General features: G+C 40.2%; 50 protein-coding genes and 1 rRNA gene. 23 read left to right on the top strand and 28 right to left on the bottom strand.

Annotation, left to right across the window (positions count from 1 at the left end):
* Positions 1-94 (bottom strand): 16S ribosomal RNA (locus tag V7K98_RS08485); the annotation flags it as partial.
* Positions 95-714: 620 nt separating this feature from the next.
* Between V7K98_RS08485 and rsmA the strand changes: the two genes are divergently transcribed.
* The 4 genes from rsmA to V7K98_RS08465 all read left to right on the top strand — a co-directional run bounded on the left by rsmA (position 715) and on the right by V7K98_RS08465 (position 3,946).
* Positions 715-1,539 carry a 16S rRNA (adenine(1518)-N(6)/adenine(1519)-N(6))-dimethyltransferase RsmA gene (gene rsmA, locus V7K98_RS08480; RefSeq protein ID WP_335020681.1) on the top strand — a complete coding sequence of 275 codons (825 nt, stop codon included), beginning with the start codon at positions 715-717 and terminating at the stop codon, positions 1,537-1,539.
* Positions 1,540-1,632: 93 nt separating this feature from the next.
* A complete protein-coding gene (gene ispE, locus V7K98_RS08475) occupies positions 1,633-2,586 on the top strand; it encodes a 4-(cytidine 5'-diphospho)-2-C-methyl-D-erythritol kinase (RefSeq protein WP_335020679.1) in 954 nt (317 codons plus the stop codon).
* An 83-nt stretch (positions 2,587-2,669) separates the two neighbouring features.
* Positions 2,670-2,999, top strand: a complete 330-nt coding sequence (locus V7K98_RS08470; protein WP_335020678.1) for a DUF3082 domain-containing protein — start codon at positions 2,670-2,672, stop codon at positions 2,997-2,999.
* Between the two features lie 728 nt (positions 3,000-3,727).
* On the top strand, positions 3,728-3,946 hold the full coding sequence (locus V7K98_RS08465; protein ID WP_335020676.1) for a hypothetical protein: 219 nt from the start codon (positions 3,728-3,730) through the stop codon (positions 3,944-3,946).
* A 542-nt stretch (positions 3,947-4,488) separates the two neighbouring features.
* Here the strand turns inward: V7K98_RS08465 and ftsH3 are convergent.
* The 4 genes from ftsH3 to V7K98_RS08445 all read right to left on the bottom strand — a co-directional run bounded on the left by ftsH3 (position 4,489) and on the right by V7K98_RS08445 (position 8,562).
* The gene (ftsH3, locus tag V7K98_RS08460) at positions 4,489-6,330 is read right to left on the bottom strand and encodes an ATP-dependent zinc metalloprotease FtsH3 (RefSeq protein ID WP_335020674.1); all 1,842 of its coding nucleotides are present in this window, start codon (positions 6,328-6,330) and stop codon (positions 4,489-4,491) included.
* 107 nt (positions 6,331-6,437) lie between these two features.
* Complete coding sequence (locus V7K98_RS08455; protein WP_335020672.1) at positions 6,438-7,235, bottom strand: aminotransferase class IV; 798 nt, start codon at positions 7,233-7,235, stop codon at positions 6,438-6,440.
* A 17-nt stretch (positions 7,236-7,252) separates the two neighbouring features.
* Complete coding sequence (locus tag V7K98_RS08450; RefSeq protein WP_335020670.1) at positions 7,253-7,693, bottom strand: GNAT family N-acetyltransferase; 441 nt, start codon at positions 7,691-7,693, stop codon at positions 7,253-7,255.
* An 83-nt stretch (positions 7,694-7,776) separates the two neighbouring features.
* Positions 7,777-8,562, bottom strand: a complete 786-nt coding sequence (locus tag V7K98_RS08445; RefSeq protein WP_335020668.1) for a hypothetical protein — start codon at positions 8,560-8,562, stop codon at positions 7,777-7,779.
* Positions 8,563-9,213: 651 nt separating this feature from the next.
* On the opposite strand from V7K98_RS08445, the gene V7K98_RS08440 reads away from it, so the two are divergent.
* The 6 genes from V7K98_RS08440 to V7K98_RS08415 all read left to right on the top strand — a co-directional run bounded on the left by V7K98_RS08440 (position 9,214) and on the right by V7K98_RS08415 (position 16,131).
* Complete coding sequence (locus V7K98_RS08440; protein ID WP_335020666.1) at positions 9,214-9,645, top strand: hypothetical protein; 432 nt, start codon at positions 9,214-9,216, stop codon at positions 9,643-9,645.
* A 128-nt stretch (positions 9,646-9,773) separates the two neighbouring features.
* A complete protein-coding gene (locus V7K98_RS08435) occupies positions 9,774-10,628 on the top strand; it encodes a hypothetical protein (RefSeq protein WP_335020664.1) in 855 nt (284 codons plus the stop codon).
* On the top strand, positions 10,625-11,581 hold the full coding sequence (locus V7K98_RS08430) for a hypothetical protein (RefSeq protein WP_335020662.1): 957 nt from the start codon (positions 10,625-10,627) through the stop codon (positions 11,579-11,581). The genes V7K98_RS08435 and V7K98_RS08430 overlap by 4 nt, the downstream gene beginning before the upstream one ends.
* Positions 11,582-11,795: 214 nt before the next feature.
* Positions 11,796-11,927: a hypothetical protein gene (locus tag V7K98_RS08425; RefSeq protein ID WP_335020660.1), complete on the top strand. Its 132-nt coding sequence runs from the start codon at positions 11,796-11,798 to the stop codon at positions 11,925-11,927.
* An 81-nt stretch (positions 11,928-12,008) separates the two neighbouring features.
* Positions 12,009-14,093 (top strand): dynamin family protein, encoded by a 2,085-nt coding sequence (locus tag V7K98_RS08420; protein WP_335020658.1) that lies wholly within the window; start codon positions 12,009-12,011, stop codon positions 14,091-14,093.
* Between the two features lie 55 nt (positions 14,094-14,148).
* Positions 14,149-16,131, top strand: a complete 1,983-nt coding sequence (locus V7K98_RS08415) for a dynamin family protein (RefSeq protein ID WP_335020656.1) — start codon at positions 14,149-14,151, stop codon at positions 16,129-16,131.
* 795 nt (positions 16,132-16,926) lie between these two features.
* Here V7K98_RS08415 and V7K98_RS08410 read toward each other — a convergent pair.
* From V7K98_RS08410 to V7K98_RS08390, 5 genes are all read right to left on the bottom strand, one after another.
* On the bottom strand, positions 16,927-18,165 hold the full coding sequence (locus V7K98_RS08410; protein ID WP_335020654.1) for an acetate kinase: 1,239 nt from the start codon (positions 18,163-18,165) through the stop codon (positions 16,927-16,929).
* Between the two features lie 137 nt (positions 18,166-18,302).
* The gene (locus V7K98_RS08405) at positions 18,303-18,560 is read right to left on the bottom strand and encodes a hypothetical protein (protein ID WP_335020652.1); all 258 of its coding nucleotides are present in this window, start codon (positions 18,558-18,560) and stop codon (positions 18,303-18,305) included.
* A 36-nt stretch (positions 18,561-18,596) separates the two neighbouring features.
* Positions 18,597-18,788 (bottom strand): 30S ribosomal protein S21, encoded by a 192-nt coding sequence (gene rpsU, locus V7K98_RS08400; protein ID WP_334859327.1) that lies wholly within the window; start codon positions 18,786-18,788, stop codon positions 18,597-18,599.
* Between the two features lie 120 nt (positions 18,789-18,908).
* A complete protein-coding gene (locus V7K98_RS08395; protein WP_335020650.1) occupies positions 18,909-19,247 on the bottom strand; it encodes an RNA recognition motif domain-containing protein in 339 nt (112 codons plus the stop codon).
* A gap of 138 nt (positions 19,248-19,385) precedes the next feature.
* A complete protein-coding gene (locus V7K98_RS08390) occupies positions 19,386-19,532 on the bottom strand; it encodes a histidine kinase (RefSeq protein WP_335020648.1) in 147 nt (48 codons plus the stop codon).
* An 80-nt stretch (positions 19,533-19,612) separates the two neighbouring features.
* Between V7K98_RS08390 and V7K98_RS08385 the strand changes: the two genes are divergently transcribed.
* Both V7K98_RS08385 and V7K98_RS08380 read left to right on the top strand, forming a co-directional pair.
* The gene (locus V7K98_RS08385) at positions 19,613-21,007 is read left to right on the top strand and encodes a TldD/PmbA family protein (protein ID WP_335020646.1); all 1,395 of its coding nucleotides are present in this window, start codon (positions 19,613-19,615) and stop codon (positions 21,005-21,007) included.
* A 226-nt stretch (positions 21,008-21,233) separates the two neighbouring features.
* A complete protein-coding gene (locus V7K98_RS08380) occupies positions 21,234-21,764 on the top strand; it encodes a pentapeptide repeat-containing protein (protein ID WP_335020644.1) in 531 nt (176 codons plus the stop codon).
* 211 nt (positions 21,765-21,975) lie between these two features.
* On the opposite strand, the gene V7K98_RS08375 is transcribed toward V7K98_RS08380, so the two are convergent.
* Positions 21,976-22,170, bottom strand: a complete 195-nt coding sequence (locus tag V7K98_RS08375) for a hypothetical protein (protein ID WP_335020642.1) — start codon at positions 22,168-22,170, stop codon at positions 21,976-21,978.
* A gap of 217 nt (positions 22,171-22,387) precedes the next feature.
* Between V7K98_RS08375 and V7K98_RS08370 the strand changes: the two genes are divergently transcribed.
* Positions 22,388-23,920, top strand: coding sequence for a DUF1565 domain-containing protein (locus V7K98_RS08370; RefSeq protein ID WP_335020640.1), 1,533 nt, complete (start codon positions 22,388-22,390; stop codon positions 23,918-23,920).
* Between the two features lie 130 nt (positions 23,921-24,050).
* A complete protein-coding gene (locus V7K98_RS08365; protein WP_335020638.1) occupies positions 24,051-24,824 on the top strand; it encodes a hypothetical protein in 774 nt (257 codons plus the stop codon).
* Positions 24,825-24,835: 11 nt separating this feature from the next.
* On the opposite strand, the gene V7K98_RS08360 is transcribed toward V7K98_RS08365, so the two are convergent.
* The 5 genes from V7K98_RS08360 to V7K98_RS08340 all read right to left on the bottom strand — a co-directional run bounded on the left by V7K98_RS08360 (position 24,836) and on the right by V7K98_RS08340 (position 30,837).
* Complete coding sequence (locus tag V7K98_RS08360) at positions 24,836-26,902, bottom strand: tetratricopeptide repeat protein (RefSeq protein ID WP_335020636.1); 2,067 nt, start codon at positions 26,900-26,902, stop codon at positions 24,836-24,838.
* A gap of 311 nt (positions 26,903-27,213) precedes the next feature.
* Positions 27,214-28,110 carry an FHA domain-containing protein gene (locus V7K98_RS08355; RefSeq protein ID WP_335020634.1) on the bottom strand — a complete coding sequence of 299 codons (897 nt, stop codon included), beginning with the start codon at positions 28,108-28,110 and terminating at the stop codon, positions 27,214-27,216.
* A 224-nt stretch (positions 28,111-28,334) separates the two neighbouring features.
* Positions 28,335-29,057 (bottom strand): 6-phosphogluconolactonase, encoded by a 723-nt coding sequence (gene pgl / locus V7K98_RS08350; RefSeq protein ID WP_335020632.1) that lies wholly within the window; start codon positions 29,055-29,057, stop codon positions 28,335-28,337.
* Positions 29,058-29,329: 272 nt separating this feature from the next.
* Positions 29,330-30,073, bottom strand: coding sequence for a ribonuclease PH (gene rph / locus V7K98_RS08345; protein ID WP_335020630.1), 744 nt, complete (start codon positions 30,071-30,073; stop codon positions 29,330-29,332).
* Between the two features lie 140 nt (positions 30,074-30,213).
* Positions 30,214-30,837 (bottom strand): adenylate kinase family protein, encoded by a 624-nt coding sequence (locus tag V7K98_RS08340; protein WP_335020628.1) that lies wholly within the window; start codon positions 30,835-30,837, stop codon positions 30,214-30,216.
* Between the two features lie 342 nt (positions 30,838-31,179).
* Between V7K98_RS08340 and V7K98_RS08335 the strand changes: the two genes are divergently transcribed.
* Positions 31,180-31,716, top strand: a complete 537-nt coding sequence (locus V7K98_RS08335; RefSeq protein ID WP_335020626.1) for a P-loop NTPase family protein — start codon at positions 31,180-31,182, stop codon at positions 31,714-31,716.
* Positions 31,717-31,807: 91 nt separating this feature from the next.
* Positions 31,808-32,377, top strand: coding sequence for a dCTP deaminase (gene dcd, locus V7K98_RS08330; protein ID WP_335020686.1), 570 nt, complete (start codon positions 31,808-31,810; stop codon positions 32,375-32,377).
* Between the two features lie 100 nt (positions 32,378-32,477).
* Here the strand turns inward: dcd and V7K98_RS08325 are convergent, their stop codons facing one another.
* Both V7K98_RS08325 and thyX read right to left on the bottom strand, forming a co-directional pair.
* The gene (locus tag V7K98_RS08325) at positions 32,478-33,338 is read right to left on the bottom strand and encodes an Rpn family recombination-promoting nuclease/putative transposase (RefSeq protein ID WP_335020624.1); all 861 of its coding nucleotides are present in this window, start codon (positions 33,336-33,338) and stop codon (positions 32,478-32,480) included.
* 101 nt (positions 33,339-33,439) lie between these two features.
* Entirely contained in the window at positions 33,440-34,162 is a 723-nt protein-coding gene (thyX, locus tag V7K98_RS08320; protein ID WP_335020622.1) for an FAD-dependent thymidylate synthase, read from the bottom strand.
* Positions 34,163-34,357: 195 nt separating this feature from the next.
* On the opposite strand from thyX, the gene V7K98_RS08315 reads away from it, so the two are divergent.
* Positions 34,358-34,573 carry a chlorophyll a/b-binding protein gene (locus tag V7K98_RS08315; RefSeq protein WP_334859349.1) on the top strand — a complete coding sequence of 72 codons (216 nt, stop codon included), beginning with the start codon at positions 34,358-34,360 and terminating at the stop codon, positions 34,571-34,573.
* A gap of 286 nt (positions 34,574-34,859) precedes the next feature.
* Here the strand turns inward: V7K98_RS08315 and V7K98_RS08310 are convergent, their stop codons facing one another.
* Both V7K98_RS08310 and V7K98_RS08305 read right to left on the bottom strand, forming a co-directional pair.
* A complete protein-coding gene (locus V7K98_RS08310) occupies positions 34,860-37,712 on the bottom strand; it encodes a CHAT domain-containing protein (RefSeq protein ID WP_335020620.1) in 2,853 nt (950 codons plus the stop codon).
* A gap of 621 nt (positions 37,713-38,333) precedes the next feature.
* Positions 38,334-38,963 (bottom strand): hypothetical protein, encoded by a 630-nt coding sequence (locus V7K98_RS08305; protein ID WP_335020618.1) that lies wholly within the window; start codon positions 38,961-38,963, stop codon positions 38,334-38,336.
* Positions 38,964-39,231: 268 nt separating this feature from the next.
* Between V7K98_RS08305 and V7K98_RS08300 the strand changes: the two genes are divergently transcribed.
* Positions 39,232-40,101, top strand: coding sequence for a hypothetical protein (locus V7K98_RS08300; protein ID WP_335020616.1), 870 nt, complete (start codon positions 39,232-39,234; stop codon positions 40,099-40,101).
* A 143-nt stretch (positions 40,102-40,244) separates the two neighbouring features.
* A complete protein-coding gene (locus V7K98_RS08295; protein WP_335020615.1) occupies positions 40,245-40,826 on the top strand; it encodes a thioredoxin family protein in 582 nt (193 codons plus the stop codon).
* 154 nt (positions 40,827-40,980) lie between these two features.
* Here the strand turns inward: V7K98_RS08295 and V7K98_RS08290 are convergent, their stop codons facing one another.
* The 4 genes from V7K98_RS08290 to V7K98_RS08275 form a co-directional block, all read right to left on the bottom strand.
* Positions 40,981-41,493, bottom strand: coding sequence for a hypothetical protein (locus V7K98_RS08290; RefSeq protein WP_335020613.1), 513 nt, complete (start codon positions 41,491-41,493; stop codon positions 40,981-40,983).
* Between the two features lie 1,212 nt (positions 41,494-42,705).
* Complete coding sequence (gene gatC, locus V7K98_RS08285) at positions 42,706-42,999, bottom strand: Asp-tRNA(Asn)/Glu-tRNA(Gln) amidotransferase subunit GatC (RefSeq protein ID WP_335020611.1); 294 nt, start codon at positions 42,997-42,999, stop codon at positions 42,706-42,708.
* A 76-nt stretch (positions 43,000-43,075) separates the two neighbouring features.
* Positions 43,076-43,597 (bottom strand): photosystem I assembly protein Ycf3, encoded by a 522-nt coding sequence (locus V7K98_RS08280; RefSeq protein ID WP_265276497.1) that lies wholly within the window; start codon positions 43,595-43,597, stop codon positions 43,076-43,078.
* A gap of 129 nt (positions 43,598-43,726) precedes the next feature.
* Complete coding sequence (locus V7K98_RS08275; RefSeq protein ID WP_335020607.1) at positions 43,727-44,464, bottom strand: SOS response-associated peptidase; 738 nt, start codon at positions 44,462-44,464, stop codon at positions 43,727-43,729.
* Between the two features lie 195 nt (positions 44,465-44,659).
* On the opposite strand from V7K98_RS08275, the gene V7K98_RS08270 reads away from it, so the two are divergent.
* Positions 44,660-45,271, top strand: a complete 612-nt coding sequence (locus V7K98_RS08270) for a glutathione S-transferase family protein (protein WP_335020605.1) — start codon at positions 44,660-44,662, stop codon at positions 45,269-45,271.
* 99 nt (positions 45,272-45,370) lie between these two features.
* Here the strand turns inward: V7K98_RS08270 and V7K98_RS08265 are convergent, their stop codons facing one another.
* The 4 genes from V7K98_RS08265 to V7K98_RS08250 all read right to left on the bottom strand — a co-directional run bounded on the left by V7K98_RS08265 (position 45,371) and on the right by V7K98_RS08250 (position 47,823).
* A complete protein-coding gene (locus V7K98_RS08265; RefSeq protein WP_335020603.1) occupies positions 45,371-45,598 on the bottom strand; it encodes a DUF167 domain-containing protein in 228 nt (75 codons plus the stop codon).
* Entirely contained in the window at positions 45,576-45,923 is a 348-nt protein-coding gene (locus V7K98_RS08260) for a ribosomal maturation YjgA family protein (protein ID WP_335020601.1), read from the bottom strand. The genes V7K98_RS08265 and V7K98_RS08260 overlap by 23 nt, the downstream gene beginning before the upstream one ends.
* Before the next feature lie 611 nt (positions 45,924-46,534).
* A complete protein-coding gene (locus V7K98_RS08255; RefSeq protein WP_335020599.1) occupies positions 46,535-47,086 on the bottom strand; it encodes a DUF2231 domain-containing protein in 552 nt (183 codons plus the stop codon).
* A 161-nt stretch (positions 47,087-47,247) separates the two neighbouring features.
* A complete protein-coding gene (locus V7K98_RS08250) occupies positions 47,248-47,823 on the bottom strand; it encodes a Uma2 family endonuclease (protein WP_335020597.1) in 576 nt (191 codons plus the stop codon).
* A gap of 320 nt (positions 47,824-48,143) precedes the next feature.
* On the opposite strand from V7K98_RS08250, the gene V7K98_RS08245 reads away from it, so the two are divergent.
* From V7K98_RS08245 to V7K98_RS08235, 3 genes are all read left to right on the top strand, one after another.
* Positions 48,144-48,680: a hypothetical protein gene (locus tag V7K98_RS08245; RefSeq protein WP_335020595.1), complete on the top strand. Its 537-nt coding sequence runs from the start codon at positions 48,144-48,146 to the stop codon at positions 48,678-48,680.
* A 221-nt stretch (positions 48,681-48,901) separates the two neighbouring features.
* On the top strand, positions 48,902-49,738 hold the full coding sequence (locus tag V7K98_RS08240) for a CheR family methyltransferase (RefSeq protein WP_335020683.1): 837 nt from the start codon (positions 48,902-48,904) through the stop codon (positions 49,736-49,738).
* A gap of 158 nt (positions 49,739-49,896) precedes the next feature.
* Positions 49,897-50,676: a hypothetical protein gene (locus V7K98_RS08235; RefSeq protein WP_335020593.1), complete on the top strand. Its 780-nt coding sequence runs from the start codon at positions 49,897-49,899 to the stop codon at positions 50,674-50,676.
* The last annotated feature ends 246 nt before the right edge of the window (positions 50,677-50,922 follow it).

Here is a 50,922-nt window from a genome sequence, read left to right as displayed (position 1 = left end):
CCGTCCGCCACTGTGCCCGAAAGCACCGTTCGACTTGCATGTGTTAAGCATACCGCCAGCGTTCATCCTGAGCCAGGATCAAACTCTCCGTTTTGTTGTTTTTTGAGTTTGTGGCTCTGAAAAAAATATTTTCCAGAATCCTAGTTACTAATTTTGATTATCTTTTGGGCTTTCCCCAAAAGTAAAATCTTTTGACGAGGATTGGTTTTTCTTTAAGCTTTCAAAGTATTATGTTTTTCAGGTTCAGTAGTGGTTGGCTTCTTTCGCTTTTCCACTTAACTAGAGTAACTATTCATCCCCTAGTTTGTCAAGGGGTAAATTTGTTTTTTTTTCTAAAAGGGCAAATCGCTTGGCTGGCATTACTTTCAGGTGAATGAGTTAAGTAAGGGGGAGGGGACTTGACTGTGTGAATAATGCACGTTGTTAGTGAATGTCCCTAAATGCGATCTGATGCAGGTTGAATGATTGAAGATAGACAGTCGCTTAGATATTTCCAACAAGTAAATTGTCGAATCTTGTAGGGTGGGCAACATGAGCGCTTTTGCCTACGGGCGGGCGAGATACCCACCACACAAGAAGTAGTTGAGTATTTTTAATCTGGAAGTCCCTTACTATAAAGATCCGTTACAGTGAGTCTAGCGCTGTAGACGGATTTCACAATTTATAATGAGTTTTTGAGAAAAAGCTAAAAACTAGACTAGGCAATAAATACAGATGATTCGACCGCGTAAGGTCTTTGCTCAACATTGGCTCAAAAGTGAAAAGGCACTCGACGCAATTATTAAAGCAGCAGAGTGTATGGAAGGCGATCGCATTCTGGAAATTGGGCCCGGAACAGGTATTCTAACTCGTCGGTTATTACCCCTAGTGCAGTCTATGATTGCGGTTGAAATCGACCGCGACTTATGCCAACTGTTATCAAAGCAACTGGGTAAGACTAAAAATTTCTTATTGCTGCAAGGCGATTTTCTCACCCTAGATTTACCATCTTATCTGGTAGCCTTTCCCGATTTCCAAAAGCCAAATAAAGTAGTAGCCAATATTCCCTACAACATTACAGGGCCAATCATTGAGAAACTTCTAGGTACGATCGCAAACCCTAATCCTGAACCATTTGACTCTATAGTATTGCTGGTACAAAAAGAAGTAGCAGAAAGGTTGTATGCTAAACCAGGGTCAAAAACCTTTGGGGCATTGAGTGTGCGGGTACAGTATTTGGCTGAGTGTGAGTTAATTTGCACCGTTCCAGCAGCCGCATTCCATCCACCGCCAAAGGTTGATTCAGCAGTGGTGCGATTACGCCCTCGAAAAATAGAAATACCAGCGCTTAATCCGCGACAGTTAGAGACTTTCTTAAAGTTGGGGTTTGGTGCCAAGCGCAAAATGTTACGAAATAATTTGCAATCAGTCATAGAACGCGATCGCCTGAGCCACTTACTGGAACAATTAAAAATAAATCCCCAAGCCAGAGCCGAAGATATCGGCGTTCAGCAATGGGTAGTCCTAGCAAATGAGTTAGGAGTTAAAAGTGAGGAGTGAGGAGTTAAGAGTCAATATATAAATGATTGCTTTGATTCAAAACCCGAAATTCACCCATTCCCAACTAGCAACCCATAACTTTTAACTGTCAAAATGCGTTCCTACAGCCTAATTGCCCCTGCTAAAATCAACTTGTATCTGGAAATCATTGGGGACCGCCCCGATGGTTATCATGAGTTAGCTATGATACTTCAAAGTATCGGACTTGCAGATCAAATTGATGTGCGTTCCATCAGCAGTGAAAGCATTCGCGTTCACTGCAACCACCCACAAGTACCGACAGATAAAAGTAATCTGGCATACCGAGCAGCAGAATTAATGGTCAGGCAATTTCCTGAAGCCTTTGCTAAATATGGGGGTGTGGAGATTAACATCAATAAGCAGATTCCTGTAGCAGCTGGGTTGGCCGGAGGTTCGACGAATGCAGCAGCTGTGTTGGTAGGGATAGATTTACTGTGGAAGTTGGGATTAACTCAGTCAGAATTAGAGGAGTTAGGAGGCACACTTGGTTCAGATGTACCATTTTGTGTGGGGGGTGGAACTGCGATCGCAACAGGTAGGGGTGAGCAACTTTCTCCCCTGCCGAGTTTAGATAATATATATATAGTATTGGGGAAATACCGCAGTCTGGAAGTTTCCACGCCTTGGGCATACAAAACCTATCGACAGCAGTTTGGTCACTCTTATATTAAAGATACCGATAACTTGGCAGCGCGTGCTAGTGCAGTTCATTCAGGAGCAATAGTAAAAGCCATCTTGGATAAAGATACGCGAGAAATTGCTCAAAAATTGCATAATGATTTAGAGCGCGTGGTATTGCCAGCCTATCCCCAAGTTTTGCAGTTGCGAGAAGTGTTTGCAAATCAGGAAGGCGTTTTAGGAACAATGATGTCTGGTTCTGGACCAACAGTATTTGCTCTTTTTGAGTCTCAACAGCAAGCAGAACTAGTTTTGCTGCAAGTAAGGGAAGCAATTCTTGATGAAGACTTAGAATTGTTTGTAACTCGGACAATCACACATGGTATTAAAGTGGCATCGTCTGTTTAAATATTCTTTTTTGTTAATGAAGTATGGGAATAGACAAAAATTATTCCTAATGTCCCAATTTAAAATCTAAAATCTAAAATGGTATGAGTGACCAAAATTTAACACCACAAACGGATACTAAAGTAGGGGCGGCAGCGAGTCCGTTACGCTGTTTAATTGGGGCGGTGATTTCTGGAGGAATGGGGTATGCGATGTATTCGCTGATGATTGCGATCGCTACAAATTTTGCTGCTAAACCTCTCCATTCAATTAATCCATTGGTAATTAAGATTTCTTCTGCTGTTAGGACTCTGGTTGTCGGTGTAGTTGCTTTAGGAAGCGGGATATTTGGTATAGTAGCAATTGGTTTGTTGGCTTTGGGAGTGCAATTATTAGTCCAGGAATTTACTAAGCAAAAAAGTAGTGAAAACTAGTAATTTGCTTTTACTCACCAACATAAAGCCAGAAATTTTTCTCACGTATCACGATTTTTGAGCAATTGTAGCTTTACATTTCTAGAAGACTGAAGAAGTTATTACTGTTTTCTCCAAGTTTTGAGAGAAAGATTGTGGTGTTGACGAAACAGCCTAGAGAAATGATAGGTATTTTGATAGTTAGTGAAAATACTTCTTTTATGTTTAGTTACTTTAATATTACTTTTACATTCTACTTATATAATTACCACCCTAAAAGTAACTTAATTTAATAATTGAGAGTATATTCTACTTCTTCACTATTGCTTACAAAAACATAATATCCTGCTTCAGAATTACTTAAATTAGATGTCGTTACTTATACCATTGTAGTAGCACCTTAAAAGATTGATATTAGAGAAGTCGTTTAAAAATTTAGATATACAACCTAGATGTTGAACAGCTTACTTGCAAAAAAATAAATTTTCCAAAATTATTTGTAAATTTGTAGGGGCGCACAGCTAGCTGTGCGCCCCTACTCAATGCATAAGTGCCTATCAGAGGTGACAAAACCAAAGGAAGAATGTCAAGATTCTGAGATGTACTTTTTGGTAGTGAAGTCAAGTAGGTGAAATATTTATTAATATTATTAATAGGGAGCCTAAATTTAAGGTCAGAAGTAACAAAAATTCTTAATGGCAAGTACTTCGCATCAATTATCAAATTTCTCACCAACGGGACAGAAGCTCATGAAAGACCAAAAATCATCAGAATCTAAAGAATTCGTCGGAAATCTCAAGAATGGGATTTGGCTGTTTGGACTGTCATCCTGGGTATTTGGCATTACCGATCGCAGTATTGCTTCATTTGCAGATGGCTATCTATCGGCTTTAGACTTGACGCAACTATTCACGGCGGCTACATTCTTTGTGGCGTGGCTATTTTTGAAACCGACATCCAGAGTTTAAGTTCGGTGACTGGTTGAGTATGGAGTCACTATTAACGCTAGTTATGTCAAAAAAATTCAGAAAGTTAGGGTATCGTCAGAATGGGGCAAACAAGCTAGCGGATTGCATTTTAACATGATGTATTCGGGAATTTTTTCACTATTCAGACTTCTCGAATTGTAGCTAGATTGTAATTTTTTCTTTTGAAGTCAGGGTTCTAGCTTTTTTGAGTTGAGTGTATGGCAAAGTGCTGAGTGTTATTAACGGTAGCGGGGCGTTTACCTTTAGCCCGTGCTGAGTAGAAACCCAGTAACTTCAAGGCTTTGAACAATTAGCACTGTCCTAACCTATCTGACTATGGCTATATTTAAAAAAATTTTTCTAATTTTCCGGAATTGATTATGTTCAGGTCGTAGTCTCTATCAGATAAGCGATTTATACTGAAACTCTATAACGAAACCTTCGGGGTATATAACCCCATATTAAAAGCCCGGTCATTATGACCGGGCTTTTATTAATACTTAGTAGTTAGGAGTTGAAAAAACTCCTAACTACTCATTAAATTAGGCAAAAGCAGCAGTTGTTACATCGTTATTCGAGAGAATTTCTTGCAACTCTTCAGCATCTACCGTTTCTTTATCAACCAACATTTGAGCGATTTGATCTAAAATATGGCGGTTGCCGACTAACACTTCTTTAGCGCGTGTATAGGCTACATCCACAAGTTTGCGGACTTCTTCATCAATAGCGGCGGCGGTTTCTTCAGAGAAATCACGCTCTGACATGATATCCCGTCCCAGGAACATATTACCTTGCTGACGACCAAGGGCGACTGGGCCTAAGCGATCGCTCATGCCGAATCTGGTAATCATCTGACGCGCAACCCGTGCTACTTGCTGCAAGTCATTAGAAGCACCTGTGGTCACTTCTTCTTCACCAAAGATTAATTCTTCAGCAATCCGACCACCTAAAGCCACAGCCATCTGATTTTCTAGATAAGCACGGCTGTATAAACCAGTGTCCATCCGGTCTTCGCTGGGGGTAAACCAAGTTAAACCACCTGCGCGACCGCGAGGGATGATGCTAATCTTCTGCACTGGGTCATAGTCTGGCATTAAAGCACCAACTAAGGCGTGACCAGCTTCATGATAAGCCACCAAGGTTTTGCGCTTTTCGCTCATTACCCGGTCTTTCTTCTCTGGCCCAGCCAATACGCGATCGATCGCGTCGTTGATTTCATCCATCGAAATCTCAGTCAAATTCCGGCGTGCTGCCAAAATTGCGGCTTCATTCAATAGGTTAGATAAATCTGCGCCAGTAAATCCAGGGGTACGACGGGCGATTTTATCCAAATCTACATCTTTCGCCAAGGTCTTACCACGGGCGTGTACCTTGAGAATTTCGCTGCGTCCGGCATAGTCGGGACGATCTACCACAACTTGACGGTCAAAGCGACCAGGACGCAACAGTGCTGCATCTAGAACGTCAGGACGGTTGGTAGCGGCAATAATTATGATGCCAGTATTACCTTCAAAGCCATCCATTTCGGTGAGCAACTGGTTGAGGGTTTGTTCGCGCTCATCGTTACCACCACCCAAACCTGCACCCCGTTGACGACCTACTGCGTCAATTTCATCGATGAAGACGATGCAAGGAGCATTGGTTTTAGCTTGTTCAAATAAATCGCGGACGCGGGATGCACCCACACCGACGAACATTTCGACAAATTCCGAACCGGAGATTGAGAAGAAAGGCACACCAGCTTCACCAGCTACGGCACGAGCTAGGAGGGTTTTACCTGTACCAGGAGGGCCAACTAATAGTACACCTTTAGGAATTTTTGCACCAACGGCAGTAAAGCGATCGGCGTTTTTTAGAAAGTCTACAACTTCGTTTAATTCCAACTTGGCTTGGTCAATACCAGCTACATCGCCAAATGTCACCTGAGTTTGTGGTTCCATTTGCACTCTGGCTTTAGATTTGCCAAAGTTCATAGCTTGGCTACCTGGGCCACTTTGAGCGCGACGGAGCAAGAAGAATAAGCCAACCAAAAGTAATACAGGAAAAAACAAGCTGCTTAATGCCTTAAACCAAAATCCTTCGTCGGTTTGGGGCAAAACAGAAATATCAACGCCTTTTGAAGTCAGAGTATTGATTAGGTCTGGATCATTAACTAAGGTAACAATCCGTTTAGCCGGGTCATATTTGGGTGTAACCAAAGCTGTAGAACGATCTGCACTCAAACTGACTTTTTCTACTCTACCTTGTTGAACTTCTTGAATAAAGCGACTGTATCGCCATGTCTCTCTGCTTTGGGGTTGTTTGTCAAAAAATGCTGTTCCCAGCGCAATGACGACAATAAACAGCAGCGCGTACAGCCCTGCATTTCTCCATTTTTTATTCACTAAGGTCTATCCTCCTGTATTTTCGCGCCATCGCTTACCGTCTCTGCTCGGAAAGGTCATTATTAAGAATTATGTTAACTTATCTTAAGTGTAACAAAGTGGCGTAGCTATCGTGCTACGAAAAGATCCCTGATTTTCCCAAAGCTCGGATGGTAGGGATTATATTGTAGCGACCCTGAAGGCTGATTAACGGTATGAATGGGAATAATTTCGACGATACTATTAGTGTAAGCGATCGCTTCAAATCTCTCGAATAGCCCCACCGTCCAAGGTTCTTCTCGCACTGGCTGTTGGTGGTTTTGCAACCAGTTTACAAGTTGCGATCGCACAAGTCCCGGCAATATTCCAGATGTTAAAGGTGGCGTGTACCAACTGCGATCGCAACATCCCCAAAGGTTGCCTGTACTGGTTTCTAGCCAATTTCCTTGAGAATCAACTAATATTGCTTCTTCAGCATCCAAACTAGTTTTTGCCAACCAAGCACTTAAATAATTTCCAGTTTTATGAGAGGGGAGAGAACGATAAAATTCCGAGCTAGCGACAGCACATTTGATACCATTATTTTGTTTTTCTGTCAAATTATTTGGTAATAATCTACCTGTTATCCACTCTCGTCCATCGGGAAAAAGCGTAATTCTGAGAACGGGGAAGTGTGTGAGGAGAATTTGAGCGCCTTGACGGAGACGATTCCAGTCTGGTTGCTGCCAGCCAAAAGTTTGGATTGAGAAAAGTAAGCGATCGCAGTGTGCTTGCCAATTAGTTAAACTATGATCTAGGGAATTATGATAAGCCCGCAATGTTGTAAAAACAGTTGCCCCATAAAGTAAACCTGGATCGTTAATGTTTAATTCTAGGGTTTGAGAGTGAATTAATCTACCGTCATACCAAAAAATATTATTTGTCACAACTAGATTGCTGATATTTACAACTCCATTGAAAAGTGATGACTTGTAATTCTCATGCGTTCCATCAGATAAAACCTGTGAGCTGCAAATCGTTGAACACCAGAATCAAGACTGAGGTGTTCGCAGCCATGATTTTTTGCATATTCTATTAGCCATTTAAATAACTGTTTACCATAACCTTGCGTAGGCGTAGCCCGCCGTAGGCATCGCTTCAACTCATCAACAATTAAGTCATCAATGTACAAAAACTTTCCCGATGCTAAAGACGTATAAATGCGAAACCCAGCCACTGCAACGGCTTGCTCATCTAGTTCCAAGAATGCAAGTTGATATCCTTCTTTCATTTGATATCGAACTTGTTCTGTAAACTTAGCTTCTTCAAGGTGAGGGCGCAACTGGAAAATAATAGGAAAACATCCTAATATTTGAAAGTCAAACTCTGCTATTTGTATTGACATACTCAATAATACGTGAAAAATATAGAAACCTTTGGGCGGAGAATTCGCTACTATACTTGCAGTCAACTCTTATGAGTAATAATTTAATCTTTGGGGGGAAATAGAATTTTATTAATACCTTCAGGAGTTGTAATCACTTTTCCTCCTAAAGCTTCAATTTCCCTAATTGCTCGTTTCCGAGTTCTCTCATTAACTTGATTATTTAAAACCATTGACCAAGTAGAAATTTGAGCATATTTACTGTTAGGATTTCGACTCAGAAATTCAGCAGTTTTTTGGGAAGTATAAGCTACAAGTTGACTCTCTGGATCTGAAAAGTTACTAGCCCAATTTGCCGCCGTTGCAAAAGACTTTTGGGAAGCTTTAGCGTTGCCTAAAAATAATAACTCATCAGTTCCTTTGTAACGCCATGCATAATAAGACTTTTCGGGAACGAATGGAGATAGTGATTTTAAACCTTTCTCTGAAAGTGCGATCGCGCGTTCTGGCATAGCAGCATACAATGAAGTACTGATAGAAAGACTCCGATACGCTGCTAAAAATCGGGGATCGCGTTCTAGAATAACTTCAAAATATTCTGGGCTTAAACTATAACCTGTTTTATCCCGAACTTCATCATCTCCAAAGTACTGCGAAAAGTTGAGATATATTAAATCTGCAATGAAATTATCATAACTAAAACTAGGCGTTTTGTTTAGAAGATTAAGACGAATTTTTTCTGATTTAATTTCTTTTTCTAGAGTCTCTAAAGAGGCAGATTTTTTGCTGTCTATCAATTTTTGTAATTGCGGAAATTGAATCAGAGCAATTCCTGAAATACATACACAGATGAGGAAAGGCGTAACAAAAGCTTGACGCGACAACAACATATTTTTTTGTCTTCCCACGCAGAAGTAACTTAATTGTATAGGAATCCGGTTTGATTTCTGAAAAGATACGTAGTGGCGTGTCAAGGCTAAAATGTTGCAATATATTTTTGAGAAAATTGAGATAAATCAATGTTTTCTGCTTTTTTCTTAATGCACACATTTAGCCTTGACACGCCACTACATACCTAATTTTGTTCAAAAATCAAATATGAGTCCTATATATAGTGTACGTGTAGTAAAACTACTTAACTATATAGTTACAGTAGCTGACACAGCAGGACACCCATAAAATTACTCTACTTTTGAGAAATAACTAACAGTAAAAACCCTATATTTCCTCAAGAGAAACCGAAAAGAAGTATTTCGGCGAACTATGTATATCATATCGCACATCTTTTATCAGTACCCTAGAGTATAATTTTCACTTTCTTATTTGTAGCATCTAAGAAATTATTTTATTTTCTGAGATGAAATTATATCCTTGAAATCTAACTTTACTCTTGTTGAGCAACAAGTTATTAGCTTTTTAAATTACTTAGTTTTATTAAGTAAAAGCAGTAAAAATTACAACATGATTTAAGATAATATCTTGTTCGCAATTACACCTCTTACCTCCTTAATCTTATGCTAAATACCGAAGTTACGAACAACTTGGAAAATAATGGTCTATCCATTCAGGCAAAAAATAGTGATTTTAAAACAATAGTTACTAATCTGAATGCTAATAAAAAGGGAGTGGATGTTGACGAAATTATTGATGCTATTAAAACAGTAATTGTTGAAGCCATTGATTTAAAAATAACTACTTGGGTAGCAGAGTCATCTGAACAGTCACAAAATGAGATAGAAGCAGCCAAACCAGGTAATCGAATCTATACCCGAATTAATCTTGTTAGTGGCGATATCCAAAATGAAATTGGTAGTCAATTTACTGATAGTGGGCCCTATAAAGAAATTCGTGAATTTCATTTGACTCAAATTAGAGACGGTCGGGAGATTATTCACAAAAATATAGAAAGTGTGGAAAAACTGTATGGTTTTTTTATGGAAATCGTGAAAAATCGTAAAAAATCAGAACTTTAAGCATTTGTTAATTAACCATTTAAACTGAAGTAACTACAGCAACCTAACCAAATTGTTAGGTTCATTTACTTATATCATCAAGACAATCCTACGGTCAAATTAGTTCAGAACTATAAGAGGGTGAAACTATGTCTAATAATATTCAAATTAAAGACCGAAATGTTCCTCAACCTCAAGATATTCAACATCAAGCTAGAGGCTTGTTAAACAATTTAGTATCTTCTGTACAAACATTAGTTTCTGATATCACAGCCTTAGAAGTTAATACAATGATTGTAGATAGGATTAATGCTTCTAAGTTTAATGCTTGGGAGGCGTATCAAGAAATTTATTCCATACACGATCCAGACTACTTTAAGGCAAAAGGTATTCCAGAAGAAGGTTCTCAGGCTCAAGAACTGCATAAACGTTATAAAAGTCTATTTAATCAACTTGAAAGAGAATATTTTTACCTTCTTCTTGAAGAAGGTTCAGATTTTTATAATCCGCAGGATGAGCGGATAACACGATATCGCCAGAGGCTTGAATACGCCAAGAAACATAAAGCAAACCTAGTTGAAACCGATGAGGAGAATGTAAAGCTAGCTGAACCAATACTACCTGCTCCAGCTCCTGTTCTTGATGACAAAGATGGAAATAATCAAGAAGATTGGATTGAAACTTTTAAAGAAATTCAAAGACTTTTGAATAATGATAAATTTTTGCGTACCCTACGTAAAATGTATGAACTTAAAGCTGCACTTGATGGTGGTAACGTTACAAGTATCAAAACTGATATTATTTTTGCTCAAACTGTCATGCAGTTAGATGGAGATATTATTACTCGTTATCATAAAGAACTGTTTAATTTATCTGAAGACGCTAAAAACCTAATTATTAATACACATAATCAAGGAGTGGTTTCTGGAGAGAAGCAGTGGCGTGGAACATTTAGTTTTTTGATTAGTTTGGTACAAATTATAGCAAATTTATCTCGAAAATGAACGCCAATATAACAAAAATAGATAACAAAGCTGATGTTATACTCTCTCTATTTCTACAAGTTCCTCAAGGCGATCGCTTTAAACTTAAGGTGGAGCGATCGCAGTTTAGTTTTTACCTAAATGAGACGGTTGTAGAACAGATTCAGCAAGCACAAAAGACTGATATTTCTCTGTATATTCCGCCAAAGCTGATAATTTCTCTGTGGTATTATGCCTGTTTTAGTAATAATGGTGTGTTTGGAAAAACAAAAGAAATTACTGAAAAACAGGTGAGTAATTTTTTCTATGTTACTGTTATAGTCAATATTATAAAATCTCTTCTGAATAGAACTGCACGCGGTAAAACAAGCTTACAGTCTGGACTTACCTTTAATTCTTACTATGAGCAGGCTGAATCAGCTTCAGGTGCTTATGAAGAGAAAGACATCATTTTACAAAGTACTATCCTCCTTCATGGTGATATATTCCATAAAATCAAGTTGGATTTTATGCAAAATTCCAACTGTTCAACAATTGTCTCTGCTCATTATTGGTTGACTGAACAAATACTAAATTGCTTTCGGGCTAAACTAAATCTGCTAGTTTGGGAGATAGCTTCGCTGTTTCCGGCTGGTTTTGTAGTCTACAATTTACATCCAGTAAACTGGATACTATCAATATTTGCTTTGGTAGGCTTCACTATATTATTTTCTACTACTCGCTATGTACTTATAAATCAACTTCAAAGACGTACTTATATCAACTATAAATTTATAAATTGGTTTACATGGACACTGATTTGTCTCATTCCTAGCGTTGTTGTTAGTGCTACTAATGGCTTTAGTAATTTTAAAGCCTTATTATTGCCATTCTTGTCACTTATTGCCCCAAAACTTGCGGAGTACATTTTACGTTTTATCGGGCCACGAGTTGGGAAACTGATTATGCATCGCTTACTAAAAAACTTAACTTAAACAGATTTATAGTCATCAAAGCAAGACACTTATCACGAGTGCATCCCAGTTTTTATTATTTGATGAAATAATAAAATTTAATATGTGAGTGCGAACGCAAGTGCGTTTCGTAGAGAGGAGGAACGACGGATACAAAAATGGGATGCTCCCCTACATATCATGAAGTGTAGCTAAAGTCAAAGTATTAGTCTGAAATGATTCGCTAATAAATTTTTTGAGAAAAGTCCGAAAATTAGTCAAAGTTTTTGCGATCGCATCCGAAATTATCTTTAATGCTCTTGAATCATTAAGTATTGCTCAATCGGACGGCGACTGTACTGCATATATCGAGTATATCTACAACTAAGTTAAATTTGCCAGATTAAGAGTTATTACAGTCAAGTCCAATAACTTGAGCAGTAAGTACATATCTTAAAGGAAAATTTGTATGATTGATAATCATTTTTCCAATTCTTTTGATGATTGGTTTCATTTTGAAGCGGGAACTGAGATAGAGGTGAATTTTCCAGAAGAAAACAGTGATGAATTAGAAAGTACCTCATATTCAGTTCAGTATTATAGTGAACCATCAGGGAATGAAGAAGATTCAAATTATCTAGGTTCTTCATTGTCAGAAGAAGTGATAAATACTGCTGTTGTTGAGACAATTCAGATTGTTGTTTCAGGTGTAGTAGAAGCTGTCAGCGATCATTTCTCAAAAGCAGAAAATACAGATGATAGTGTTTCTAAATCTGTAGTAGATGCCAATACTATCGAAACTCAAATACCATCACCTCGACCTTTAGAAGATTCTCATAACTTGACTGAGTGGATTCACCTCTGGCTTAATGAGTGTTTGGTATTGTCAAATTCTTCTGATTGTGAAGACATTACTACTGAGTTAAAAGCACTAAACTCACGATGGGAATTACCAGGTTTCCGTTTAGGGTTTGTAGGTGAGTTCAGTCGTGGCAAAAGTTCTTTAGTCAACCGCTTATTAGATGCAGATATCCTACCTATTGGCGACCTTCCAACTACAGCGAGCTTGACCTCAATTGTCGCAGGATCAGAAGACCGAATGGAAGTTCAATCTTTCAAAAAAGGCTGGGAGACTCGTCCAATGGAAGCATTATCTTGGAGAGATTTAACAGCTATTGATAGAGATGGTACTGAGCAAAACCTGATTGGCCAAGTCCGTTTAACATTAGCCCATCCCTGGTTACAAGCACTTGACGTTGAATTAATTGATACACCTGGAGTAGGAGACTTAAGCGGTCATCGGGCTGCTCTTGCACTTGACGTATTGAGCCAGTGTGATGCATCTGTCTTAGTTGTCAGTGCTACATTACCTTTTAGCATGACAGAAGCAACCTTTTTAGAACAGGAAGTAATGGGTCGCCATATTCCGAGGATTTTAGTTGCTGTTTCCAAACTTGACACTATTCCTGAAGAAGAAAGGTTAGAGGTATTTAATAGTATTCGTAAGCGAATAGCAAAAATTTCCTCAACAATTCCTGTTTTACCGCTCTATCCTGTCAGTGATAGTAATTCAGAAACTGAAGTATTTGCAGAAGTAAAAGCTCAAATCGAGTCAATGGTAGCACAAGGCGATCGCCGGATATGGCGTAGCCGTAAAATTGCCGGTCAAATAACAGATTATCTTTCACATCTAACCAAAGCCGGGGAATTAGCAATCTCTACTGCTGCGATGAGTGCAACAGAGAAAGAGAACGCCTTAATTAAGGTAGACGCAGAAATACAAAATGCCCAGATTGACTGGGAAAGAATTCGCTTGAAGTTAGATCAAAAACGCTTACAGCGGATTGAGGCGCTACAGCAAAGAGTTCTCAAAGCGAAAACGGAGTTATTAGAAAATCTTTCTCTAGAACTGAAAAGAACCCAAGACCCTAAAACTTGGTGGGAGCAAGATTTACCATTTCGGTTACGACGCGAACTTTTCCGGTTGAGCCGGCAATTAGAAAACAATGTTTTAAAAGCTTTATCATTAGATTTTGAGTGGCTACAACATGAAGTGGAAAATAGCTTCTCGGTTCGCGTAAATTCGGAAGATATTGATATTTCAGAAGCAGTTAAAATTGACTTAGATTTACAAGAAATGTCGCTAACTGAAATTGAAAAATATCGACTTCTCACCCGACTTGGAGGCAGTGCCGCTACAATCTGTGGCTGTGTTTTTGGTGGCCCAATTGGAGTAGCTCTGAGTACGACAGTATGGGTAGTTAGTGAGCAAGTTATCAAGGAAAAATTGCAAGAACAACGAAAGTTACTTAATCAAGAGCTAAAACATAGTCTTGACCGTTCTATTGATGAGTACTTTAAACGTTTAGCAAATCGTCTCCGACAACTATACAACCAATTGAGTGAGGAGATTCAAGAGGAAAAATTTGCTTGGCAAACTACTTATAAAATTGCCTTAAATAGTAATAATGAAGAAGCTGAAAACCAGTGGATAGGGATAATTTCTCAGGCTTCTACTTTGAAAAAAGAAATTTCACGAATATTACTGTCCTAAATTACATTTATTTCAAGTTCATCAATCAATAAAATAAATCTGCAAGGAAATTGTCATGGTAGTTCAAACTGTTCAATATCAACATTATGAGGCGTTTCAAGAGAAACAAAATGTGCTGGCGGATTTGATTAAGCGCCACTTAAATCTAATTCGCTCTCTAAACATGACTCAATCAGAAAAATCACTCCAACAACTAGAAACTTTAGTTCAATCAGAGAGCTTTAAAGTATTAGTTTTAGGAGAATTTAAGCGTGGAAAGAGTACTTTTATCAACGCTCTGCTGGGTGAAGAAGTTTTACCCGCCTATGCTAGACCTTGCACTGCAATTATCAATGAAGTGAAATGGGGAAATACCCGACGAGCTTTATTACATCCGACAAAATCGGAAGAGAATTCTATAACTGAGCCTCAAGAAATTCCTGTTAACCAAATTGAAGAGTATGTCATCATTAAAGATGATGTCAGTGAGATTAATAGCAACCCTTATGAAAAAGTTGAATTATTTTGGCCTCTGGAACTTTGTCGCAATGGAGTAGAAATCATTGATTCTCCTGGATTGAACGAGCATGATACTCGCCAGAAAGTAACAATGGAATATTTGTCTAGTGTTGATGCAATACTATTTGTGCTTTCGTGTGAGGCACTGGCTTCTAAGTCAGAAATGGATGTAATTGATAACACATTGATTCCTACAGGACATGAAGATATTTTCTTTATTTGTAATCGCTTTAATATGATTAGAGCGAGGGAAAAAGACAGTATTAAGCAACATGGAATTAACAAACTAGCTCCTAAAACCAAACGTGGTGCAGAACGAGTATTTTTTATCAGCGCACTTGATGGTTTAGAAGGACGGCTAGAGGATGATTATGAGAGAGTCGAAAATTCAGGTTTACTTCTGGTTGAAAAAGAACTTGAAAAATTCTTGGCAACCGAAAGAGGTAACATCAAAATTCTTAGACCTGCGGCAGAACTTCAGAAAACAATTTATGAAGCGCGGGCAGTTATTCCTCAACGGGAAGCGATGCTAAGAACTGATTTCAAGACTTTGGAAGCGCGATATGAAGACGCTCAGGAACCACTACGTCGTCTGCAAATTCAGCGAGAGCAAATAGTAAAACGCATCTCTAACTTTCTAGAAGATATAAAACAGACTATTAGCGCCGAATGTTCTAGTTTCTATCGGCGTTTGGCTGACAAAGTTGTTACTGAATGGGTGAAAACCTTAGAAGTAAAAACACCAATAATATTGACTAAATCTCAAATCGAAAAATTAATCAGAGAGGTGACTGAACATCTTTCTCTGAAAATGGAAAATGAATTATTAGCATGGCAGAATGAAATACTACAGCCCCTAGTCAGTAGTCGTTTAGAACGTCTTACTCAAGAGGTAGATGAGCGTGCCAACGAATTTGTGAATCAATTAGATAGTCTAAGAATTCAAGTTGCAGGTAGCATAGTTTCTATAGATGATCTCAATATCAAAAAAGTTAGTGTAATCGAAAGAGTACTTGCTGCTGGTGGAGGATTTTTGTTAGGAGCAAATATTGGATTAGCCGGCGTTGGTGCTGTTTTTGGCTATCAAGAAATGGCAAAGGCTATTATTCCTCAATTGGCTCTTACTGTGGGAGTAGTTATTCTAGGTGTTACAAATCCTTTGTTAATATTTGGAGCTATGGCTGGTGGTGGACTTATTCAGGGATTTTTGACTACGAAGTCTACAAATAACAGGATTAAAGAGGAAGCCGCGAAACGATTTGCTGCTTCAATTCGTGACTCAGCACCACAACGAGGTGATAAGATAGCCGAGGCTGTAGTCATAAAGCTAGCTGAAATTGAAAAATCAATAAACCAGAGTCTTGGTCAAGAGATTCAAAAGTTTCGAGAACAGGTCGATTCAATCCTGGAAGAAAAGAAACAAGGACAATCTAATGTTGATGAAACAATTAGTGAGTTACAAGTACTTAGCAGAGAATTAGATGCTATTGACCAGGAATTAGATGCTCTCGTAGCGCGGGTTGCTATACCAAATTCTTAACGTATCGCGGAAGTCCCCATCTTCAAGGTACTCCTAAGATGGGGATTGTGAGCGGGGAATGAGGATTGCATCTGGAATTGATTTTTTACTCGGTAAAAAAAAATTCTAGATGTATGACGAATTCCCAAAATTTTCTGGTAAGATAACTAATGTCTTGACCATCAATGCCGCAAGCGAAAACCAAGCTAATAGGTATATGTTGCAAGAGAAAGATTTGGGTCTTGGGAACCAGGACTCCTGCCCTTGGAGGGAATGTCAGACTAAAAAAACTACGGAGTTTTTGAGGCTATTCCCAATGAATTGGGAAGCTCAGACAACAGAGGTAGGCAAGTCTGAGTAGTTCACTAGACAACTCAATAAAGAAGAATTCAGAATAATGCCTCCGGCACACTCCGCGAACAGGAGCCAGAATCAAGACGCGATGCTCTCTACGAGACACTGCGCGAACGAATACTCGCTATGCGCTTTTTCGATCAGAATACCCAACTGAATTCTGGCTCCTGAATTCTGTTCGATAAACAAATACTCTTAGTTTAGCCAATCTCTTAAAGGGGTTGGCTCTTTCGCTAGGCATTTTCTATGACACTTGCAAAGTGAGTAAAATCTCTTTTATTCTCTCTGCGCCGCGCCAGTTGCTACAAGTCGGGGAACCCGCCCAACGTACTGGCTTCTCTGTGCCTCTGCGGTTTAAAAGTAATTTATGTAACCACAGAGGTGCAGAGAACACAGAGAGAAGAGGAATTATTGTCCAAAAATTTCACCACATTGAAAGGGCCAGTTCTGTAAATCTTATTTTTATTTTTGCAAAAGTTGCCAACATTGTTGAGCGATCGCCCAATCTTCTTGAGTATGGATCACTAATACCCGCACTGCTGAGTCAGTTGTAGCAATATCTTTATCAACAGGCTGCTGCTGATTTTTTTCAATATCAAGTTTCAATCCCAAAAAACCAAAAGCTTCACAAGCGGCTTGGCGAATTTCCGCAGAGTGTTCACCCACGCCTGCTGTAAACACCAAAGTATCTAATCCGCCCAAACTGGCAAGCATTGCACCGATACCGGAACGCAAGCGATGCACATAGATATCCCACGCCAGTTGAGCGCGGGAATTACTTTGAGCGTAGGCGTAGCCCGTCTTAGACATTGCTTCTCTGATTTCCCGCATATCGCTAGATACACCCGAAATTCCCTTTAACCCAGAAGCTTTATTTAAGATATCATCCAACTTTTCAAGGGAGTAATCGCAGTGTCGTAACAGATAAATCAGAATCCCCGGATCAACTGAACCAGAACGACTGCCCATCATCAATCCGTCTAGGGGCGTAAATCCCATTGTAGTATCAATGCTGCGACCGTTTTTAATCGCCGCTAAAGAGCAACCATTTCCCAAATGACAGGTAATTAACCGCTCAAGTGGAACATCTCGACTGAGAATTTGGGCAGCACGTTGAGAACAGTATTGGTGACTGATACCATGAAACCCATAGCGACGTATACCTTGCTCTACCCATTGATATGGGCCGGGATAGATGGCTGCTGCATCGGGGAGAGTGGCATGAAATCCAGTATCAAAGACTGCTACTTGGGTGGCATCTTTTGAAATTTCTTCAATTGCTTGTATACCTTCCATAGCAACTGGATTATGGGCTGGAGCGAGATTAGCTAAACTAGCGATCGCCTTTTTGACATCATCAGTAATTACCACACTATCTCGATAATCCTGTCCACCATGTACTATGCGATGCCCCACCACATTGATGTCTGAAAACTGATCTATTACTTTGGTAGCACCATCAGTAAGTGTATGAAGCATATAGGTAAGGTGTGCCTGTGGAGAATCGCTAGAGATTGATTCTTGCAGTGTTGCACCAGTAGCGGTTTTCACCTCAATTTCTGCCACACCACGATCTTGAGTCCAGTTAATTTTCCCTTCCCAAAGGGGTTGGGCTGCTTGGGTGGAGAAAACCTCATCTGCAATTTCATACAGACAACTCTTTTGGGTACTCGATCCGGCATTAAGCACCAATATCTTCATAAGACAACATCAAAACATGACCACCTTTGATCGTGTCACTAAATGTAACCTTATGCTTCTAGCCTATGGGCATAATATGTAGCAAAGGTGTGACTCCATCGCTAAAATTTTGTTGAATTATTTTTCAAAGCGATCGCTCATAGATTTTCTATGAACTCTTTCGGTGTAACTTGCGCTTGCTTCAGAATGCCGTTCAATGTCTCTTCTGTTTCAGAAATGCCAAGAGGAAGTATTCTTTCGGCTTCTTCTCTCAGTTCTGGATTAGTCAATGGAGCTAAATAGTTGAAGACATTTTCGTAGCCTGTTGCTGCTGAATCAAGTGCGAATGCTCCTGAACATTCATATTCACCAGTAAAGCGATCGCCCCTTCGACAGCTAAGAATATTATGAGACACTGCGTTAGTGTCGCTTACCGTAGATATCGTTTATTCTTAATTGCGACGGAAATTTCTCTTAGATTGTTTGTGTCTTGCGACTTCTTTGCGCTTATGTTTTTCTAAAGGCGTTTCAAAGTGACGATGCTTCCTCATGTCTGGAAAAATACCTGCTTTGGAAACTTCCCTCTTAAATCTACGTAGGGCTGACTCAATTCCTTCATTTTCGCCCACAAATACTTGGGTCATTTTCATCTCCTACTTAATTGGTACTGGGCAATTTTGAGCAATCCAGTAGACCGGAGAGCAAAAAGGGCAGATAATGATTCTGCCCTTAAAACCTTAAAACTTAATTTTTGATCTTAAAGCTTAGTAGCGTCCACCGCCGCCACCACGATTGTATCCACCGCCGCCGCCGCCACCGCGACGATCGCCGCCACCACCACCAAAGGAACCACTTCTGTCTTCCTTGGGTTTAGCTTTGTTCACTTTGAGATCGCGTCCCATCCATTCAGCACCGTCAAGAGCTTCAATGGCAGCTGTTTCTTCAGCTTCTGTACCCATCTCTACGAAAGCAAAGCCGCGTGGACGACCAGTTTCACGATCAGTAGGTAACTGAACGCGCTTTACAGAACCATGTTCAGCAAAAACTGATGTGAGGTCTTCTGATGTGACCTCGTAGGATAGATTACCTACATAAATTGACATGCGTTATCTCCAAAATCATAGGTGTGTAGAGATTTAGATTTCGGAGACAAGCTTGTTAAGACCAAAAGGAAAAAGCCTGTCAATACTAAAAACAAACGCTGTAACCGAATTTTATTCTCACCTAACTACCTTAGCACATCATTGAGTTCTTAAAAAGGAAGTATTAAGATTGGGAATTGGGAATTGGGCATGGGGCATTGGGCATGGGGTATGGGGAATTGGGAAAAGACTTACTGTATGTAACTTCTCGTTATCTCCCTTATCTCCCTGCTCCCTACCCCTCATGGGCAACTCCAACATTTGGTAGTAGGAATTGCCCAAATAATTGCAAAATGAATGCAGTTCGTCATTGTAACTACCTGAAAATGTCGACTATACTTGCTGACGCACAAAATTTACTTTCTGACCTCATAGCTCGCTATTCAAAGCGTGTAGATTATCTAATGATTCGCCTTGAAGAAGCAGAGGGGACTGATATCTTGTTGCGTGGCGACAAGGTAGAAACCCTAAGCGTTGGCATCTCCATTGGTGGACATATTCGCGCTTGTTATAAAGGTGGATGGGGGTTAAGCTGCTTTAACCACCTGGGGACAATTCAGGATCGGATCGAAGAAGCGATCGCGGCGGCGCGGATGGTTGGTGATGAAGAAACTTTACTTGCACCCATTGACCCAGTACAAGCAATATGCATTCTCCCTCTAAAAGGAACTGATCCTCGGAAAGTTCCACTCTCGAAGAAAAAACAGTTGTGCGATCGCTATACTGAATTGCTCAAGAGCGTTGATCCCCGAATTACCACTACTTCGGTGCGTTACGGCGACAGTGCCCAAAAAGTAATTATCGCTACCTCAGAAGGCACTTTAATTGAGCAATCTTGGGTAGATATGGAAATGCGCTTTGCCGCTACCGCGAGAAATGGCGAAACTGTACAAACTGGGCGAGAAACTACAGGCTCTCGCAAAGCTTACGAAGATTTAACTGATTTGGATGAACAAGTACAAGGTGCGGCTCAAAGAGCGATCGCAGCTTTATCTCTGCCACCTGTTAAAGGTAATACTTACACCGTAGTTATTGACCCAATTCTCACTGGTTTATTTGTCCACGAAGCCTTCGGACATCTTTCTGAGGCCGATATGGCTTACGAAAATCCCGATCTCTTAGAAGTCATGAGCATTGGACGACGGTTTGGCCCCGAAGAACTGCAAATTTTTGATGGTGCGGCCCCAGAGGGACATCGCGGTAGCTATTTTTATGACGATGAAGGTACGCCTGCTACAACTACTCAATTAATTAAGGATGGAGTTTTAGTTGGACGTTTACATTCTCGTGAAACTGCTGGCAAATTGGAGGAAGCGCCTACTGGTAATGCTAGATGTCTTAATTATCACTTTAACCCGATTGTGCGGATGACAAATACCTGGATTGAACGGGGTAAAACGCCAGTCGAAGACTTATTCACTGATATCAAAGAAGGAGTTTATGCCCGTAATTGGTTGGGTGGAATGACCAATGGGGAAATGTTTACCTTTAGTGCTGGGGAAGCGTGGATGATTAGGAACGGCAAAATTGCTGAACCTGTACGCGATGTAACGCTTTCGGGAAATGTATTCCAAACCTTAGCGGATATTGAGGCTATTGGTAATGATTTTTACTGGGATGAATCTGGCGGTTGTGGTAAAGGAGGACAAAATGGTTTGTCGGTAGGTTGTGGTGGCCCCAGTCTCCGAATTCAAGATGTAGTGGTTGGTGGGGAAACATGAAGAGTACTGAGTGCTGAGTCAATGCCTAAATTTTAAATACTTCAACATCCCTCCCAGGTATAGAAATAAGTAACAACTCTAGATAGTAGCGCCAGTAGTTGAGGATGATTAATGTAGATAATAGTGATTTGATATTAAAATCCTCTGTGGCGCGTGCTGGGGATTTACTCACTGTCTAGGTAATTTGAATAGGCTGAATTAAACGTTCTTTAGCACAGCGACAGATATGAAAGCAGATCAACTCCTGAAAAACTATGCCGCAGGTGTCAGAGATTTTACTGGTGTAAACTTAAGCGAGGCAAACTTAAGCCAAGCCAATCTCAGTGGCGTAATTTTAGATAGAGCAATTTTAGATGGAGCTAATCTGAGTCATGCGAATTTAGCACAAGCTAGTTTGATTGAGGCTGACTTAAATGGAGCAGATTTGAGCAATGCCGATCTCACTGGGAGCAACTTAAGCGGAGCTATTTTGGATGGAGCAATCTTGGATGGAGCCGCAATGGAAGGAGCTAATTTGAGTCAAGCTCATTTGACGGTTGCTAAATTGATTGAAACTAACTTGAGTGAAGCAGATTTACAGGAAGCAAATTTAATCGCGGCGAATTTAGATGGAGCCGATTTGAGTGGTGCAGACTTAACAGTAGCTGATTTATCTCAGGCAAATCTTACTCAAGCAGATTTGCATCAGGCAAATTTGAGCGGAGCAAATTTGGAAGGAGCCAATATAGAAGGAACAATCCTGGATCAGAATGTTTAATCTAGTTTCAGGGGTTCTAGGCTATTGACTCAATATATTGGGCTTCCCGATCTATTTAAGTAAATCTTAAAACTTCACTCCTAATCCCTCTCCTTAGCAAAGCTACGGCGTACACACAAGTTTCTAAGAAACCTCACCCTGGTTTTACTACGTAAAATCTGTCCCTCTCCTTAGTAAGGAAAGGGATTAAAGATCGGACAGGGTGAGGTTTTTATTTTGTTTTGACTGACAATGCTATTGTTTCGACTAACAATACTATTGTTTCGACGAACAATACTACTGTTTCGACTAACAATGCTACTGTTTCGACTAACAATGCTACTGTTTCGACTAACAATGCTACTGTTTCGACTAACAATGCTATTGTTTCGACTGACAATGTTATTGTTTCGACTAACAATGCCATTGAGATGAAAACTTGGAATGTTCCATGAGAGTCTATAAGTTGTGTGTATACACGATTTGCTTATCAAAACGTCATACATCCAGAAGAGAGTTTTTGTTTATGCAAAAAATCAATTCCAGATGTAATCCTTAAAGCTTGGCTCACAATCCCCACCTTATGAGTACATTGAAGGTGGGGACTTCCGCGACTCGTTAAAACAATTGACTCTCAACTATCAATGGTGAACTCTGCCCTCGTCATCACACTCTATATCAACCCTATAACAGGGAATGATAACAATACTGGTTCACGGTTGAGTCCGTTTAAAAGCCTCACCCGTGCCTTAAAAGTAACTAAAATCCCAACGATAATTCATCTGGAGTCGGGGACTTACAGTGCTGCCACTGGTGAGGTGTTCCCACTGATTATTCCTGAAGGGGCAATAGTGGTGGGTAAGGAAGCGAGCAAAGGTGCAGAGATTGTAATTTCTGGGAGTGGCGAGTATCAAAGTCGCAGCTTTGGTATACAAAATATCACACTGCTTTTGCTAGATAATGTCAATCTTTTAGGTGTCACTGTCACCAATCCCTCAAGCAAAGGTACTGGTATCTGGATTGAATCGGCTGCACCTACTTTAGCTAACAATACTTTGAGGGACTGTGGACGGGAAGGTGTGTTTAGCACTGGTACCGCCAAACCCGCAATTTTAGATAACATATTTGTGCAAAATACTGCTAGTGGCTTAGTGATGGCAGGTCATAGCCAGGGAGAAGTACTGCGGAATGTATTTGAAAGAAACCGTTTAGGGATAGCGCTTAGTGACTTTGCTAAACCGACGATCGCAAATAACAAATTATCAGAAAATCGTACTGCGATCGCACTTTCTCGCAACGCTCAACCTATATTGCGTCAAAATCTCATTGCTCACAGTACCCAAGGTGGTCTATTAGTCAATGGCAATGCAATTCCTGACTTAGGTAATATTCAAGATTCTGCTGATAATATTTTTCGTGATAATAGTGAATTTGATTTATATAATGCTACTACAAAAAAGCTGATTTCCGTAGGTAATCAGTTAAATCCTGCTCTAGTTAAGGGGTTATGTGAATTTATCTCAGCCGATGAAGTAGCAGTTAATACTAGATTATCTGAGGCTACGACTGAATCTTCATCTCAAAAACTCCCTGCACCTGTTCAACTAGATGCACATTGGGCAGAACCATTTATCCAGGCATTAGTGAGTATGAATTTAACTCATTGTTTTGCTGATGGTAACTATCAACCAAATAAGCCCATGTCTCGCGCCCAATATGCATCTCTGGTAGCGATCGCCTTTAACCCATTTCCGAAAATCTCAGCGCCTGATTTTACAGACGTACCCAAGGATTTTTGGGCTTATAACGCCATCCAAATCGCGGCTAGCGGCGGCTTTGTTGGCGGATTTAGCGATCGCACTTTTCGCCCCGATCGACATGTCCAACGGCTACAGGTGATTGTTTCTCTAGTAAATGGATTGGGATTACCATTGGCTAATAACGATGTTTTAGAAATATATAGCGATCGTCATACCATTCCCGACTACGCCCGAAAAGCCGTAGCCACTGCTACACAGAAAAAAATCATCGTTAATTACCCAGATTCCAAATTACTCGCACCTTCACGTTTGGCAACATGCGCCGAAGTTGCAGCGATGGTTTATCAGGCATTAGTTGCCATTGGGCGAACATCTGCGATTAAATCAGTCTATGTAGGGTTGCATTCTAGAACTTGACAAGTAAAATAGGAAACACTGCTTATCGGCTTGGTACTCTATGGAAAAAAAACCATGTAGTTAAAAGCACGCTAGGCTAATATGCGATGGGTGAAAAATCTTAGACCTATTGCCAAAAGCTAATAGCCCCATGTTAACAACACTTCCAGATACTTCTGCCAACTTGGCGATCGCTTTATTAATTAACTATAGTTTTGACCTCAGTGGGTATAGTGCCAATGAGCTAGTTGAGCGTTGGCAAGCGCAGTACCCACTGAATTGGCTACACTTGGCAGTGATTGAGGCACTATATCAAGGTCGTTATAAAGCGGTTTCTGTGCAGCAAATATTAGTATTTTGGCAGCGCCGGGATCAGACTACATATCATTTCAACATGGAATTTGAACGGATGGTTTGTAGCAAATTTCCTCAAAGCTTAACCTCATTTGCTGCACCAGCCCTACCGCTACCCAAGAAAAACCCCATTGTAGAGAAAGTCACGAGTCTTCAACTACCACCTGCGAAGATTCATAACGGCTATCAACACAGCAATACTGCGACTCTACAACTGAAAAGTTCTGAACAAAAGACATATTTGAGTGAAGAACAAGAGAACCACGAAGAAAGAGACAATAAAACCGTCTTGAAGTCTCCGTTAACTGGGAAGATTACTTCTTTGGCAACCCTTCAGCGATTATCTGCTGTCAGCCAAAGACAAACTTCACAAGAAATTCCATTACCTTCTCCATCGCCAAGCCATCATCAACGACAGCCCAAACTCCTCCCAACTGCTGCTATTCATGCCCCTATCGGGCAATTTACTCCAGAAAAAAGCGATCGCTCTGAGTCTTTTACATCTAAACTCAAGGCAATGTCTAGCGAACACAATTCGCCAGATATGGGTAGTAGGGAGAAAAATCAATAACAAATGACTCTTTATGCAACTAACTGCTTAAAACGCTTATCATTAGCAATATCATCGAAATCTAGGTCAGTTGCTGCGTCTTCTTTGTACCTGGGATTAAGTTCAATTGCTTGTTGTAGAGTTACCAGAGATAATTCAACTTGCCTTTGCAGTGCGTAACAGGCTGCTTTGTTGTAATAAGCACTGGCATAATCTGGCTTAATTTCTAAGGCTTTGTTAAAACTAGCGATCGCTTCATCATCGCGTCCCAATCTTACCAACGTATAACCATGTTTATCCCAAATTTTGGGAGAATTAGGTTGGAATTCTAACGCTTTCTCAAAAGACACTATTGCCTCTTCATATTGTTCTAATGCCACTAGGGAAAGACCGCAATTTAACCAAGCTACAGCATCATCAGGCTTAATTTGTGTAGCTTTCTCGAATGAAGCGAAGGCTTGCTGATGCTGTTGTAAGTTTCCCAAAGCAACGCCGCGATCGCACCAAGCTTGATGATATTCTGGTTGAAGTTTGATAGCTTGATCATAAGATACGATCGCATCTTTATAGCGTTTTAACCTCCCTAGAGTTAAACCTCGTTTTAACCAAGTGACAGGTTCATCACCTTGGATTTTAACCGCTTGGTTGTAAACTGCGATCGCATCTTCATAGCGTTTTTGGGAAAATAGTGCATCTCCTTGTTGTACATACTCATCAGCAGTGAATTCTGGTTGTTGTGATTGTTCCTCTATTTCTTCCTCAACTTCATTATTCACCGCTTCTAGAATTGATTCAGGTGTAATTTTAGTTAATTCTTGAAGAATAAGATCCTTTCTTCCTTGGGCATCTAATTGTAATTCAGAAAGTTGAGATACAAACTCAGTTTCTAGTCTTTCTAACTTCTCCAAAATCAGAATCTTTTGTTGTTGAGCATTCCATTGCAATTCGGAAAATTGTGAACTAAACTCAGAACCAGATTTTTCTAGGTTTTCAATAATTAACTCTTTCCGCTTTTGAGCATCTAATTTTAATTCAGAGAGTTGTTCAGCAAACTCTGACTGCAATACTGATAAATTCACAACAATTTTATTTTTTTGCTCATAAGCATCTGTCTGCAATTCAGCTAATTGAGACTTAAATTGATTATCTAATTCTCTTGATTTATCAATTGCGATATCTTTTTGTTTTTGAGCATCTACCTGTAAATTCGATAATTGGTCAGCAAGTTCTAACTGCAATTTTTTAAAATTTTCAAAAGCAATATCTTTTTGATTTTGAGCTTCATCCTGCCATCCAGAAAGTTGAGATGTGAACTCAGACTTTGATATTGCTAAATCATTAATGGCTACTTCTCGCTGTTGTTGTATACCTAGCTTTAAGTTAGACAATTCTTTTGTCAGTACAGATTCTAAATTTTCTATATTTTTTAGTGCTACATCTCTTTGTTGTTGAACATCAACCTCTAACTTAGATATCCCAGATGCAAAATTTGACTCTAAATTTGCTATATTTTCTTGAGATTTTTTAAGTTCAGTTTCTAATTTACTTAATACCTGCGCTTTAGCTAAATCTAACTCAGATGTCAGAATAGATACATTTTCTTGTTGAGTTTTAATCTTTTCTTGTAAAGCAGTCGTTTCCCGTTCTAATTCAAAATTTATTTTTTTAACTTCTTGAATAACATTTTCAGCTTCTTTTTTAACAGTAGTTAGCTGATTTTGTAATTTTTCCATTCCTTGTAATTGTTGCATCGCTCTATCAACAATTTCCCGGATTATCACCCGTCGTAAGAGCCAAAATAAAGCAATGATAGCAACTGGAAATAGACTTAATATAACTAGCCAGATATTAACTAAGATAGTTGTACGGCTAAAAGCGCTCTTAAAATCAGATTGGACTTGCTGTTGAATTCCCTTTTCTGCTCGTAGTCGCGCTAATTCTTCCCGTTCCTGATTCGATAAGACTGGAGTGGGTGTTACTGCTGGGGACGGTGATGGTGCAGATTGTCCACTAGCAATTCCAACGGATAACAGTAAGGGTAAAAAGACAATAGTGTTTTTTACAATTAAAGCGAAAATAGCTTGATTTTTGCTCTTCATAACAACCATCTCGGTCTGTTGGTCAGTTTTTGAAGCGGCGTGCCTCTCTCCAATCTATAACAAAATTGAGTATTAAATTTTGTAGAGGTATAGCGGTTCCCATTCAGAGACGGTACAAAATTATATCGCCTGGTGTAGGGGCACGGCACTGCCGTGCCCTTATGGGTATACCTCACGCTTGTCGAGAAACGCTATAATGACATATTAGCTAAAGTAAACAACATAGTTATCCGTCGCTTGTTTCTCCTGCAAAAATGCTGGAGGATGAGCAGAAAATGCTTAGACTGATGTCACAATTGATGGAAAATCAGTTAAGCAAATTGAAACAGGAATGTCATTAAGTCTCCTTTACCCAAACTGATGCGATCGCCTGGCCGCAATCGATGACGATTCCCCGGTAAAAGGGGCAAGTTATTAATGTAAGTGCCATTAGAACTGCCCACATCTTCTACATAGTGAGCATCTCCCTCAACACGAATATCTGCATGAATCCGCGAGACGACTTCTGAATTAGGAAATCCTGAAACGTCTATATCTGGGGGAATCCGATCGTTAGGCTTGCCGATATGAATCACAGAGAGATTTTGCGGCAGTTCAATTAGGCGATCGGTTTGAACGTGGATTAACCGCGCTATAACCTGCTGCAATTGCGTTCTAGCAACAGTTGGAATTGGTTCTGGCGACGATACTTCAGCTTCAGAGGCTGATGATGGTTCCAACGGTGGTGGAGTCGGAATACTTTGTCCAGAGACTATGGGGAGAGCTTCAGAGGCTGGCGGTGGTTCCAACGGTGGTGGAGTCGGAATACTTTGCCCAGAGACTATCGGTTGAGCTTCAAAAGCTGGGGCTGGTTCTGGGGGAACTGCTACTTCTGTTGCTGGTAAAGATGAGGTAGGAGGATGAGAATTAGTAGAACTGCTCATTCCCAAAGCATCTGGTTGTAAAAGTTCTAACAGGGGATCGGGTGGAACTAAGGCTGGGACTTCCACAGGGACATTGGGAGTAACTGTTGTAGCTACAGCAGGATGAACGTGTGGAACTCCTGCGGAGTGAAGGTTATAGCCACACTGACCGCAGAATGCTGCATCTGCCTGCACAGTTGCTCCACAACTGGGACAGTTAGTAGTCGCAGGTAACGGTGTATAGCAAGCTTCACATTGGACAGCGCCATCAGGGTTGGGATGATTGCAATTAGGGCAGACGATCATCGATATTTAGCCTTTGTTCAAGATCATCATAAAATTAGGTAAAACTGGCAAGCAAAGGGCGGGCCTAGCTTTAGATTTTAGCAATTACTGCTGATGGAACGATAAATTTTGGATACGGGGATTGGGGATTGGGGACTGGGGGACTGGGGACTAGACAATATTATTTATTCTTCCCAAATGCCCAATTCCCAATTCTCAATTCCCAATTTCCAATTCCCAATTCTTCAAGATTGGAGTTCTAAACCTGCTGCTGCATCTAGCAACCACCACAGTTCACCATTGGGGCGAATTAAGCGCGATGGATAAGTGAAGTCATCGGCTACAGGTGCAAAGACTTGGGCTAAAGCTGGCCTTTTATTAGCGCCAGCAACCAGAAAAATCACATTGAGAGCAGAGTTGATGAAGGGGTATGTAAAACTTATCCGGGGATTTCCGTCTTTGTTACCTACAGTCACCAGGCGATCGCGTACTTTGAGAGCCTCTGTGTGGGGAAACAAAGATGCAGTATGTGCATCATCACCCATTCCTAGTAATACTACATCCAATGCGGGAAACTCCACCCTAGAAGAATTAAAAAATTCTTTGAGATGTTGTTCATACTTAGCAGCCGCTAGTTCTGGATTGGCTTCTAAAGTTGGTACGGCGTGAATGTTAGCTGCTGGAATATCAACACGATCTAGCCACGCACGACGCGTCATCAGTTCATTGCTATCGGGGTGATTTGCTGGTACGTAACGTTCATCGCCCCAGAATACATGGATTTTATCCCAAGGCAGTTTTTGAGTAGCGATCGCTTCATATAACGGTTTAGGTGTACTGCCGCCAGATAAGGCGATGGTAAACTGCCCTCGCTGCTCAATGGCAGTTTCTAACTTGGACAGAATTAATTTTAGCGCTCGTGCAACCAGCGCCGGCTGATCAGGTAAAACTTCAACGGTTTTGTTCATGGCTTCATCATCATATTGCTGGCTTCCAGCAATACCATACCGAACTTATTACAATCCTCCTTTTTAACTTTTGAAACATTTAACATCATGGATTAAGTAGAGTGAAAAATCTAGATGTTCATTATCACTTTCAACGTGAAGTTGTCAGTAGTCAGTCATACTAACCACTAACTCTTCTCATGATTATTTTTATTTACACCCAGTTACTTGATACCTTGTTGATTAACGCCACAAAGGATACATTTATTAATTCTTATGAAAAATTAATAAAACTAATTAATCACAAATAAGGTTTTCCAATCAGCGATCGCTTCACGTTGGGCGATTAACAATTCTTGAATTCCTTTTTCAGCGACATCTAGCAATTGATCCAACTGAGTACGGCTAAAGCTGCCTTCTTCGGCTGTTCCTTGGACTTCAATGATTCCCAGGTGTTGATTCATCACCAAGTTAAAATCTACTGTTGCAGCCACATCTTCGATATAATCCAGATCCAAAAATGGCTCTCCCTCCAGTAATCCTACGGAAACTGCTGCTACTTGCCCACACAGGGGCGATCGCTCTAACACGCCCTCCTGCAACAATTTAGAAATCGCATGAGCCAACGCTACAAACGAGCCTGTAATAGCTGTTGTTCGAGTTCCAGCGTCTGCTTGCAAAACATCAGCATCTACAGTCAGGGTGCGTTCTCCCAATACCTCAAAATCTACTGCTGCCCGTAAGCTGCGGCCAATTAAGCGTTGAATTTCTTGCGTCCGTCCAGATAATTTCAATAATTCTCTTTCTTGGCGTTTTTGAGTAGCAGATGGAAGCATTCTATACTCAGCAGTTAACCAGCCTTTACCAGTTCCTTCGAGAAACTTTGGGACTCCCTTATTAACGCTAACAGTACAAAGTACCTGAGTATCACCACATCTTGCGAGAACAGAACCAGGGGCAAAGCGAGTGAAATTGGGGTAAAAGCTAATCGGACGTAGTTCGTAGGGAAGACGGCCATCTGGACGCTGCCAAGCCATTAGAATTGCCTCAAGTTTTAAAATACTGCCTTAAGATTACCTTAGTGTTGTGAGTGGGAATTGGGAATTGGAAATTGGGAATTGAAAAGAATTCCTCCAAACTCTTGTACAGAGGCGATTCATAGCGTCTCCTTATTCTTCTAAGGAATTGAAATCAGAGTCAAAATATTTTGCTGAACCATATCTGGTGATTGGTCGCCGTTGATGGTCAATAGGGAGCGACGACGGTCGTAATATTCTAGGATGGGAATGGTGCGATCGTAGAATAATTCTACACGGCGCTGCACGATTTCGGGTTGGTCATCTGGTAGCGATCGCCCCAAGGATCGGCTAACCATCACTGCTTCTGGAACTTGGAGATAAATTGCCCAATCTAGCTTTTGTTCTAAATCATCCAATAAAAAATCTAATTCTTCAGCTTGGAAGGCAGTACGAGGATAGCCCTCTAAGACCCAATCGCAGTTAATATCTGGTTGTCTGAGGCGAATTCCGATCAAATCAATAATCATTTCATCTGGAACTAACTCCCCTTTTTGTATGTAGGGTCGTGCGTGATAACCTAGTTCATTCAGGCTAGCGTAAACCGAAAGAGAAGTCCGGGGATCGGCTTTTGACCATCGAAATTCCGGCAGGGACTGATCGCCAGATATTGCTTCCCGTAAAATCTCACCTGTGGAAATCAGAGGGATATCAAAGTATCTACCAAGCCTTTGTGCTTGAGTGCTTTTCCCCGATCCTGAACCTCCCAGAATCACCAATCTCACAACAATTCACTCCTCATGCTGTCAAATTCACTACTTGCTAAGTCTGTTTTGCCCAAACAATCGGCAAATCTAACATTTACGGGTTTTCAGACCTTATGCCCAGCTTTTTTAAATAGTTGGAACTGGAAATATTACGTTCTGATTTTTACAACCAATCTTAGGGAAAATACGAAAATCCAATCAAAACAACTCTTGACTTAAACACAAACGTAGTGTTTGACTAAGAATGCAATTTGCCAAATCCACCACACCTGTGAAAAACAGATTGATTATACAGGCAGATTTCCACTAATTACTGATAGCAAGAAAACTTAATTATTGTATCTTTTTGAACTTAACTCTATGGTTGCCCAGCTAGAAACTCAAAGTATCAATTCAAGCGTTACCTTGGCATATCCAGTTGAAGGTCTAGTGCAAGTTTTCACTAGCTCCCATCGTAATTTTTTCACGAGTGTTATCGCTCAATCACTAAGAATAGCTGGACAAGGAACGTCAGTATTAATCGTGCAGTTCCTCAAAGGGGGCATTCGTCAAGGACACGATCGACCCATACAATTAGGACAAAATTTAGATTGGATTCGCTGCGATTTGCCTCGTTGTATCGATACACCACATTTAGACGATACGGAAAACCAAGCTTTACAAAAGCTATGGCAATATACACAACAAGTAGTTTGTGAGAGTAAGTATTCTCTCGTAGTATTAGATGAGTTAAGTTTAGCGATTAACTTTGGTTTAATTCCTGAAACAGAAGTTTTAGCGTTTCTGGCAAAACGCCCTCCCCACGTCGATATCATTCTTACAGGGCCAGAGATGCCCAAATCTCTCTTGGATGTAGCAGATCAAATTACAGAGATTCGTCGGAGTTATAGACCCTAAAAAAATATTCGGTTCGTGCTACTATATCAAGTCTGTTTAAATTAACATTAGTAACGAACTTGTGATTAAAAACGATATCTGGATTACTGAAATGGCTCAACAGGGTTTGATTTCGCCCTTTGAGCCGAGCTTAATCCGAAAAGTGCAAAAAGACAATTCTGTAGCGCTTGTGCCTGTAATTAGCTATGGCTTGTCTTCTTATGGGTACGATATACGCCTTTCCTCGGCTGAGTTCCGCATTTTTCGCCATATTCCCGGAACTGTAGTTGATCCCAAAAACTTTAATCCCCAAAATTTAGAGCCAACAGCATTGCATACTGATGCCAGTGGCAGTTACTTTATTTTACCTGCGCACTCTTATGGACTTGGGGTTGCTCTAGAAAAGCTGGAGGTTCCTGAGAATATTACTGTAATTTGTATAGGTAAGTCTACTTATGCAAGATGTGGAATAATTGCAAACCTGACACCTGCTGAGGCTGCATGGCGAGGTCATTTAACTTTAGAATTTTCTAATTCATCTAGTGCAGACTGCCGCATCTACGCTAACGAAGGCGTGGTGCAATTACTCTTTTTAGAAGGTGAACCTTGCGCTATCAGTTATGAAGCAAGACAGGGAAAATATCAGGATCAGCAAGAAATTGTTACCTTGGCTCGTATTTAGAGTAAATGATATCTGATTCAGAGGAAATAATTTAGCGATCGCGTAGGACTTTTTGAATATCCATCGTCCTGCAAATGCCTATATGAAATAATCTAAACCTTCATCGTGCTTCTAGCCAAATCTGTAAATCGGTCAGACTACTAAAATCTAACAGTGCTTCACTCAAATCTTCCAGAGCAGGCAAAGGTAAGCTAGAAATTGAGGAGCGTATTTCCTCAGAAAGTTCTCCAAATCGCTTAGTCAATTGCCGAAGAATAAGATTAGCTGTTGCTTCTTCACGTCCTTCCTCACGTCCTTCCTCACGTCCTTCTTCCTTTATTTCTCGGTAAACTCGCGTTTCTTTGAGCGTGATCCCTAGCATAGACTCTACCTCAGCTTGAGTTAATTGTTCAAACCTATACACCATAATCGTCGTTATTAATTCAATTATGGCGCGACTCGATGGTGATAGCACTTCTTCAGTGGTTCTTGTTAACAAATACCTTGCTTCTTCTGGTGCTTGTTCTTCATCCACTGTAGTTAATACCATCAGTGCCACCCATATAGGTAATTGACGAATATCCCCTAATTCATCTAAATACACCCGATGTACTTGTCCACCGTTCAGTAATGAGCGATGAGGATGAATATCACTTTGTTCAATACTACGCGACGGGTAAATTATTACTGCTTGCCAGTCGCTAAATCTGGTACGGTTGCGGTAGAAATATAACGAAGATTCAGCCCATACTCTTTCATAAAGTTGTTCATCCTTTTGGAACTGTACCTCGCAGAAATATACAACTCCAGCACCATCGCTTTCAGGTGGTAGAAATACCCCGTCAATTTCAAATTTCGGTTCTTTGACGGCGACTGAATCAAAACGATAGCTATCTGCATTATTTGGAGGGTTTGTCAACAGTTCAAAGAGCAAAGTGGGAGACTGTTGAAACAGTTTGTAAAATATTGAGTCTCGACGCATAAAAATAATCCCTTTGGGCTAGAACGTGCTAGCCTAATAAATCCAAGTGCGTAGGCGTAACCCGTCGTAGACATCGCTCTCAATCCAGCCCCAAATTATAATTATGGTGCAAGTCTAGCTTTACCTAAACGCTGCTTTTCATACCATTGTGCGATCGCAGGTGTCCAAGCTTCAAAGTGAGGCCACATCATTTCACACAACTTCTGGATTTCGAGTTGAGCATCTTTCTTATTTCTCAGGTCACAAAAATGCAAGAAAGACCTTAAATTGAAACTAACTACAAAATGCTGACGATAATCAAAAGGCACTTTCCCTCTTGCATGTTCTTCAGACATTCCAGCCTCAAAATCAGCTTTATATCGTTTAGCTGCTTCTAGACACCACTCTAAATCTGCTGCTCGTTGCTCTGGTGAATAGTGATACTTTTTGCCTTGTCTATCAGTGTAATAACCAACGGGACGAAGGTAAAAAACATCTTCTATATCTTTCTTACCTTCTACTACATCAATAAATTGGTTGCCTGTGTATCTAAAAGATTGTACATCAAATGATACCCCTACACGATGAGTACGGGCTTGTTGCATAACATTGTGGGGAAAGTAACCACAGTTGAAAACAATTTGCGGATGCTCTAAAGGCCCATAGTGTCCCCTCTCACCCGCTAAAAGTCGTTTAACAATAACTTCACCGCTTTCTGACTCCGACGGCCAAGAGTCGCGCTCATCAAACACGAACCCATCAGTATAATCCTGGTGCATCGCGGCGTAAATCACCTGCTGCGGGTTTGGCGTTTTGGCAATAACCTCTACTCGAAATCGATGCATTAGCTTTTGGGGAACGAATTTGTTGCTGAAATTGCTTACACCCAAGGAGTGGAGGCTGTTCGTTAGACATAGATTTGAACTCAGTCCATTATCATATCTCCGCCTTGGACATCTATTTAAGGAGATTAAGATACTTTACAAATATTAATATCTTTGTTACAGTTATTTACATAAAGAGAAGACAGGGAAAAATCCATGCGTACAAACACTGCTATAATTGATGACCAAGGCAAACTGAACAACTTTGCGATCGAGCCAAAGGTTTATATAGATGAGCAAGGCGATCGCACTGGCTTCACTCCTTATGCAGAAATGCTCAATGGTCGTTTGGCAATGATTGGTTTTGTTTCTCTTATAGCATTAGAAGTATTCACAGGACATGGTATAGTTGGTCTTCTGGCAAGTCTGTAAGAACTAATTTATCGAATCGCTTTAAGACCCGCCTCAACGCCTCGTAGGTGGGGAATGTAAAGCGGTTAAAAACGCAGCTACTATATAGATTAATATTGAGCGCAAGCGATTCGACAATCTATATAGTAGCTCTCTTCTGTCTGTTATCTGTGCGCCTCTGCGGTTAAATAAATCACTTTTAAACCGCAGAGGCACAGAGAGCGCTGAGAAAAACAATCTTATTTTACCAGTCACCTTAAAAGGGCTAGTTATAACTAATTACCCAGACTTGATATTACGAATTACTTTAACGTGCATCGCCAATCAAGACAAATGGCGACCAATAAAAGGGATGACGATGGTCTTCAATTAACTTCAACTTAGCCTTTTGCAAAGCCTCCCCTTTGGTCATACCCTGCTTGAGGTTTTGATAAAATTGAATCATCAATTGCTGAGTTGCCTCATCATCAACCTCCCACAAACTTGCCATCACAGCTTTAGCACCAGCCCGCTCAAATATATATGCAACTCCTGCAATTCCTAAATCATTAAAATTAGTGTCTACAGCAGTTTGACAGGCACTCAGAGTAATCAATTGTGTGCCTTGTAGCCCTAAAAGAGCAGCATTGGCAATGTCTAAGGTTCTGTCAGCAAATAGTAACGTATTATTTTTTAAATTGACTTTTTTGCAATCTTCTGTTTGAAAACAACCGTGAGTTGCTAAATGCAAAAACGAAAAGCCCAATGCTTGAGATTTAAACTGTTCTAAGGTGGCTTTCTCGTGGATATAAACTTCACTGTCTGGAAGTATTTCTTTAATATTTCTGACTTCCGCCTCTGCACCTGGGAGATTTTGCGGGTCACTGGGTACTGGATTACCAAATGCTAAAACAGCTTGTGGTTTGCGGAATACGGCATTTTGCACATCTAGAGATTTTAAGGAATTATTGGAAATGCGAGTGAGGTAGTTGACAGGATATTTCTGGATCAGAAATTTCTTAGTTTTAGTGTCGTAAAGAGTCTCAAAAGGTAAATGGCGCAGTTGACCAGTAGCAATAATACTCAGTTCTTTGGGTGATAAAGCGTTAATTTTGTCTTCTATAGGACGAATAAGAATATCATAAAGTTTGCCGCCAGTTTCAGCGTAGTTAGCATCACTGTCATCTTGTACTTGTTTTAAGTATTGAGTGAGAAGTTTATTAAAGTCAGTGGGGTTAATAGATTTTTTAATAACGCTCAACTCGCCTTTTGTGAAGATAAAAAATGCAACATTATTAGGCATATCGCTCACATTAGTCAGCAGCACAGGTTGAACTACAACCGTTCCGGCGGGGATGGAAGATGTCAGGTTTTTAATATCTGCGGGTGTAGTTTCAAATAGTTCTGCCACTTCAGGAAAACGGCGAGAGATATTTTCGGCTTCTGAGTAAACTTGTGCTTCTAATTGTCGAATTTGTTGGGGGAGACTTTCAGACCGATCGCTTTGCAGTCGTTGTCGCAGTGCTTCTAATTGTTGATTTTTTTTACTCCAGTTATCAAGGCTTTGCTGTGCTTCTGGGTTGGCAACTTTGGCATTAATGAGGCGAGTATAATCAGCAAGGTCGGCTGTGGTAAATAGGTTAACCCATTCAAAAGCTTGAGCGTATTTCTTTTGATTAATCAGGACATCGACTAAAGCAGTAGCATATTCACCGTTTTCTTGTAAAAACTTTTGGCGATTTTCTCTTTGCAAACCCCGACGCATTTCTAAGCTGATTTGAAGAGATTGCTCTAAATTAGTAATGGCTTCAGTTGGTCGATTTGTATTTTGGAAGAGTACACCAATATTACCCAAGGTGATAGCCTCACCAGTGCGATCGCCCACAGCACGTCTTAGGGGCAAAGCTTGATTGTAAAAATCGAGTGCTTTTTGCTTTTCTCCTAAAGCGTAGTAGACTGTACCGATGTTACTGAGTGTAGTCGCCTCACCAGCGCGATCGCCCACAGCCCGCCATAGAGGCAAAGCTTGGTTGTAAAAATCGAGTGCTTTTTGCTTTTCTCCTAAAGCGGAGTAGACTCGACCGATGTTATTGAGTGTAGTGGCTTCACCAGAGCGATCGCCCACAGCACGAATAAGGGGCAAAGCTTGATTGTAAAAATCGAGTGCTTTTTGCTTTTCTCCTAAATCGTCGTAGACTGTACCGATGTTATTGAGTGTAGTCGCCTCACCAGTGCGATCGCCCACAGCACGTCTTAAGGGCAAAGCTTGATTGTAAAAATCGAGTGCTTTTTGCTTTTCTCCTAAATCGTTGTAGACTGTACCGATGTTATTAAGTTTAGTCGCCTCACCAGTGCGATCGCCCACAGCACGCGAAAGGGGCAAAGCTTGGTTGTAAAAATCGAGTGCTTTTTGCTTTTCTCCTAAAGCGTCGTAGACTCCACCGATGTTATTGAGTGTAGTCGCCTCACCTGCGCGATCTCCCACAGCACGAATAAGGGGCAAAGCTTGGTTGTAAAAATCGAGTGCTTTTTGCTTTTCTCCTAAAGCGTCGTAGACTGTACCGATGTTATTGAGTGTAGTCGCCTCACCAGTGCGATCGCCCACAGCACGTCTTAAGGGCAAAGCTTGATTGTAAAAATCGAGTGCTTTTTGCTTTTCTCCTAAATCGTCGTAGACTCTACCGATGTTATTGAGTGTAGCCGCCTCACCAGTGCGATCGCCCACAGCCCGCCTAAGGGGCAAAGCTTGGTTGTAAAAATTGAGTGCTTTTTGCTTTTCTCCTAAAGCGGAGTAGACTCCACCGATGTTATTGAGTGTAGCCGCCTCACCAGTGCGATCGCCTACAGCACGATATAGTGGCAAAGCTTGGTTGTAAAAATCAAGTGCTTTTTGCTTTTCTCCTAAAGCGTTGTAGTTAAATCCAAGGCCAACTAGTGCAGTTCCTTCTAGTTTTTGATCTTTGAGTTCTCGTGCAATGGTTAAAGCTTGCTGTAAGATTTCTATTGCCTGTTGGTGTTTCTGTTGCTGTGTCAGTTTACTCCCTTGCTCTAGCAGTCTTTTTGCTTCTTGCGCTTGTGAGTTTTGAGTTTGTCCCCAGGTGGGTTGAGCTATCAGCATTACTACTGTTATGGGCGTTAGATAAATACCTATAGTTAAAAGACTGGTGATAATTTTTTTCATAAAATAGCGTACAGGTAGCTGTTTTTAATTTTGACTTTTGACGGTATCTGGAAAGCCTCTCTTCTTCATCTCTCTTGTTTTAGGCTACGGTTGAATTACCCCCCTTAATCCCCCCTTGCAAAGGGGGGAGACCGGAAATCTAGTTCCCTCCCCTTTGCAACTACGGTGTACACACAAGTCATCGAATTACCCAAAAAAAAAGAAAAACCTCACCCTGTCCTATCTTTAATCCCTCTCCTTACTAAGGATAGGGACAGGTTTTACGCAGTAAAACCAGGGTGAGGTTTCTTAGGGACTACAATACTTAACCGCAAATTGCCTCAACAAAGACTTGTGTGTACACCGTAGCCCCTTTGCAAGGGGAGGGTTAGGGAGGGGTAAAACATACGCTTAACAAAAGCTGTCTTTATCAACATCGTCATGTTTCGTCTTAATGTTGCAATGTTTCGGCTTAATGTTGTAAGGTTTCGGCTTAATGTTGTAATGTTTTGGCTTAATGTTGTAATGTTTTGGCTTAATGTTGTAATGTTTTGGCTTAATGTTGTAATGTTTCGGCTTAATATCGTGTTTGTCGTTAGAAAGTTTCCAAGCCCCCGCCTTTAGGCGTGGGGTTCATGACAATCAATAAGGTGTTGCCTGAATAGTAATCGTTCTTTGTTGCGAATTGAACTGGATTTCATCCACAACATATTGCCGATTTCTAGCCACTGACTGAATACCCTGCAACTGTTCTGTGGAAACTACAGGTGGTTTGAGCTTCACCACTGCTTGACCTTGACTAGGATTTTTGACAGTAAAAGTATTTATGGGGATACCACTCCAAGTTACTAGCTTACCTGTGGGGCGATCGCGTTCACCCCGGATAATTTGCCGCCCATTGCTTCTGTAAACTAATGCCCCATTCTTGAAGAGTACTTTTGCAATTTGGCTCAGGGGAATTGTGGCAGTTTTTCCACTACGCTGAATTGATAGTGCTTGTCCTTGTGCATCAATTCCTATTACTCTACCACTGCTTGACTGACCGCTTTTAAGGATGACCTCTGCTAACTCTGGTAATGCCACTGCAAGTTCTAATTCATCTGCTTTGATTTGTGTCTGCGCCAACAAAGAATTTCCCGTCTTGATATTTTGGCTCATTACAGCTTGGATGTTTACTACTTGTGCTGCTGCCATTAAAATTGCTACAACCCATCCCTGGAAAAAAGCTTTCATGGCTTTAACGGTATATTTGACTATATTTAACTTTCTCATTAAACTTCAAAAGTTTGTACCAAATTTACGTAAAATTACCAAAAGAAACTGAGCGTTCATCTGTAGGGGTTTCTAGTTGAGTGCAATATAGACCTAACCCCCAACCCCTTCCCTTGTAGGGAAGGGGAGTAAGATTTAAAGCCTTTTTTCTCGCAAAGGGAAGGCGAGTAAAATTCAAAGCTTCTCGCCTCTTAGGAGAGAGGTTTGGGAAGAGGTCATAATATTGCATACAAACGATAAACTCTATACTATTTCCCCCATCTTGCTTATGACTCAAGCCCCCAATCCCAACCAGGAAACTAATATTTTAGGTAAATTCACAAGTGTACTTGGTTTACTGGGTGCAGCGCTTTTCTTTGCAGGTTGGATTTACCGTTGGTCATATTTCTACTTTTTTCAGCTAGAACTCAATACTCTCGACTTACCCGCACAGTCATTTTTGATAGTTCCTCTGCAAATATTTCTTGGAGATAGTTGGACAATTTGCAAAAGTGCGATCGCCTTTTTTGTAGCTGCGATCGCAATTCAAGCAACGTTATGGTTAATTAAAATCATCAGTGATACGGTAGTCTCTGCCAGCCAATTACTACTGAATCGCATCATCTCTACTACTCAACACAAACGCTCATGGACAGCTAAACGGCTTAAATCTCTAGCTGAATTTAGTTTTGGGCAACTGCGCTCAGTTGAATTTCTGCGATCGCTAGTCAATGAAATAGTAATAGTATCTTGGGTATTAATTGTGATATTTTGGTTAGCTCGTTGGCAAGGCATTGCAGATGCACGACGAGACGCTGGTCAAAACTCCACTTTACCTGTTGTAGCCTTAATTACACCAGAAGAAAAGTTTGCTGTGGGGCGCAAACTTGATGATATATTTGCCGATCCTTCATTGAAAGGTTATCGCATTATTGGCGATCGCGGTTTATTTGATGACTTACGAGGCAGGGAAGATAATGATATCAGCAATCCAAAAGAGCCGAGAGTCTGGCGTTTACTCCTAGAACGTGGCGGCTGGATTTATTTGTTTCGAGCATTGCCCCCAAATGCAAAACCTAATGAGTTACCCTCACTGTTGGCGATTCAAGAAAGTGATAAGGGACATATCATCATTCGCAGTCCAGAAGTTTCTAAATAGCTTTCAATATTTAATTAATATAACTCTCAATATAAGAGACGGTAAATTTACCGTCTTTTATTTTATGGAAAACTTAGTGGTAGAGTAAAAATATACTGATAGCAAAAGTCGTTAGTTATCAGCATAAAGTTATCAGGTAAATTATGGCTTTAACTGCTTCAACGATGTTGCCTCTAGGCACAAAAGCACCAGATTTTGATCTACCGGAAGTGGTATCTGGAAAGGCAACTTCACTTGCTACCTTTGCAGATAAAAAAGTGCTGTTGGTAATGTTTATTTGTCGGCATTGCCCGTTTGTCAAGCACATCCAAAAAGAATTAGTGCAGTTAGGCAAAGATTATTTTACAAGTGATTTAGCGATCGTTGCCATCAGTGCTAATGATGCAAACAATTATCCCGATGATGCGCCAGAATCGTTACAAGCATTTGCCACAGAACAAGGGTTTAATTTTACCTTATGCTACGACGAGAGCCAGGAAACGGCAAAGGCTTACACAGCAGCTTGCACACCTGATTTTTTTGTATTTGAGGAACAACGCAAGCTTGTTTATCGGGGACAATTAGATGATAGCCGCCCCAGTAATGGCAAACCTGTAACCGGTGCAGATTTACGCGCAGCCATTGAAGCAGTGTTGGCGGATAAACCTGTTACAAGTGAGCAAAAGCCAAGTGTCGGTTGCAATATTAAATGGAAATCTGGAAATCAACCCAGTTATTTTGGTTAAAAGGGATGGCGTATTGGGAGTTAGGAGTCAGGAGTTAGGAGTTAGAAGTTAGAAGTTAGAAGTTAGGAGTTAGGAGTTAGGAGTTAAGAATGACTCCTTATCTTCCCCAATCCCCAATTCCCAATCCCCAATCCCCAATCCCCAATCCCCAATATCAGTGCTTAATTTCCAAATTCAGTATGTAGCATCCCAGTTGGACTTTTTCTGCCCACAATTCATATTCCAGGCGTAAATGTTCTGGTAAGGGATGTCCGTTAAGAGTTAGGCTATTAGTAAAATTTCGCAAACGAATAGGATCGTTAGGTCGCAATGACTCAGTTGGCAACCAATAGCGGCTAATGCCGTAAACGCCCTGTTCCCAAAAGTGACGGTAACTTACTTGAGCATTACCTTGCATAGTCATGATGACTCGGTAAGGAGAAATCTCTAGCCACAAAATTCTGGGACTGTTAGGGGTGTAAGCTTTACTCTTACTTTGAGGAAGTTTGTCCTCTGGACTGACTACACTCTCTACCTCGCAACTAATTAGGGGCGGTGCAGTTAACAGCAAATGGAATCTATCAGTATCTTTTTGATACAATGTCGCGGCAGTTTCCACAACAGACCAGATTGGTAGGTCAGTGGAAATAAGTGATAAGCACACGGGCTTGCGGTGGTGGGTCAGCATGGGAGCGATAAGGGCTAAAAGCTATTGAACAAAGTGAAATGAACACTCTAGCTGTCTAATAGGTCAGGGTAAGAAACTAAATAGTAAAACAGGCTTAATAATTAATGAATCTGCGGATTGCTTAAGCTATACAAATCCGCATAGAAACAAGTAGAATTTCGGCTTAGACAGCAAAAACGGTACTTTTTCTAGAGAGAGCTAATTCGGAAGTAAAGCTTGTAAATATTCTAAGGCTATAGCCTCAAAACAGCGGAAGTCGTTTTTGGTGCTAAGAAACCTTCTTGAGGGAGACTTCCGGTAGATTGGAATAAGTTTCATATAGCAAAAATCGATAATATACCAGCCAGGAAGTTACCAGAAGCAAGAAACTAAGTGGTTGGTAAACTTCCAGTGTATTTAAAAGCCAGTGTATCCTAATGTCGGCTTCTGTTATAACCGTAGAAACTCACGAAGGCTTTTCTCACAAGTTAATAATTCAACTGCCTCCTTTTGGTGTCTTTACGCGATCGCACCCAGGTGATTAGGGATTTTTCACCAAGCTTTAATGTTGGGCGTTCTAGCCAAAGATAATATTATAGAAGTTACGCATTGACAAGAAAAACTAAGTATGGTATGAGAAAAACCACATCTGTTGTAGGAGCAATTCATGAATTGACCTACAGAGGCTTCATCTCCCTTATGCTTCGTTTTTAAAATACCCGTTAGTTTTTTACTTAAAGTGTATTTGTCAAAAGCCCCGAAAAAGTGGCGGCAATTGTGATGATAATGGGATTGTATTGGTGAAGAAAAAAGCGGTAGGCTCGAATCTCTTAGTGATAGGGATACGAGAAAGCAAGTCTACATTTTGATTCTGATTTCTGGATTCTTATTCCAAACTACTAAATAAAAGCATATCGAAAAACTTAACAATAATATTTCCATTTACCTGCCTTGTAAATGGAATCAATAAGTCATCAATACAATTTTTGTGCATTTTCTACAGAATCAAATTCATAAAAATCACCAAAAGTATTAGTATTTACACCACTTAACCAAGTTTTAGACCTCAATTCTAGAAATTTTTTAATTTCTGCATTGATTGCAATTCAATCTATCTGATTGAAAGGAATAGATACTTGATAATCGGCATATACAAATACCTTACCCATAGTGATTTTTGACCTAATCTTGAATCTGTGTGCAATAGTTTTCTCGCATTTTAAGCTTTGTTATTTACTCATTACTATTGAGAATTTTGGGAACTTTGAAAAATTCGCCTTCCTGTTCAGGCGCATTGTTAAGAATACTTTCCCGGTCAGGATAGGGTTGCAATAGATCCTCTCTTGTAATATTACTGACATCAATTGCCCGTGTTGTTGGAGGCACATTACTGACATCAAGTTCATCTAACTGTTGAATGTAATCCAGAATACTTCCCAACTGGGTAGTAAATTGTTCTTCTTCGTCTGGAGTCAATTCTAAACGAGCAAGATTGGCTACTTTATGAACTTGTTCTTGGTCAATCATAAATTGTTATTGCTCATTGGTTATTGGTGATTAGTCATTAATCCTTAGCAAATGACAAAGAACTAATGACTAATGACTAAAAGAATACGTCAATTTGCGATCGCCCGGTGGTTTTTAGCCAGTTTTGAGCTTCGATGTAGTTATTGGGAGCCATACGAATAGCTCGAATCCAATAGTCTGCGGCTTGATCAAACAGTGCTTCGCCAGCTTCGTTATCTCCAGATTCTTTTTCCTTTTCACCTTGGTAGTGATAAATCACGGCAATGTTGTTCAAGGCTTGGGGCATACGTGGGTTTAACTCAATTGCCTGGTGATAGAGTTCTAAAGCTTTGTTGTGGTCGCCGTTGCTAGCATAGATTAGCCCCATATTGTAGAAAATATAACCGCGATCGTTGGTATCTTCCTCTAGTGTTAAAGCTTCTTCATAGTATTCCAATGCTTCAGCATATTCCCCTTCTGCTTGGGCGGACATACCATCTCGATAATAAACAAACGCTTCTTTAGCTTTTTTATTGGTTGGCAGGATCTTTAGAATGATATCTGCCATCACTGTAAAAGATTTGTCAACAAAATTATCGTTTTTTTGTGTTCTTGGCATATTTGTCTCTGGGTATGGGGCATTGGGCATGGGGCATGGGGCATTGGGCATGGGGCAATAATCAATAGTTTTTCTTTCCTTGTTGCCTCATCTCCCTAATTTCTCCAATCCCCTAAGCACGCTCAATAGTTAATTTAACTGATTTGTGGGGGCATTCTCATCACTGAGTGGGATGATGCACTGTTGGCTATTATGCCGAGAGTTGTTTACCAAGGTGCTAACTGGATATGAAGTCATTGCTGGCGCTGGATAGGGACGCAATAACTGCTGTAGGGTTTGGGGAGTTTGGACTTGTGAATCTAGCCATAAATCGTAATCTTTTGGCTCTAGAATCACTGGCATCCGCTCGTGGATAGGTTGAAGTAATTCGTTGGCTGCCGTTGTCAAAATTGTACAAGAGATTATTTCCTCGTTAGCAGGCGTTCCCGCTTCTCCTGTCGGAGACGCTGCGCGAACGGGTTGCCATTTTTCCCATAAACCTGCGAAGCCGAAGGGTTGCCCATCTTGAAGGCGAAAATAAAACGGCTGCTTTTTACCTTGTTGGCGTTGCCACTCATAAAAACCATCAGCTAATACTAAACAGCGACGATGTTTAAAAGCTGAACGAAAAGCCGGTTTTTCAGCAACAGTTTCTGCCCTAGCATTAATCAGCTTTGCCCCCATTCCTCCATCTTTTGCCCATGATGGAATTAATCCCCAATGCAACTGCTTAAATTCACGGTTTTCGCTTTCGGGGTTTTGTAACACTGTTGCCACCATTTGCGTAGGTGCAATATTAAAATTGGCTGCTAAATCCAGAACTGGCTCGACGTGAAAAACTTGAGCTAAGGCTTCTGCTGACTGGTTTAGAGTAAATCTTCCACACATACTTTTATTTTCGACCACTAACTAAAGTAAATATCTCAATCTATAAATCAATATTTTTTTATTTTTTCAGATAATTTTATCTAGTACTCAAAAGCTGAATTTTTACAAGAAATTATCCGGTTTTGTGGAAATATTTTGGTAAGATATTGTATTTTAAACCTTCACTTATCAACATATTGATAACTGCATTTTAACATGGAACTACTGCGTTTGTACGATTTTTTACCTTCTGGGAATGGTTATAAGATACGTCTTTTATTCACACAATTAGGTATGCCTTTTGAGAGGGTAGAGCTTAATATTTTGAAAGGCGAGACTCGAACACCAGAATTCTTAAGTAAAAATCCTAACGGAAAGATACCTATTCTGGAAATTGAGCCAGGAAAATACTTAGCAGAATCAAATGCCATATTGGTATATTTGAGTGAAGGGACAGAATTTTTACCTTATGACCGCTTTTTGCGATCGCAAGTGCTGCAATGGTTATTTTTTGAACAGTATAGCCATGAACCTTTTATTGCTACATCAAGATTTTGGATTTCTATTTTAGGTAAAGCTGAAGAATATAGTGAGGCTATCAAGGAAAAACGCGAACCAGGTTATGCAGCACTTAGCTTGATGGAAAAACATTTAACCTCTCACACTTTTTTTGTAGGAGAATGTTACACGATTGCTGATATTGCCTTGTTTGCTTACACCCATGTAGCTGACGAAGGTGGGTTCGATTTAATACAATTTCCTGCTATCGAAGCTTGGATAGAAAGAGTTAAAGCTCAACCAAGATATATCAGCATTACACAAGCATAAAAAGTCGATTTTACAAATTAATGTCTCTCTCGTTTATTGACTCTCCTAGAGGGTGTTTTTAAAAGAGGTATTTTTCAAGAACATATTACTAAGTAGCAACTAAATATCTGTATCAATTTCTATCAGCTTTTGCCGAGAGGACAAACCCGACTTAATTCTGATATCGGATTTGGTTACATCAAATTTATTTGCTAGGAGTTTAATTAACTCTTCATTAGCCTTACCATCAACTGGGGGCGATTTTAAATATACAGTCAAACTGCCATCAGGTTGTTCTTCAATTTTTTGCTGTTTTGAATTAGGTTTAACCTTGACTTTTTTTTGCATAACCTATTTTCTGTAATTGTCGCAGCCATAAACAACCTAAAACACAACCCAATCCGTAATGAGGAAAATCCCACCAAACAAAGGTAGTACCAAGTAATAATTTCCCCACCAAAGTGGCGCGAATCTCATTTAATAGTGGTGGATGCAAAAGTTGCAGGAATTCTAGTATACAGGTGATGACAAAACCGATATGGGAATTTTGACTATCGCCGTTCGACTTCTGAAAAACCAAAATGCAAACAAACACCAAAATATTTCGTAAAGTATAGCGGTTCCCATTCAGATGCGGTACAAAATGATATCGCTTGGTGTAAGGGCACAGCAATGCTGTGCCCCTACGGGTGTACCTTACTAAGTCGAGAAACGCTATATCCCTCTTCTGTCACTCTCCGAAAACTTTTGCCTTTTCTGAATTCTAGAGCTTTTGTATAGCCTGGGATCGCACGATTATTTTCTAATAACAAATACAAGACCGATCTTTTTCTAATAGTATAGCTTGTATTCATTGCCTCATAAGGCTTCTAGCAATCGCCCTCCCGGAGAGTGACAGAAGAGGGATATATCTCCTCCGTAGTCATTAAACTACTGATGAGCTAAAATTTAGACAAAAGTCCCATCGGTACAACGATGAGTATAGAAATAATAATAAATATTGTTTGATTCCGATGTCGAAGCATTTTATCAAGGCTAAAAAATAACGAAAATCTTAGCCTCTGCACCGCTCTTTCTTAATAATTCGTAATTTTTTATTTTATTAACTAGACGCTGTAGTAGTCTGTCAACCTAGTTTTTAGGGTTTGTAGTAAGCACTTTAGTGCTTAGAAAATAAGGACTGAAGTCCTTACTACAAACTTTTTTACCCATCAATTTAAACTTGACAGACTAGTAGGGACAATTCATGAATTGCCCTACCTGAAAATATTTCTTTTCGGCTATTTATGGATATCTTCTGCTACCAGCGCCCACTACGCCGATTTTGTGGCGATAGGAGAGTTCGGCACCGAACCAGCCAGAAGCGCTGGTTAATGTACCAACAACTAGTGAGATTAACAGTCCCCAAGGTACTATTCGGGATTCAGCGTCGCCCCAACGTAGAAGGAAGTTAATGAGTGATAAAACGAGGATAGAAACGTTAAGGATCAAATGCGTCCAACCGGCGGAACGCTTGCGGACTCGTTCAATTTTCACAAAGTCGCTGAGGCCGATCGCAGCTGCGAGTAAACCTCCAGCTAATCCGAGTCCAATTAACCATAGCGAAGCCCTAGCCCAAAAGAAATCACCAGTTAACCAGTAGCCAATGTCACTTCCCAAAGCGGCGGCTAAAAAGGCGATAGGGAAGATTACACTGAGGGGATGTAGGGGATGTCCTGCGATCGCAACTGTGCTAGGTACGCCTGTATCCAGATACTCACTGTCATTACTTTCAATAACTGGTGGAATATTTGGAAAAGGTGTTGAACTTGTTTGCGTTGTTTCTGTACTTTCCATAAATTGACTCGTATAAATAGCTAAATAGCGTATCCTTGAATCAATTTAATAAACTAGCATCAAAATCTTATCTATCTGATGATGGAATATAGATTTAAATATTGTCTGTCTAAAAGTATAACTATATGATTTATTTTAAATAAAATTATGTAGGCAAGATTTTATAATAATTTTGTTAAAAGCAAATTAAAACCAGGCACAATATCTTCACCGCTTAATATTGCTGTAGCTGGATATTGAGTAATTGAATCATCCCGACGATAAACAAAAGCTTGCTGATTTTTGCTATCAATTAACCATCCTAATTGAACACCATTACTAATATATTCTTCCATCTTGGCTTTGAGTTTTGTCAAACTGTCATTTTTAGAACGAATTTCAATGACAAAATCAGGTGCTAAGTTAATAAATTTATCATCTTGCTGATCCCAATCTTCTGGTAAGCGTCCTTTCGCTATAAAAGCAGCATCAGGCGATCTGACAGCCGTATTCGCTAATCTAAAACCTGTGCTGGAACTAAAAACTTCACCTAAATTCTGACTTTCTACCCAATTTAACAAATAGGCTCCTGCTTTGATTTCTCGATTACCAGAAATTCCACCAGTCGGGGGCATAGTTTCTAAGGTTCCATTAGCATTGCGTTCAAATCGCAGTTCTGAGTTTTGCGAACTCATCAGAATTAATTCTTCATCCGTAACAGTATACAAAGACTGTACGGTTATTTTTTCGCTGGTCATGATAATGTCATAGCAAGCTTGATAGATATTTCAATTTTAGACTGAGATTATCCCCTTTTCCCTTCTCCTGCTCTGCGTTCTCTGCGCGGCAGTCGCTCATGGGGGAAACCCCCAAGATCGCGCTGCCTTGTCTCTGTGGTTTGTTCTAAAAAGAAGTCAATAAAAGATTCATCGGAGCTAGACAAATAGCTTTTTTCCAGAGACTATATAGTGATATCTCTCACAAACAAATTTTGGCTTTTACGTTCTCTCTCTAGATAAAAAATCTTTCTCTCGGCAGATAGGTGTACTGACATTATCATGACTGCTATGTTACCAATATGACGATAGTAAGACAAAACGCCTTAAATCCAACCGTAAATCCTTCAGTAAACCCTCCAGAAACATTGGCAGAAAAGCGCATTGAAGCAGAGCGGATGCGCGACGTTCTACTTTTGCTGCAAAATCTGATTAACAGTGAAGAAGCCACTGTAAAACTAATTCTGGATTGTCTCTATGATGTTGGTTCAGTCAATATAATCAACCAAAAGCTTCGCGTGAAGCCTCTAAACAGGGTGATGAAATTAATTGCCCGAATGTCTAAACCAGTTTTTAAAACTTTGGCTTTAAATTGGTTTAAGAAAAACTGTCCCCAACTGATTACTAATTGGCTACAAACGCAGGTAGCTTTTGAAAGTATTCAAAATGTGCCTCAAGAAGTTGCTGTTGAAGTTGCAGAACTTCAACCATATCCTATCCCACCGACAGAAAATCCTTACCAAGAAATTAAAAATTTGCGTTCTCAGGTTAGATTGCTAGCTTGGATTTCAATAATAGCGATCGCTGTTTTAGCAGTAACAGCAATTAGGTTAAACTGAAACCCATAATTAGCACCGTTATCAAATTTAATAGATCCATCAATCTATTTTCCGCTTAAGATGCACTTGGGTTGTAAAAATCGTAGCTCCTTAGAGTGTAAATAATTTTGGTTCCATAAGGCGTTTTAGGAAATAGTTGTTTGATTAACTCCAAACAGCTTGACTCGTTGTATTGATAGCACAGTTAAATAACTGGTTCAGCATATATGCTAATTCGTACTATGACTTCGCCCAAACCTACCTTGGAGGATATAGAAATACATTTACTCTTGGAAGGGGTGTATCAGTATTACGGTTATGACTTCCGCAATTATGCTCTTTCTTCACTAAAGCGCCGCATTAATAGCTTCATGCAGTTGGAGGGGTTAGCTAATATTTCTGCCTTGCAAGAGCGGTTACTACACAACCGTGCTTATTTGGAACGATTTTTACTTGCTCTGACGGTTAATGTAACATCAATGTTTCGAGATCCTAGTTTTTATAACACCTTCAGAAATCAAGTTGTCCCGTTCTTGCAAACCTATCCGTTTATTCGCATCTGGCACGCTGGATGCTCTACTGGTGAAGAAGTTTACTCATTGGCAATTCTACTACAAGAAGAAGGACTTTATCACCGTTGCCGGATATATGCAACTGATACAAATGAGAAGGTGTTACAAAGTGCTAAAACTGGTATTTTTTCCCTGAAACTGATGCAGGAATATACTCAGCTTTACCTGAAAGCAGGCGGCAAAAAATCATTCTCAGAATATTATACAGCAGCTTATGATAATGCTATTTTTCGGGCATCTCTAAGAGAAAATATTGTGTTTGCCCAGCATAATTTAGCAACTGACAGTTCTTTTAATGAGTTTAATGTCATCCTTTGTCGTAATGTCCTTATCTATTTCAATCAGGTACTTCAAAAGCGGGTACATGGACTGTTTTATAATAGTCTCTGTACTTTTGGAATTTTGGGTTTAGGAAAACAAGAATCCATCAGGTTCACCTCTTATGAACAGCACTATGAAGAGATAGTCAAAGGGGAGAAACTATATAAGAAAATAGCTGGTGTTTAAAAATTTTAGATTTTAGATTTAATCTAAGTATTTTTGAGATGACAAAGTTGCAATTTTGTCAAAAGACAGTCCGTCAAACATTTTTAATTGTGTTGAGAAGATACACTTAGCGATCGCTTAAGGTAAATTACACATTGAAGTCTTAAAGGAGATTGTCGATGCAACTTCTCGAATGTCCTCCTATTGCAGTCATTGCTGGAGAAAATGCGGTTCACATTTCTCAACTACCTTCGACATGGCAAGAGATTGCTAGAGGAACCACGAGTGTCGGAATTTCCCATCCCCAAAGCTATGTTGAGATGGCGCAGTTGTTCCTATACAAATTACAGCATGGTGACGTTGACTTATTTAGCGATCGCCCCCAACTAGCTCACTTGATACCCTCATTCTCTCAGCTATTTGCACAACTAGCATGGGAAACCCTAGAGTTTTTTGGGCAAGACTTTCTCAAAGACAGCTATCCGAACTTTGAAAAAATTCTCCGTGATGTGGAGTCAAAGGGGACAGAGTACGCTGATGAAGTAAAAGTGGCTCGCATTGGGATAGATTTATTCAACGAATTTGGTTATGAACTACCCGCCAGCTTCTATCATGTGCATTTAGCACCAATTTACCGCGATCATATTTTTGAAGAACGCGCTTTAAGATTTGACCCCCGCGATATTGAACACAAACGTTCTTGGGATGCCATACTCCATGCAGGTAAGGTGTTTGCGATTCAGATGAAAGTGCAAAGCATTGCTTCCAAATACGGATTTACTTATCAACACGGCTGTGGTTGTAACTCTCACTTATCTTCCATTGATGTATCTAGTGGCGCATTTGAATATGAATTGAGTCTCGAAAAGCGCCAGCGATGGATTCGCAGTTTTATTTGGACTGCTTGGTATGAGTATGCCTTTTTTGCGATCGTCCCAAATACCAGTTACTTAGTGTAAAGAGAAACAAGTAGAGGGAGAAATTTCTCCCTCATTCTTATTTAGGCACTTCCAAATAAAAAAACATCCCAAAACCGACGCAAAAATCCTCTCTATTTCTCCTCTCTCTGTGTTCTCTGCGCCTCTGTGGTTCGTTAACGAGTCGCGGAAGCCCCACCCTCAATGTACTCATAGGGTGGGGATTGTGAGCGGACGGCGACGAAACCAACTCCGACCGATATTAGTCGTTAGGCTGATTAGGGAGTG

The organism is Nostoc sp. (genome assembly GCF_036917435.1).
Taxonomy (GTDB): Bacteria; Cyanobacteriota; Cyanobacteriia; order Cyanobacteriales; family Nostocaceae; genus Nostoc.
The sequence above is the reverse complement of the archived record's forward strand: the minus strand, read 5'-3'. Positions and strand labels throughout refer to the sequence as shown.

Coding starts and splice junctions, on each gene's coding strand:
- rsmA (WP_335020681.1), top strand. CDS start 715: ATGATTCGACCGCGTAAGGTCTTTGCTCAACATTGGCTCAAAAGTGAA.
- ispE (WP_335020679.1), top strand. CDS start 1,633: ATGCGTTCCTACAGCCTAATTGCCCCTGCTAAAATCAACTTGTATCTG.
- V7K98_RS08470 (WP_335020678.1), top strand. CDS start 2,670: ATGAGTGACCAAAATTTAACACCACAAACGGATACTAAAGTAGGGGCG.
- V7K98_RS08465 (WP_335020676.1), top strand. CDS start 3,728: ATGAAAGACCAAAAATCATCAGAATCTAAAGAATTCGTCGGAAATCTC.
- V7K98_RS08450 (WP_335020670.1), bottom strand. CDS start 7,693: ATGTCAATACAAATAGCAGAGTTTGACTTTCAAATATTAGGATGTTTT.
- V7K98_RS08445 (WP_335020668.1), bottom strand. CDS start 8,562: ATGTTGTTGTCGCGTCAAGCTTTTGTTACGCCTTTCCTCATCTGTGTA.
- V7K98_RS08435 (WP_335020664.1), top strand. CDS start 9,774: ATGTCTAATAATATTCAAATTAAAGACCGAAATGTTCCTCAACCTCAA.
- V7K98_RS08430 (WP_335020662.1), top strand. CDS start 10,625: ATGAACGCCAATATAACAAAAATAGATAACAAAGCTGATGTTATACTC.
- V7K98_RS08420 (WP_335020658.1), top strand. CDS start 12,009: ATGATTGATAATCATTTTTCCAATTCTTTTGATGATTGGTTTCATTTT.
- V7K98_RS08415 (WP_335020656.1), top strand. CDS start 14,149: ATGGTAGTTCAAACTGTTCAATATCAACATTATGAGGCGTTTCAAGAG.
- V7K98_RS08410 (WP_335020654.1), bottom strand. CDS start 18,165: ATGAAGATATTGGTGCTTAATGCCGGATCGAGTACCCAAAAGAGTTGT.
- rpsU (WP_334859327.1), bottom strand. CDS start 18,788: ATGACCCAAGTATTTGTGGGCGAAAATGAAGGAATTGAGTCAGCCCTA.
- V7K98_RS08395 (WP_335020650.1), bottom strand. CDS start 19,247: ATGTCAATTTATGTAGGTAATCTATCCTACGAGGTCACATCAGAAGAC.
- V7K98_RS08390 (WP_335020648.1), bottom strand. CDS start 19,532: ATGAGGGGTAGGGAGCAGGGAGATAAGGGAGATAACGAGAAGTTACAT.
- V7K98_RS08385 (WP_335020646.1), top strand. CDS start 19,613: ATGTCGACTATACTTGCTGACGCACAAAATTTACTTTCTGACCTCATA.
- V7K98_RS08380 (WP_335020644.1), top strand. CDS start 21,234: ATGAAAGCAGATCAACTCCTGAAAAACTATGCCGCAGGTGTCAGAGAT.
- V7K98_RS08375 (WP_335020642.1), bottom strand. CDS start 22,170: ATGGCATTGTTAGTCGAAACAATAACATTGTCAGTCGAAACAATAGCA.
- V7K98_RS08370 (WP_335020640.1), top strand. CDS start 22,388: ATGGTGAACTCTGCCCTCGTCATCACACTCTATATCAACCCTATAACA.
- V7K98_RS08365 (WP_335020638.1), top strand. CDS start 24,051: ATGTTAACAACACTTCCAGATACTTCTGCCAACTTGGCGATCGCTTTA.
- V7K98_RS08360 (WP_335020636.1), bottom strand. CDS start 26,902: ATGAAGAGCAAAAATCAAGCTATTTTCGCTTTAATTGTAAAAAACACT.
- V7K98_RS08355 (WP_335020634.1), bottom strand. CDS start 28,110: ATGATCGTCTGCCCTAATTGCAATCATCCCAACCCTGATGGCGCTGTC.
- pgl (WP_335020632.1), bottom strand. CDS start 29,057: ATGAACAAAACCGTTGAAGTTTTACCTGATCAGCCGGCGCTGGTTGCA.
- rph (WP_335020630.1), bottom strand. CDS start 30,073: ATGGCTTGGCAGCGTCCAGATGGCCGTCTTCCCTACGAACTACGTCCG.
- V7K98_RS08335 (WP_335020626.1), top strand. CDS start 31,180: ATGGTTGCCCAGCTAGAAACTCAAAGTATCAATTCAAGCGTTACCTTG.
- dcd (WP_335020686.1), top strand. CDS start 31,808: ATGGCTCAACAGGGTTTGATTTCGCCCTTTGAGCCGAGCTTAATCCGA.
- V7K98_RS08325 (WP_335020624.1), bottom strand. CDS start 33,338: ATGCGTCGAGACTCAATATTTTACAAACTGTTTCAACAGTCTCCCACT.
- thyX (WP_335020622.1), bottom strand. CDS start 34,162: ATGCATCGATTTCGAGTAGAGGTTATTGCCAAAACGCCAAACCCGCAG.
- V7K98_RS08315 (WP_334859349.1), top strand. CDS start 34,358: ATGCGTACAAACACTGCTATAATTGATGACCAAGGCAAACTGAACAAC.
- V7K98_RS08310 (WP_335020620.1), bottom strand. CDS start 37,712: ATGAAAAAAATTATCACCAGTCTTTTAACTATAGGTATTTATCTAACG.
- V7K98_RS08305 (WP_335020618.1), bottom strand. CDS start 38,963: ATGAGAAAGTTAAATATAGTCAAATATACCGTTAAAGCCATGAAAGCT.
- V7K98_RS08300 (WP_335020616.1), top strand. CDS start 39,232: ATGACTCAAGCCCCCAATCCCAACCAGGAAACTAATATTTTAGGTAAA.
- V7K98_RS08295 (WP_335020615.1), top strand. CDS start 40,245: ATGGCTTTAACTGCTTCAACGATGTTGCCTCTAGGCACAAAAGCACCA.
- V7K98_RS08290 (WP_335020613.1), bottom strand. CDS start 41,493: ATGCTGACCCACCACCGCAAGCCCGTGTGCTTATCACTTATTTCCACT.
- gatC (WP_335020611.1), bottom strand. CDS start 42,999: ATGATTGACCAAGAACAAGTTCATAAAGTAGCCAATCTTGCTCGTTTA.
- V7K98_RS08280 (WP_265276497.1), bottom strand. CDS start 43,597: ATGCCAAGAACACAAAAAAACGATAATTTTGTTGACAAATCTTTTACA.
- V7K98_RS08275 (WP_335020607.1), bottom strand. CDS start 44,464: ATGTGTGGAAGATTTACTCTAAACCAGTCAGCAGAAGCCTTAGCTCAA.
- V7K98_RS08270 (WP_335020605.1), top strand. CDS start 44,660: ATGGAACTACTGCGTTTGTACGATTTTTTACCTTCTGGGAATGGTTAT.
- V7K98_RS08265 (WP_335020603.1), bottom strand. CDS start 45,598: ATGCAAAAAAAAGTCAAGGTTAAACCTAATTCAAAACAGCAAAAAATT.
- V7K98_RS08255 (WP_335020599.1), bottom strand. CDS start 47,086: ATGGAAAGTACAGAAACAACGCAAACAAGTTCAACACCTTTTCCAAAT.
- V7K98_RS08250 (WP_335020597.1), bottom strand. CDS start 47,823: ATGACCAGCGAAAAAATAACCGTACAGTCTTTGTATACTGTTACGGAT.
- V7K98_RS08245 (WP_335020595.1), top strand. CDS start 48,144: ATGACGATAGTAAGACAAAACGCCTTAAATCCAACCGTAAATCCTTCA.
- V7K98_RS08240 (WP_335020683.1), top strand. CDS start 48,902: ATGACTTCGCCCAAACCTACCTTGGAGGATATAGAAATACATTTACTC.
- V7K98_RS08235 (WP_335020593.1), top strand. CDS start 49,897: ATGCAACTTCTCGAATGTCCTCCTATTGCAGTCATTGCTGGAGAAAAT.